The 57,671-nt window shown below is 75.2% G+C and carries 46 protein-coding genes and 1 pseudogene (2 of these 47 only partly in view); 17 read left to right on the forward strand and 30 right to left on the reverse strand.

What is annotated here, in order from left to right:
- On the reverse strand, nucleotides 1–1,038 hold the 5' portion of the coding sequence (locus tag BM414_RS03430) for a mannose-1-phosphate guanylyltransferase (RefSeq protein ID WP_093578042.1). Its footprint begins 69 nt before the window's first position; the window shows 1,038 of its 1,107 coding nt (coding positions 1–1,038); the start codon lies at nucleotides 1,036–1,038; the stop codon falls past the left edge of the window.
- On the reverse strand, nucleotides 1,035–1,964 hold the full coding sequence (locus BM414_RS03435) for a glycosyltransferase family 2 protein (protein ID WP_093578043.1): 930 nt from the start codon (nucleotides 1,962–1,964) through the stop codon (nucleotides 1,035–1,037). Before BM414_RS03435 ends, BM414_RS03430 begins: the two co-directional genes overlap by 4 nt.
- Nucleotides 1,965–2,127: 163 nt before the next feature.
- Here BM414_RS03435 and glf point away from each other — a divergent pair, with 163 nt between their 5' ends.
- Both glf and BM414_RS03445 read left to right on the forward strand, forming a co-directional pair.
- Complete coding sequence (gene glf, locus BM414_RS03440; protein ID WP_093578044.1) at nucleotides 2,128–3,315, forward strand: UDP-galactopyranose mutase; 1,188 nt, start codon at nucleotides 2,128–2,130, stop codon at nucleotides 3,313–3,315.
- 30 nt (nucleotides 3,316–3,345) lie between these two features.
- The gene (locus BM414_RS03445; protein WP_245784456.1) at nucleotides 3,346–5,277 is read left to right on the forward strand and encodes a glycosyltransferase; all 1,932 of its coding nucleotides are present in this window, start codon (nucleotides 3,346–3,348) and stop codon (nucleotides 5,275–5,277) included.
- Nucleotides 5,278–5,424: 147 nt separating this feature from the next.
- Here the strand turns inward: BM414_RS03445 and glfT1 are convergent, their stop codons facing one another.
- Genes glfT1 through wzm form a run of 3 tightly spaced genes read right to left on the reverse strand, consistent with a single transcriptional unit; the run spans nucleotide 5,425 to nucleotide 7,966 of the window.
- Nucleotides 5,425–6,357 carry a galactofuranosyltransferase GlfT1 gene (glfT1, locus tag BM414_RS03450; protein ID WP_093578045.1) on the reverse strand — a complete coding sequence of 311 codons (933 nt, stop codon included), beginning with the start codon at nucleotides 6,355–6,357 and terminating at the stop codon, nucleotides 5,425–5,427.
- The gene (gene wzt / locus BM414_RS03455; RefSeq protein ID WP_245784457.1) at nucleotides 6,354–7,136 is read right to left on the reverse strand and encodes a galactan export ABC transporter ATP-binding subunit Wzt/RfbE; all 783 of its coding nucleotides are present in this window, start codon (nucleotides 7,134–7,136) and stop codon (nucleotides 6,354–6,356) included. Before wzt ends, glfT1 begins: the two co-directional genes overlap by 4 nt.
- On the reverse strand, nucleotides 7,133–7,966 hold the full coding sequence (gene wzm, locus BM414_RS03460) for a galactan export ABC transporter permease subunit Wzm/RfbD (RefSeq protein WP_093578046.1): 834 nt from the start codon (nucleotides 7,964–7,966) through the stop codon (nucleotides 7,133–7,135). The genes wzt and wzm overlap by 4 nt, the downstream gene beginning before the upstream one ends.
- 191 nt (nucleotides 7,967–8,157) lie before the next feature.
- On the opposite strand from wzm, the gene BM414_RS03465 reads away from it, so the two are divergent.
- A complete protein-coding gene (locus tag BM414_RS03465; protein ID WP_093578047.1) occupies nucleotides 8,158–10,164 on the forward strand; it encodes a DUF6541 family protein in 2,007 nt (668 codons plus the stop codon).
- Nucleotides 10,165–10,209: 45 nt separating this feature from the next.
- Here BM414_RS03465 and BM414_RS03470 read toward each other — a convergent pair whose 3' ends face one another.
- The 4 genes from BM414_RS03470 to BM414_RS31270 form a co-directional block, all read right to left on the reverse strand.
- Nucleotides 10,210–11,535, reverse strand: coding sequence for a lipopolysaccharide biosynthesis protein (locus BM414_RS03470; RefSeq protein ID WP_093578048.1), 1,326 nt, complete (start codon nucleotides 11,533–11,535; stop codon nucleotides 10,210–10,212).
- 178 nt (nucleotides 11,536–11,713) lie between these two features.
- Complete coding sequence (locus tag BM414_RS03475; RefSeq protein ID WP_093578049.1) at nucleotides 11,714–14,911, reverse strand: LGFP repeat-containing protein; 3,198 nt, start codon at nucleotides 14,909–14,911, stop codon at nucleotides 11,714–11,716.
- The gene (locus tag BM414_RS03480) at nucleotides 14,908–15,477 is read right to left on the reverse strand and encodes a hypothetical protein (RefSeq protein ID WP_093578050.1); all 570 of its coding nucleotides are present in this window, start codon (nucleotides 15,475–15,477) and stop codon (nucleotides 14,908–14,910) included. Before BM414_RS03480 ends, BM414_RS03475 begins: the two co-directional genes overlap by 4 nt.
- Nucleotides 15,474–18,446: an N-acetylmuramoyl-L-alanine amidase gene (locus tag BM414_RS31270; RefSeq protein ID WP_093578051.1), complete on the reverse strand. Its 2,973-nt coding sequence runs from the start codon at nucleotides 18,444–18,446 to the stop codon at nucleotides 15,474–15,476. Before BM414_RS31270 ends, BM414_RS03480 begins: the two co-directional genes overlap by 4 nt.
- 373 nt (nucleotides 18,447–18,819) lie before the next feature.
- Between BM414_RS31270 and BM414_RS03490 the strand changes: the two genes are divergently transcribed.
- The 5 genes from BM414_RS03490 to BM414_RS03510 all read left to right on the forward strand — a co-directional run bounded on the left by BM414_RS03490 (nucleotide 18,820) and on the right by BM414_RS03510 (nucleotide 23,649).
- Nucleotides 18,820–20,418, forward strand: coding sequence for an LCP family protein (locus BM414_RS03490; RefSeq protein ID WP_093578052.1), 1,599 nt, complete (start codon nucleotides 18,820–18,822; stop codon nucleotides 20,416–20,418).
- A 63-nt stretch (nucleotides 20,419–20,481) separates the two neighbouring features.
- Nucleotides 20,482–21,282, forward strand: coding sequence for a TIGR03089 family protein (locus BM414_RS03495; RefSeq protein ID WP_093578053.1), 801 nt, complete (start codon nucleotides 20,482–20,484; stop codon nucleotides 21,280–21,282).
- A 57-nt stretch (nucleotides 21,283–21,339) separates the two neighbouring features.
- A complete protein-coding gene (locus BM414_RS03500) occupies nucleotides 21,340–22,143 on the forward strand; it encodes a CoA transferase subunit A (RefSeq protein WP_093578054.1) in 804 nt (267 codons plus the stop codon).
- Nucleotides 22,140–22,808: a CoA transferase subunit B gene (locus tag BM414_RS03505; protein ID WP_093578055.1), complete on the forward strand. Its 669-nt coding sequence runs from the start codon at nucleotides 22,140–22,142 to the stop codon at nucleotides 22,806–22,808. The genes BM414_RS03500 and BM414_RS03505 overlap by 4 nt, the downstream gene beginning before the upstream one ends.
- Before the next feature lie 19 nt (nucleotides 22,809–22,827).
- A complete protein-coding gene (locus BM414_RS03510; RefSeq protein ID WP_093578056.1) occupies nucleotides 22,828–23,649 on the forward strand; it encodes a DUF1028 domain-containing protein in 822 nt (273 codons plus the stop codon).
- 4 nt (nucleotides 23,650–23,653) lie between these two features.
- Here the strand turns inward: BM414_RS03510 and BM414_RS03515 are convergent, their stop codons facing one another.
- From BM414_RS03515 to BM414_RS03535, 5 genes are all read right to left on the reverse strand, one after another.
- A complete protein-coding gene (locus BM414_RS03515) occupies nucleotides 23,654–24,823 on the reverse strand; it encodes a glycosyltransferase (protein ID WP_093578057.1) in 1,170 nt (389 codons plus the stop codon).
- Nucleotides 24,824–24,897: 74 nt separating this feature from the next.
- A complete protein-coding gene (locus BM414_RS03520; RefSeq protein ID WP_093578058.1) occupies nucleotides 24,898–26,067 on the reverse strand; it encodes an acyl-CoA dehydrogenase family protein in 1,170 nt (389 codons plus the stop codon).
- Nucleotides 26,068–26,076: 9 nt separating this feature from the next.
- Nucleotides 26,077–26,613: a 5-(carboxyamino)imidazole ribonucleotide mutase gene (gene purE, locus BM414_RS03525; protein ID WP_425432345.1), complete on the reverse strand. Its 537-nt coding sequence runs from the start codon at nucleotides 26,611–26,613 to the stop codon at nucleotides 26,077–26,079.
- A gap of 1 nt (nucleotide 26,614) precedes the next feature.
- A complete protein-coding gene (locus BM414_RS03530; protein ID WP_093578059.1) occupies nucleotides 26,615–27,817 on the reverse strand; it encodes a 5-(carboxyamino)imidazole ribonucleotide synthase in 1,203 nt (400 codons plus the stop codon).
- Between the two features lie 54 nt (nucleotides 27,818–27,871).
- Nucleotides 27,872–28,546 (reverse strand): SGNH/GDSL hydrolase family protein, encoded by a 675-nt coding sequence (locus BM414_RS03535; RefSeq protein ID WP_093578060.1) that lies wholly within the window; start codon nucleotides 28,544–28,546, stop codon nucleotides 27,872–27,874.
- 87 nt (nucleotides 28,547–28,633) lie between these two features.
- On the opposite strand from BM414_RS03535, the gene BM414_RS03540 reads away from it, so the two are divergent.
- Nucleotides 28,634–29,194: a GtrA family protein gene (locus BM414_RS03540; RefSeq protein WP_093578061.1), complete on the forward strand. Its 561-nt coding sequence runs from the start codon at nucleotides 28,634–28,636 to the stop codon at nucleotides 29,192–29,194.
- A 230-nt stretch (nucleotides 29,195–29,424) separates the two neighbouring features.
- Nucleotides 29,425–30,897 carry an acyltransferase family protein gene (locus BM414_RS03545; protein ID WP_175551406.1) on the forward strand — a complete coding sequence of 491 codons (1,473 nt, stop codon included), beginning with the start codon at nucleotides 29,425–29,427 and terminating at the stop codon, nucleotides 30,895–30,897.
- Nucleotides 30,898–30,941: 44 nt separating this feature from the next.
- Here BM414_RS03545 and BM414_RS03550 read toward each other — a convergent pair whose 3' ends face one another.
- From BM414_RS03550 to BM414_RS03565, 4 genes are all read right to left on the reverse strand, one after another.
- Nucleotides 30,942–33,902: an AAA family ATPase gene (locus BM414_RS03550; RefSeq protein WP_093578063.1), complete on the reverse strand. Its 2,961-nt coding sequence runs from the start codon at nucleotides 33,900–33,902 to the stop codon at nucleotides 30,942–30,944.
- Nucleotides 33,899–35,050 (reverse strand): exonuclease SbcCD subunit D, encoded by a 1,152-nt coding sequence (locus BM414_RS03555; RefSeq protein ID WP_093578064.1) that lies wholly within the window; start codon nucleotides 35,048–35,050, stop codon nucleotides 33,899–33,901. Before BM414_RS03555 ends, BM414_RS03550 begins: the two co-directional genes overlap by 4 nt.
- 86 nt (nucleotides 35,051–35,136) lie before the next feature.
- On the reverse strand, nucleotides 35,137–35,685 hold the full coding sequence (locus tag BM414_RS03560; protein WP_093578065.1) for a PH domain-containing protein: 549 nt from the start codon (nucleotides 35,683–35,685) through the stop codon (nucleotides 35,137–35,139).
- A 31-nt stretch (nucleotides 35,686–35,716) separates the two neighbouring features.
- Entirely contained in the window at nucleotides 35,717–36,559 is an 843-nt protein-coding gene (locus tag BM414_RS03565) for a biotin--[acetyl-CoA-carboxylase] ligase (protein WP_093578066.1), read from the reverse strand.
- A gap of 19 nt (nucleotides 36,560–36,578) precedes the next feature.
- Here BM414_RS03565 and BM414_RS03570 point away from each other — a divergent pair, with 19 nt between their 5' ends.
- From BM414_RS03570 to BM414_RS03590, 5 genes are all read left to right on the forward strand, one after another.
- Nucleotides 36,579–38,207 (forward strand): acyl-CoA carboxylase subunit beta, encoded by a 1,629-nt coding sequence (locus BM414_RS03570; protein ID WP_093578067.1) that lies wholly within the window; start codon nucleotides 36,579–36,581, stop codon nucleotides 38,205–38,207.
- Nucleotides 38,204–38,419, forward strand: coding sequence for an acyl-CoA carboxylase subunit epsilon (locus BM414_RS03575; protein ID WP_093578068.1), 216 nt, complete (start codon nucleotides 38,204–38,206; stop codon nucleotides 38,417–38,419). Before BM414_RS03570 ends, BM414_RS03575 begins: the two co-directional genes overlap by 4 nt.
- The gene (locus BM414_RS03580) at nucleotides 38,416–39,018 is read left to right on the forward strand and encodes a Maf family protein (protein WP_093578069.1); all 603 of its coding nucleotides are present in this window, start codon (nucleotides 38,416–38,418) and stop codon (nucleotides 39,016–39,018) included. The genes BM414_RS03575 and BM414_RS03580 overlap by 4 nt, the downstream gene beginning before the upstream one ends.
- 101 nt (nucleotides 39,019–39,119) lie before the next feature.
- Nucleotides 39,120–40,415 carry a hypothetical protein gene (locus tag BM414_RS03585; protein WP_093578070.1) on the forward strand — a complete coding sequence of 432 codons (1,296 nt, stop codon included), beginning with the start codon at nucleotides 39,120–39,122 and terminating at the stop codon, nucleotides 40,413–40,415.
- Between the two features lie 130 nt (nucleotides 40,416–40,545).
- Nucleotides 40,546–42,312, forward strand: a complete 1,767-nt coding sequence (locus BM414_RS03590; protein WP_093578071.1) for an acetyl/propionyl/methylcrotonyl-CoA carboxylase subunit alpha — start codon at nucleotides 40,546–40,548, stop codon at nucleotides 42,310–42,312.
- Between the two features lie 182 nt (nucleotides 42,313–42,494).
- Here the strand turns inward: BM414_RS03590 and BM414_RS31715 are convergent.
- Nucleotides 42,495–43,403: pseudogene (locus tag BM414_RS31715) on the reverse strand (LGFP repeat-containing protein); the annotation flags it as partial.
- On the opposite strand from BM414_RS31715, the gene BM414_RS30580 reads away from it, so the two are divergent.
- Nucleotides 43,333–43,641, forward strand: a complete 309-nt coding sequence (locus BM414_RS30580) for a hypothetical protein (RefSeq protein WP_245784458.1) — start codon at nucleotides 43,333–43,335, stop codon at nucleotides 43,639–43,641. The pseudogene BM414_RS31715 and the gene BM414_RS30580 sit on opposite strands and share 71 nt — an antisense overlap.
- Nucleotides 43,642–43,811: 170 nt before the next feature.
- On the opposite strand, the gene BM414_RS31275 is transcribed toward BM414_RS30580, so the two are convergent.
- The 3 genes from BM414_RS31275 to BM414_RS03625 all read right to left on the reverse strand — a co-directional run bounded on the left by BM414_RS31275 (nucleotide 43,812) and on the right by BM414_RS03625 (nucleotide 48,085).
- Nucleotides 43,812–44,783, reverse strand: a complete 972-nt coding sequence (locus BM414_RS31275; protein ID WP_093578073.1) for a reprolysin-like metallopeptidase — start codon at nucleotides 44,781–44,783, stop codon at nucleotides 43,812–43,814.
- 89 nt (nucleotides 44,784–44,872) lie between these two features.
- The gene (locus BM414_RS03620) at nucleotides 44,873–46,564 is read right to left on the reverse strand and encodes a reprolysin-like metallopeptidase (protein WP_093578074.1); all 1,692 of its coding nucleotides are present in this window, start codon (nucleotides 46,562–46,564) and stop codon (nucleotides 44,873–44,875) included.
- A 114-nt stretch (nucleotides 46,565–46,678) separates the two neighbouring features.
- On the reverse strand, nucleotides 46,679–48,085 hold the full coding sequence (locus BM414_RS03625; protein WP_093578075.1) for an NAD(P)H-quinone dehydrogenase: 1,407 nt from the start codon (nucleotides 48,083–48,085) through the stop codon (nucleotides 46,679–46,681).
- Nucleotides 48,086–48,196: 111 nt separating this feature from the next.
- On the opposite strand from BM414_RS03625, the gene BM414_RS03630 reads away from it, so the two are divergent.
- Complete coding sequence (locus BM414_RS03630) at nucleotides 48,197–48,655, forward strand: gamma-glutamylcyclotransferase family protein (protein ID WP_093578076.1); 459 nt, start codon at nucleotides 48,197–48,199, stop codon at nucleotides 48,653–48,655.
- A 138-nt stretch (nucleotides 48,656–48,793) separates the two neighbouring features.
- Here the strand turns inward: BM414_RS03630 and BM414_RS03635 are convergent, their stop codons facing one another.
- The 8 genes from BM414_RS03635 to BM414_RS03665 form a co-directional block, all read right to left on the reverse strand.
- Nucleotides 48,794–49,693: a type IV toxin-antitoxin system AbiEi family antitoxin domain-containing protein gene (locus BM414_RS03635; protein ID WP_093578077.1), complete on the reverse strand. Its 900-nt coding sequence runs from the start codon at nucleotides 49,691–49,693 to the stop codon at nucleotides 48,794–48,796.
- A gap of 201 nt (nucleotides 49,694–49,894) precedes the next feature.
- Nucleotides 49,895–50,224, reverse strand: coding sequence for a hypothetical protein (locus BM414_RS03640; protein WP_093578078.1), 330 nt, complete (start codon nucleotides 50,222–50,224; stop codon nucleotides 49,895–49,897).
- A gap of 204 nt (nucleotides 50,225–50,428) precedes the next feature.
- Nucleotides 50,429–51,115 (reverse strand): acyltransferase family protein, encoded by a 687-nt coding sequence (locus BM414_RS29070; protein ID WP_175551407.1) that lies wholly within the window; start codon nucleotides 51,113–51,115, stop codon nucleotides 50,429–50,431.
- Between the two features lie 146 nt (nucleotides 51,116–51,261).
- Complete coding sequence (locus tag BM414_RS29075) at nucleotides 51,262–51,708, reverse strand: hypothetical protein (protein ID WP_175551408.1); 447 nt, start codon at nucleotides 51,706–51,708, stop codon at nucleotides 51,262–51,264.
- A gap of 9 nt (nucleotides 51,709–51,717) precedes the next feature.
- Nucleotides 51,718–52,719 (reverse strand): methylmalonyl Co-A mutase-associated GTPase MeaB, encoded by a 1,002-nt coding sequence (gene meaB / locus BM414_RS03650; protein WP_093578080.1) that lies wholly within the window; start codon nucleotides 52,717–52,719, stop codon nucleotides 51,718–51,720.
- 105 nt (nucleotides 52,720–52,824) lie between these two features.
- Nucleotides 52,825–55,032: a methylmalonyl-CoA mutase gene (scpA, locus tag BM414_RS03655; protein WP_093578081.1), complete on the reverse strand. Its 2,208-nt coding sequence runs from the start codon at nucleotides 55,030–55,032 to the stop codon at nucleotides 52,825–52,827.
- A complete protein-coding gene (locus BM414_RS03660; protein ID WP_093578082.1) occupies nucleotides 55,029–56,978 on the reverse strand; it encodes a methylmalonyl-CoA mutase subunit beta in 1,950 nt (649 codons plus the stop codon). The genes scpA and BM414_RS03660 overlap by 4 nt, the downstream gene beginning before the upstream one ends.
- A 105-nt stretch (nucleotides 56,979–57,083) precedes the next feature.
- On the reverse strand, nucleotides 57,084–57,671 hold the 3' portion of the coding sequence (locus BM414_RS03665; protein ID WP_093578355.1) for an amidohydrolase. Its footprint extends 672 nt past the window's final position; the window shows 588 of its 1,260 coding nt (coding positions 673–1,260); its start codon lies off the right edge, out of view; the stop codon is at nucleotides 57,084–57,086.

Consider the following 57,671-nt stretch of genomic DNA (forward strand, 5'->3'; position numbering starts at 1 on the left):
CACCGGGCAGACCATCGTCACGTCGGCGGTGGCCACCACGACGCTGTCCCGGACGCCGACCAGGGCCACCAGGTGCTCCGGGTCGTCGCTGAAGACGATGTTGCCCGCACTGTCGAGGGTCACCGCCAGCCCGCCGACCGCGTTGCCGTCGGCGGTGGCCAGCGTCTGCGCCAGCGCCGGCCACGAGCCGACGTCGAGCCAGTCGACGTCGAGGTCGGCCACCAGCACCCGGCCCGGTTCGGTGGCCGCGGGCTCCAGGACGGCGTAGTCGACGCTGGTCTTCGGCAGCGTGGGGAACACCTCGACGAGGACGGCGTCGCGCTCCGGCCCGGCGGGAGCGGCCACGACGCGGTCGAGGCCCTGGGCCGTCGCGGGCAGGTGGTCGGCGAGCGCGTCGAGCACGGTGCGGGCCCGCCACACGAACATCCCCGAGTTCCACAGGTACTCACCCGAGGCCAGGTAGGACTCGGCGGTGGCGCTGTCGGGCTTCTCCTTGAACGCGGCGGCCTCGGCCACGCCGGGCACCTCGGTCGGCGCGCCGCGGCGCACGTAGCCGAAGCCGGTGGCCGGGGCGGTGGGCCGGATGCCCAGGGTGACCAGCGCCCGCGGCCGCGCGGCCAGGGCGTCGAAGGCCGTGGTCAGCGCGGCGGCGAACCGCTCGACCGGCCGGATGACGTGGTCGGCGCTGACGACGGCGAGCTCGGCCTCGGGGTCGGCCTCGGCCACGAGGGCGGCGGCCAGCCCGACGGCGTTGGCGGTGTCGCGGGCGACCGGCTCGAGCACCAGCCGGTCGGGGCGCAGCCGCGGCAGGGCGGCCTGCACCTGGGCGCCGTAGCGCGCGGCGGTGCACACCCAGATCCGCTCGGCGGGGAGCACCGCCTCCAGCCGGGTGAACGCCTCGGCCAGCAGGCTGTGCGCGCCGCCCGTCCCGTCGGAGGGGTCCTGGATGACGTCGAGCAGCTGCTTGGGCCGGGCGGCGCGCGACAGCGGCCACAGCCGCGTGCCCGACCCGCCGGCCATCACCACCGCGTGCCTCATGCCCGCACCCCCCGGCCGGCGCGCCCGACGCCCTCGGCGCGGCGCTGGAAGCGGGCCCCGGCGGCCACCCGCCCGCTGACGTAGGAGACGAGCATCCGGGCGCCGAGTCCGGCGCGCAGCGCCGTCCGCAGCGGGACTTGCCGCCGGCCGGGGTACTGGCCGGAGAGGTAGCGCAGTGCGCTGGTGTGGTGCACCCGTTGCATCCGGTGCGGCTCCCGTCGGGTGGCGTGCCCGCCCTCGTGCACGACGACCGCGGTCGGCGCGTACACGTGCAGGTAGCCGGCGCGGCCCAGCCGCTCGGCGAGGTCGACGTCCTCGAAGTACATGAAGTAGCCCGGGTCGAAGCCGCCGACGGCGGAGAACGCCTCGAGGTCGACCAGGAAGCAGGAACCCGACAGCCAGCCGGCGGTGCGCTCCCGCGGCGCCTCGCGCTCCCGGCGGTAGCGCGCCGTCCACGGGTTGCCCGGCCAGGCCCAGCCCAGCAGCGCGTGCCCGGCGCCGGTGGACAGCCGCGGCAGGTCGCGCGCCGAGGGGTAGAGCTCGCCCTCGGGGGTCCGGATGGCCGGGCCGACGGTGGCGGCGCGCGGCCACCGGGCGGCGACGGCGAGCAGCTCGTCGACCGCGCCGGGCTCGAAGCGGACGTCGGGGTTGGCCACGAGGGCGTACCGGCCCGGGGCCCCGGCGAGGCCGGCGTTGACGGCGGCGCCGTAGCCGACGTTGCCCCCGGTGCGCAGCAGCCGCACCTGCGGGTGGCGCGCGGTGACCTGCTCGGGGACGCCGTCGGTGGAGCCGTTGTCGGCGAGCACGACGTCGACCGGCCGGGTCGTCGCCTCGGCCAGCGAGGTGACGAAGCCCTCGAGCGCCTCCCCGGGCGAGTACGTCACCGCCACGACGCGCAGCGGGAGGACGTCAGGGGAGCCGGGCACGGGGCGACTGTAGAAGGCCTGCCGGAGACCGGCGCGCGGCGCCGGGGGTCTGACGGGCCGGGTGTGACCGGTGGGACGTGGGGGACGGTCCCGTCACGAAAAGCCGTGGCGCACCCCGCCGGCGGCCTGAGCGACGGGGCCCCCGCCGGTACAGTCGCCAGGCGTGACCTCAGCGAGACCTGACCTCGTCGTCGTCGGCTCCGGCTTCTTCGGACTGACCGTGGCCGAGCGGGTGGCCGGCCAGCTGGACAAGCGCGTGCTCGTCCTCGACCGACGCGACCACATCGGTGGCAACGCCTACTCCGAGCCCGAGCCCGAGACCGGCATCGAGATCCACCGGTACGGCGCCCACCTGTTCCACACGTCCAACGAGCGGGTGTGGCAGTACGTCAACCAGTTCACCGAGTTCACCAAGTACCAGCACAAGGTGTACTCGATCTACCGGGACAAGACGTACTCCCTGCCGATCAACCTGGCCACGATCTGCCAGTACTTCGACAAGAGCTTCTCCCCCTCCGAGGCCCGGGCCCTGGTCGCCGAGCAGGCGGGCGAGATCGACACCGCCGAGGCGGCGAACCTCGAGGAGAAGGCGATCTCGCTGATCGGCCGGCCCCTCTACGAGGCCTTCATCCGCGGATACACCAAGAAGCAGTGGCAGACCGACCCCACGGAGCTGCCCGCCGCGGTCATCGCCCGGCTCCCCGTGCGCTACACGTTCGACAACCGGTACTTCAACGACACGTACGAGGGCCTGCCGGTCGGCGGCTACACCGCGTGGCTGCAGAAGATGGCCGACCACCCGAACATCGAGGTGCGTCTGTCGACGGACTGGTTCGACGTCCGCGACGAGCTGCCCGCCGACGTGCCGACCGTCTTCACCGGCCCGATCGACAAGTACTTCGACTACGAGGCCGGCGAGCTCGGCTGGCGCACGCTGGACTTCGAGACCGAGGTCCTGCCGATCGGCGACTTCCAGGGCACCTCGGTCATGAACTACGCCGACGAGGACGTCCCCTTCACGCGGATCCACGAGTTCCGGCACTTCCACCCCGAGCGGGAGTACCCGGCCGACAAGACCGTCGTGGTGCGGGAGTACTCGCGCTTCGCCGAGACCGGCGACGAGCCGTACTACCCGATCAACACCCCCGAGGACCGCGCGAAGCTCGAGCGCTACCGCGAGCTCGCCAAGCAGGAGGCCGCCGAGAAGCGTGTGCTCTTCGGCGGCCGGCTGGGCACCTACAAGTACCTGGACATGCACATGGCCATCGGTTCGGCCCTGAGCATGTACGACAACCGCATCCGACCGTTCTTCGACGAGGGCGGCTCTCTCGACGGCCGCCTCGACGACTGACCCGCGGCCCCGACCCCTGAGGACTCCCCGGTGACCACCACCCCGATCGAGAACACCCCGAGCTCCCCGGAGCGGGTCAGCGAGCCCGTCTCCAGCGAGCTGGCCGCCGGCCGGGCGACGACGCTGCTGCAGCGCTGCCTGATGCCCCGCCAGGGCGACCCGCTCAAGGTGCGCAGCCTCTACCTCGACGAGACTTCGGGGCGCGCCACCTGCCCGGACCGTGGCACGGCCACCGTGCAGGCCGGCCGCGAGCTGTCCTTCGCCACCTACTTCAACGCCTTCCCGGCCAGCTACTGGCGGCGCTGGACGGCGCTGGAGAACGTGATCCTGCGGGTCGAGGTCGACGGCCGCTGCCGCATCGACGTCTACCGCTCGAAGGCCAACGGCGACGTCATGCACGTCACCGGCGCCGCCACCGACGGCACCACCGGCCCGCTGGAGTTCGAGCTCGAGCTCGCGCCCTTCAGCGACGGCGGCTGGTACTGGTTCGACGTCACCGCCGACGACTCGGTGTCGCTGAGCAACGCCGGCTGGTACGCCGCCACCGCGCCGCTGCGCGAGGCCCGGCTGTCGGTCGGCATCTGCACCTTCAACCGGCCGGTCGACTGCGTGGCCGCGCTCGAGGCGCTGTCCTCCGACCCCGTCGTCATGGAGAAGGTCAGCCACGTGATCGTGGCCGACCAGGGCAACAAGAAGGTCGTCGACGCCCCCCGCTTCCCGGGCGTGGCGGAGGCCCTCGGCGACCGGCTGCGGGTGCTCGAGCAGGGCAACCTCGGCGGCAGCGGCGGCTTCGCCCGCACGATGCACGAGATGCTGACGGCGACCGACGCCACCCACCACGTCTTCCTCGACGACGACATCCTCATCGAGCCCGACAGCGTGGCGCGCGCGGTCACCTTCGCCCAGTACACGACCCACCCGACCCTGGTCGGCGGGCAGATGCTGGCCCTGCAGGACCGCTCGGTGCTGCACAGCATGGGCGAGGTCGTCGAGCGCGAGAAGTTCTTCTGGCGCAACGCCCCGAACACCAGCTACGGGCACGACTTCAGCAGGACCACGCTGCGCGAGGCGACGGCCCTGCACCGGCGGATCGACGTCGACTACAACGGCTGGTGGATGTGCCTCATCCCGCGTCAGGTGGCCGAGGAGATCGGCCTGCCGCTGCCGGTCTTCATCAAGTGGGACGACGCCGAGTACGGCCTGCGCGCCGCCTCGGCCGGCTACCCGACGGTGACGCTGCCCGGCGTCGCGATCTGGCACCTGTCCTGGAGCGACAAGGACGACACCGCCGACTGGCAGGCCTACTTCCACTGGCGCAACCGGCTCATCGTGGCCGCGCTGCAGAGCCCCTACCGGCACGGCGGCTCGCTGCTGCGTGACCTGTTCAAGTGGGACCTGAAGTACCTGATCATGCTGCAGTACTCAGCGACCGCGCTGCACCAGCGGGCCTACGAGGACTTCCTCGCCGGCCCCGAGCGGCTCTACGAGCTCCTGCCCACGGCCCTGCCGGAGGTCCGCAAGCAGCAGAGCGGCTTCGACGACGGGCGCGTGCTCAAGAGCACCAGTGACCTGCCGCTGCCCACGATGAGCCCGGTCAAGGCCGAGAAGATGCTCAAGCCGCCGACGAACCCGATGACCATCAGCCGGACCCTCGCCGGCGCCCTGGCGCACAACCTGTTCCCCGCCAAGGGGCACGAGGAGAAGCCGCAGCTCAACGTGGCCGCCCAGGACGCCCGCTGGTTCCTGCTGGCCCGGCTGGACTCGGCCACGGTCGGCACCGCCGACGGCCGCGGCGTCACCTACCGCCGGCGCGACCCCAAGGTCTTCTGGGGCCTGCTCAAGCGTTCGCTGGCCCTGGAGTGGCAGATCTACCGCCGCTTCCCGGCTCTGCGCCGCGCCTACCGCGACGCGCTGCCGGAGCTGACCAGCCCGCAGGCGTGGGAGAAGGTCTTCAGCGCCTGACCCCAGGTCGCACGACGACGGCCCGCCGTCCCCGAGGAGGGGGCGGCGGGCCGTTCGGCGTGAGGGCCGGCAGGCGCCGGTTCAGGGCCGGGTCATGGCCGGTTCAGGGCCGGGTCATTGCCGGGTCATGGCCGGTTCAGGGCCGGGTCAGGGCCGGGTGAGGCGCTCGCGCCGGCCGGCGCGGGTCAGCCGCAGCCACTCCCGCCAGCCGGCGCGGTCGCGGCGGGAGACCAGGAAGAACCAGCCGAAGCGGACGGTCTCCAGCGGCCGCAGCCAGCGCATGCCCGGCTGGGCCATCAGGTAGCCGCGGTTGCGGTAGGTGAAGTACCGCTTGACCTCGTCGGCCGGGTACTGCGCCGACAGCCGCCCGCCGAGGATGGGCGCGAACTCCGTCGTCCCCTCGGGGTGCAGGTAGGCCGCCTGCGGGCAGGTGCCGAACCGCAGGCCCGCGCGCAGCATCCGGCGGTGGATCTCGGTCTCGTCGCCGCGGAAGAACAGCCGGTAGTCCGGGACCCCGACGACGTCGAGCGCCTCGGCGCGGAACAGCGCCCCGTTGAACAGCGCGGCGTAGTCGGGCAGCAGGTCCAGGCCGTCGAAGTCGCTGCGCCGGCGCCGCCAGGCCAGGCCGCGGCGCAGGGGGAAGGCCAGCCGGTCGGGGTCGGCGAGGTCGGTGACCAGCGGGCTCACCTCGGCCAGCCCGTGCCGCTCCGCGGCGGCCAGCAGCGTGGCCAGCACCGTCTCGTCGGCGGGCCGGCCGTCGTCGTCGGCGCACCAGACCCAGTCCGCGCCCATCGCGAGGGCGTGCAGCATGCCGTAGGCGAAGCCGCCGGCCCCGCCGAGGTTGCGCCGGCTGGGCAGGTGGGTGGCCGGCAGCCCGCTCGCCGCGACGACGTCGGCGGCCGAGCGGTCCGGCCCGTTGTCCACGACGACGACGTGGTCGACGCGGCGGTCCTGCGTGGCGATCGCGGCCAGGCTCTGCGCGAGCAGCTCCCGGCGGTGCCGGGTCACGACGACGGCGACGACGCACTCCCCCGCCCCGGCGCCCGGCGCCGCGGCCGGCTGTGCGGCCGGCGCGGTCACGCCGGCAGGCCCTTGTAGGCGCGCAGCACCTCGTTGAGCTCGCCCTGCATCTTGATCTGCCCGTGTTCCATCCAGATCGCGGTGTCGCACAGCTCGCGCAGGAACTCGTCGGAGTGCGAGGCGAACACCAGCAGGCCGGAGCGCTCGACGAGCTGGACCAACCGCTGCTTGGACTTCTCGAGGAACGCGGCGTCGACCGCCCCGATCCCCTCGTCGAGCAGCAGGATCTCCGGGTCGATGCTGGTGACCACGCCGAGGGCCAGGCGCACCCGCATGCCGGTGGAGTAGGTGCGCAGCGGCATGCGGAGGAAGTCGCCGAGCTCGGTGAAGTCGGCGATGTCGTCGACCCGCTGGTCCATCTGCTTGCGGCTCATCCCGAGGAACAGGCCGCGGATCATGATGTTCTCGAGACCGGAGATCTCCGGGTCCATGCCCACGCCGAGGTCGAACACCGGGGCGACGCGGCCGCGGACCTCGGCGATGCCGCGGGTCGGCTCGTAGATGCCCGACAGCAGCCGCAGGAGCGTGGACTTGCCGGCCCCGTTGTGGCCGACCAGGCCGACGCGCGCCCCGTGCTCGAGGCTGACGGTGATGTCCCGCAGCGCCTCGATGACCGGCACCTTGGCGGCGCTGTCGATGTTGCCGCCGACCAGACCCATGACGGTCTTCTTCAACGAGCGGCTCTTGGCGTCGAAGATCGGGAAGTCGACGCAGGCGTCCTTGGTCGTGATGCTGACCGGGGCGCTCGTGGTCACCGTGTTGTCGTCGTTCACGCTCACACCCAGTAGGAGACGCGGGACCGGTAGCGGCGCATCACGAGCATCGTGAACAGCCAGCCGACCACCGTGATGGCGAGGACGACCACCCAGTACCGCAGCTGCTGGTCCTGACCCAGCAGCGGGCGGCGGATGATCTCCAGGAAGTGCAGGAAGGGGTTGAACTCGGCCAGCCGGGCCCGCTCGGCGATCGCGGGGTTCGGGCTGTTGATCAGCTCGTCGTAGATCCAGACGATCGGCGTGAGGAAGAACGCCAGCTGCACCACGCTCTGCGTGATCGGCAGGATGTCGCGGAACCGTGCGGTGATGATGCCGACGGCGAGAGCCACCCAGGCGCCGTTGAGGGCCAGCAGGAAGAAGGCCGGGACCGCGTAGACCACGGTCCACTTCAGCGGCTGCGGGAAGACCAGCAGCATCACCAGGTAGACGATCAGGTTGTGGGCGAAGAACAGCGTCTGCCGCCACACCAGGCGGTAGACGTGCACCGACAGCGGCGCGGGCAGGTGCTTGATCAGCCCCTCGTTGGCGATGAACACCTCGGAGCCCTCGGTGATGCAGCCGCTGATGAAGGCCCAGACGATGAAGCCGACGAGGACGTGCGGCAGCAGCCGCTCCAGCGGGACGTCGAAGAGCCCCGAGTAGAGGATGCCGAGCGCGACGGCGGTGACCGCCATGCTGATCGTGATCCAGACCGGGCCGAGGACCGAGCGCCGGTAGCGCTGGCGGATGTCCTGCCAGCCCAGGTGCCCCCAGAGGGTCCGCTGCTCCCAGCCGCGCCGGAGGTCGGCGACTGCCGCGGCGTATGTCCGGCCGGCCGGTTGTGCGAGTGCCACGCCGACCCACGCTACCTGCGCGGCCAGGGCCGGGCTGGCGGCGCTGGGGAGGCCGGGACCGGTGGGACACCCGTTCCAGGAGCACCGGATGAGGTGGCGGACCGCCCCGTCACGACGCCGCGCTGTCGTACGGTGACGCTCGACCGCTTCCCGGCCCGAGCGGGCCGACCGCACAGTCTGGACCCCCTTCCTTGACCCTGCACGACGTCCTCGTCCCGGTGGTCAGCGCCCTCGTCCTCGTCGTCCCGGGGCTCGTCCTCGCGCTGCTGGCCGGCCTGCGCCCCGGGACCTCCGTCGCCGTGGCCCCGCTGTTGACCTACGGCGTGGTGACCCTGTCGGCGACCGCCGCCACCTACGTGTCCTTCCCGTGGGAGCCGTGGACGCTCGCCGTCGCCACCCTGCTGGTCGCCGCCGTCGTCGTCGGGCTGCGGCTGCTGACCGGGCGGGGGCTGCCCTGGCAGCGGCGGCTCGCGGTCGAGCGGCCCGCGCGCCCGGGCCTGCGGGACCTCACCGTCGCCGGCGGCGTGCTCGCCGGCGGCCTCCTGGCCGCGGTGGTGCTGCGCGACGGCTTCGGCCGGCTGGACACGCCCAACCAGGACTGGGACTACGTCTTCCACGCCAGCGCCACGCGGCTGATCGCCGACTCCGGCGACCTCGCCCCCTCGGCGCTGGGCCGGGTCAACGACTGGGAGACGGCGAACTACTACTACCCGAACACCTTCCACGGGATGGCCGCCGTCGTGCGCGACCTGACCGGCGGCACGGTGTTCGAGGTGCTCAACAGCCAGGCCATGATCATGTGCCTGGTCGCGGGCCTGGGGCTGGCCGGCCTGCTGCACCGGCTGCGCGCGCCGCTGGCGGTCACCGCCGGGACGCCGGTGCTGCTCGCCGGCTTCGCCTCCTTCCCCTACGACGTGCTGTGGCGCGGCCCGCTGCTGCCCTTCGCCGCCGGCGTCGCCGTCGTCCCGGCGTTCGTCCTGCTGCTCGACGTCGTCCTGGACCTGCGCCGCCCCGCGCCGACCCTGCTGTTCACCCTCGGCGCCGCGGGTCTGCTGGGGCTGCACCCGAGCACCGCGCTGTCGGCGGCACTGTTCGCGCTGGTGTGGCTGACCGTCCGCTGGTGGCGCGCGCCGTCGACGGTGCCGCGCGACCTCGTCGTCCTGGTGGTCGGCGGCATGGCCGCCCTGCTGTGCGCCGCCCCGGCGGTCCTGGGCGCGATCAGCACCAGCTCGGAGGGCGCCGACGTCGACTGGCCGGCCATCGAGTCCCCCGGGCAGGCCGTCGGCGACATGCTGTTCCTCAACCACGAGCTGCCCGCGCCGCAGTACTGGCTCTCCGCACTCGTCGTCGCCGGGCTGCTCACCGTGCACCGCGCGCGCTACATGTGGGCCTGGCTGGCCGCCGCGGCCACCGCGTTCGTGCTGTTCGTGATGGCGGCCTCGTCGGACTCGCAGCTGGTCGCCGACCTGACCCGTCCCTGGTGGAACGACCGCTGGCGCTTCGCCGCCGTCGTCGCCCTCGGGCTGGCGCCGCTGGCGATGCACGGGCTGTGGACGACCGCCCGCACGCTGGCGCTGGCGGTGCGCCGCCGGCTGGGCGGGCGCGTGGCGCGCCTGCGCGGGCCGGCCCTCGCCCGCGGGCTGGTGGTCACGGGCCTGCTCGCGCTCCTGGTGCTGTCGGACGTGCTCTACGCGCCGCTCAACAGCTCGCGGGTGGCCCTCAACTACCAGCGCGACGACATGCTCGACGGCAACGAGATCGACGCCATGGAGTGGCTGGCCGAGAACTCGACCGGCGGCACCGTGATGAACGACTCCAACGACGGCTCGGCCTACCTGTCGGCGGTGACCGGCCTGCGCCCGCTGTTCGGGCACATCGTCGAGCCCCGGCTGGTGTCGAAGATGGGCCCGACGCAGCAGCTGCTCATCGAGCACTTCAACTGCCTGGACTCCGACCCGGAGGTCCGCGAGGCGATCGAGGACCTCGACATCCGCTACGTCTTCCTCGGCAACGGCTTCATCCGGGAGTGGTTCACCCGGCTGCCGGGGCTGCGCGGCATCGACGCCTCGCCGTCGCTGCGGCTGGTCCACCGGGAGCCCGGCGTCCGGGTGTTCGAGGTCGACCTGACCGACACGCCGACCCAGCCGGTGGCCGCCTGCGTGCCGCCGTCCGCGGACACCGACGGCCAGACCGGCTGACGGCCGGACCGACGACGGCCGGCCCACTGTCGTCGTGGGCCGGGCTCAGGAGGCGGGGGGGCGGGCTGCCGGTCCGGGCTCGCCGAGGCAGAGGCGGACAAGGCCGTAGCGCGAGCTCGCCTCGTGCGCGACCAGCACGCCGACGGCGACGACGGCGCTGACCACGACCATCCGGACCGGGGTGTCGCCGAACACCAGCAGCCCGACCGCCTGCACCACCGCGGCGACGGCGACGATGCCGATGAGCCGCCGGTCGCCGCGCGCCAGGGTGACCATGATGTGCACGTAGACCAGCGCGAGCAGGGTCATGACGCCGGCCAGCGGGCCGGCCAGCGCGTAGGCGTCGGCGTACGCCTCGCCGAAGACGCCGACCACCAGGGACGCCGGCGCGAGCACGATGGCCAGCACGACGGCGCCACCGGTGGCCAGGGTGGCCGCCATGGTGAGCAGCGCGGGGCTGCGCACGCTCAGGCCGGCCTCGAGCCGGGCCGCGACCTTGGGCAGCAGCATGAGCGCCAGCGCCGACGGCCCGTAGAGCGCGATCTTGCCCAGCAGCGCCGCCGAGGCGTACAGGCCGGCCTCCGTCGGCTCGAGCGTCACCTTGGCGACGAGCAGGTCCAGGTTGGTCAGCGAGGCGAACGCCGCGAGCGCCACGAGCGCGGGCCGGACGTTCAGCGCGACCCGCTGCGTCCGCGCCACGGACCGGCCGCCGGTGCGCCCGAGCGCCATGACCAGGCCGACCACCGTGGCCAGCACGAGCGCGCCGAGCGCGCCGACGACGCCGGCGACGGCGGCCAGCGGGACGAGCAGGACGGCGCGCAGGATGCCGAGGGGGCCGGCCAGGATGGCGCCGACCCGGCCGAAGTGCTCGCGGCCCTGGTGGATGCCCTGGCTCACCTGCAGGCCGAGGCCGAGCACGATCCACAGCGCGCCGGTCAGCCAGACGCCGACGGAGCCCAGGTCGAGGATCGCGACCGCCGCCGGCGCCGCGGCCAGCAGGACGACGAACAGGCCCGCCTGCACGAGGGCCATGCGGCGGGTGACGAACCGGATGAGGCCCTGCGCCTCGTCGGGCAGGCCGCGGGCGGTGAGCGCGGCGATCTCGCGGGCCATCGCCGCCTGCACGCCGGTGGCCGGCATGAGCGCGATCGTCGCCAGGCCGGTCATGGCACTGACCTCGGCGAACTCCGCGGGTGTGAGCGCCCGGGCGGCGAGGACGTAGTACATGTAGTTGCCGAGGTGCCCGGCCACCGAGCAGACCAGGAGCAGCAGACCGGAGCGGGCAGCCGGGGAGGCCAGCAGGCTCCCGAGCAGGCCGCGCCGGCCGGGGGTGGTGTCCGGGGTCCCGGTGTCGACGGGGGAGCCGCTCACGACTGACGGCACGGCATGTCGCGCCCTTCCTCTCCGGGGGCTTCGTCGTCCCGCGGGACGACCGGTTCGGGCCGGGGACACGACCGCCCGCGCCACGCCCTCCCGGACGGGTCACGACGCGCGTCGGAGAGCCCTCGCACTGTAACCCCGGCGCGAGGGCCCCCGCCGTGCTGCGCGGTCAGCCGACGGTCACCTCGGCGACGCCGTTGCGTTCGACGATCCAGCCGCGGGCGAAGTCGACGCGCTTGCCGCCGCCCCAGCCGTAGACGTCGCCCAGCGGGTCGCCGAGCTCACCGGCCGCGCCGCCGCGCTGGACGTGGGCGGCCAGGATGGCGTCGGTGGTGCGCAGCGATCCCGTGGCCGCCGACCAGTAGACGGTGCCGTCGGCGAAGCGCTGCGCGGCCCCGGTCGCGGCCGGGACCTCGGTGCCCAGCGGCGCGCCGAGCGGGCCGGTGAGCCCACCGCCGGCCTCCCAGGCCGCGCCGATCGCGCCGCGCACCGGGTGCGCGCCACCGGCGGAGGTCCACCAGATGCCGCCGGACTGGAACCGCTGCACCCTGCCCGGTCCCGACGCCGACTCCGCACCCACGGGGAAGCCCAGCGGACCGCCGGGACCACCGGCCTCGACGTAGGCCCGGCCGACGTCCCCGCGCACCGACTGGGGGCCGGTCGCGGCCGACCAGTAGACGGTGCCGCCCGTGAACCGCTGGGACGCACCGGCGCCGGTCGCGGTCTCGTCGCCCAGCGGCGCACCGAGCGGGCCGGTGAGCCCGCCGCCGGCCTCCCAGGCCGCGCCGATCGCGCCGCGCACCGGGTGCGCGCCACCGGCGGAGGTCCACCAGATCCCGCCGATCTGGAACCGCTGCACCCTCGCCGACCCCGACGTCGTCTCCGCCGCCGCCGGGAACCCGAGCGGACCGCCGGGCCCGCCGGTGGCCTCGTAGGCCTGCAGCAGTTCCCCGCGGACCGACTGCGGGCCCGTGGCCGCCGACCAGTAGACCGTGCCGCCCGTGAACCGCTGCACCGCGCCGCGACCGGCCGCGGTCTCGTCACCGACCGGGGCGCCCAGCGGACCGGTCAGCCCACCCGCCGCGTCCCAGCCCGTGGCGATGCCGCCGCGCACCGCGTGCGCGCCGCCCGCGGAGGTCCACCAGATGCCGCCGGACTGGAAGCGCTGCACCCTCGCCGACCCCGACGTCGTCTCGGCCGCCGCCGGGAACCCGAGCGGACCGGCCGGACCACCGGAGGTCTCGTAGGCCCGGGCGAGGTCGCCGAGCACCGCCTGCGGGCCCGTGGCCGCCGACCAGTGGACGCTGCCGCCGGTGAACCGCTGCGACGCGCCGGCACCGGCGGCGGCCTCGTCCGCGACGGGTGCACCCAGCGGACCGGTCAGCCCGCCGTCGGCCAGCCACCCCGTGTACAGGCCGCCCCGCACGACGCGGGAACCACCGTCCGCGGTCCAGAACACGAGACCGCGCTGGAACCTCTGGACCTGCGCGGCGCCCTCGGTGGTCTCCTCCCCGACGGGGAGTCCGAGCGCGCCGGCCTCGGCGCCGAGGGCCTGGTACCGGGCGAGCACCGGGCCGTCGACCTGCACGGTGCCGGAGGTCAGCGCGTACAGCGAGCCGTTCTGGAAGTCCTGTGCGGTGCCGGCGCCGCCTGCGAGGGTGCGGGCGTCGGAGACGGGGAGGCCCAGCGGGCCCGCCGCTCCCCCGCGCTCGCCCCAGACCGTCGCGAGCCGGCCGGTCACCGGGTGCCCGCCCGTCGTCCCGCTCCAGTGGACGGTGCCGCGCTGGAAGGCCTGCACCACGCCGCCGGCGACCGGACCGGCCGCCTCGGCGCCGGCCGGGTAGCCGAGGACGCCGGTGGCCCCGCCGACGCGCTCCCACGTCGCCAGCACGGCGCCCCGGACCGGCTGCGCGCCGGTGCCGTCCGAGTAGGCCATCACGCCGCCCTGGAACCGCTGCACGACCCCCGACCGGTCCGAGGCCACGACCTCGGGGGTCGTCGGGTAGCGCAGCGGCCCCGTCACGCCGCCACCGGAGCCCCAGACGGCCCTGATCGCCCCGCGGACGGGCGCGGCGCCCGTCGCGTCGGTGTAGTAGACGGTCCCGCCCTGGAACTCCTGGAGGGTCCCGACGCCGTCGCCGACCGGCTTCTCGTCGCTGGTCGGGAACCCGAGGGCGCCGTTGTCGCGGCCCTCGCGGTCCCACGCCGCCCGGATCCCGCCGCGCACCGGCAGGGCACCGGTGCCGGCGGTCCAGTAGACCCCGCCGCCCTGGAACAGCTGGTACGCCCCGGCGCCGTCGCCCGTGGCCGCCTCGGCGCTGATCGGGTAGCCGAGCGGTCCGTTCTCGCGGCCCCGCGCGGCCCACGAGTCGTAGATCGCGCCCCGGAGCGGGTGCGCGCCGGTGGCCGGCGTCCAGTAGATCGCCCCGCGGGCGAAGATCTGGTAGCAACCCCCGCCGGCCAGGCCGCACTGCACCGGGATGCTGGGCGCGCCCAGGACGTCGGGCCCGGTGCGGTAGTAGGAGTCGGAGATCGCCGCGGCGCCCGGCTCGTGCGTCGAGCCGAACCAGTCGGTGTAGTAGCTGAAGAAGTTGCGGTTGCCGTAGGCCGAGCAGCCGTCGCCGGTGCCGTAGCCGGCCCGCAGCGCCGCCGCGTTCGGCTGGTAGGGCGTGTACGTGTACAGACCGGCCGTAGCCTGGTTGTAGATGAACACCGACGAGCTGCCGCAGGCCCTGTTCGGGTTGTAGAGGATCGTGTTCCAGCGGCCCGGGAAGTAGTTGATCGGCTTGGCCGCGTACTCCTTGAACCGGTGGGCGGCGCTGTAGACCTGGTTGAAGAAGCCGTTGTAGGCGGGGTTGCAGGGCGCGGTGTCGGGACAGGCGAAGCCCATCGCCTCGCGGTAGCGGCGGGCGTACAGGTTGTCGCCGCCGGAGGTGGTGACGAGCGACTGCTCCTTCTGCAGCGTCACCAGCAGCACGCGCGGGTTGATGCCACAGGCCTGGCCGACCTTGGAGATGATCGCCGCCGCCGTCTCCTGCGGCTGGCCGTCGTAGAAGGCGCAGTGCGCGTCAGCGGCCCTGTCAGGCGTGTCCTGGCGGTAGACCCGGAGGCACGGGCTGCCGTCGGAGCCCGTCCGGCAGGAAGCGCCCTTCAGGTCGAGGAAGCGCTGCACGTCCCAGGTCGGCATCGACCAGCCGTCGAAGAAGATCGCGTCGCTGATGATGTCGCCGGCGCGGAACTGCGACAGGTCGGCCGCCTCGTCGAGGCGGTCGTCGTCACCGGGCAGCGACCCGGCGAGCAGGAGGGCCACCAGCGCGAGCAGGCCCGCCAGGGTGACCAGGCGGACACGAGTACGCGGCTGCCTCACGGGACCACGACCTCCACGTCGTCACTGGACGCGGACGAGTCGTCGGACCGGTAGTCCAGCCGGGCGGTCCGCGTGCCCGGGCTCAGCTGCCCGACCGGCACGGAGAGCAGGCCGCAGGACGTCGTCTGCACGTCCGCAACGGCGTCGCCCTCGACGCTGACGTCGTCCTGCCCGGCGCGGCCGAGCACCAGCACGCACCGCCCCCCGTCCTCGACGAGGCCCGGGACGAACCCGGCCACCTCGACGGCGCTGCCGGCCGGCTCGAGTCCGGCGTAGGACACCACGACGTAGAGGTCGGACGAGCCCGGGTCCGAGCCGCCGCGGGGCGGGTCGGTGGCGACGTCGGTCGGCTCCGGCCGGTCGGTCGAGGACGGACTCGGCGACGACGCCGTCTCCGTCGCCCCCGTCGCCGAGGCCGAGGTCGAGGTGGCGCTCGACGACGCCGCGGTCGTGCCGGCGCCCGCCTCCGTGCCGAGGAAGCCCGAGCAGGACGCCAGCGGGCCGACGAGCAGGGCGGCGGAGACGGCCCACGCCGTCCGGCGCGCGAGGGGGCGCGGAGCGCTCATCGGTAGGTGACCGCCGTCCGGCCGGTGCCCGCCGTCCAGGTGATCGTGCCGCCCTGGAACCGCTGCTCCGCCCCGCCGGAGGTCGCCGTCTCGGCGCCGGTCGGGAAGCCGAGCCGGCCTCCGGCCCCACCCGCGGCCAGGTACGCCGCGCCGATGCCACCCCGGACGACGTGGGCCCCGTCGGTGGCGGTCCAGTGGATCGAGCCGCCCTGGAAGGTCTGCACCCGCCCGGTGCCGCCGGCGCCGGTGGCGGTCGCCTCCGACGTGGGCAGGCCCAGGACGCCGGTCACGCCGCCGGCCGCCCGGTGGGCGGCGGCGATGTCGCCGCGCAGGACGTGCGCGCCGGTCGCGGCCGACCAGTAGATCTCGCCGTTCTCGAAGCTCTGCACCGCACCGCTGCCGTCGGCGGTGCTCCGCTCGCCCGAGGTCGGGAAACCCAGCGGGCCGCCGGCAGCGCCCGAGGCCGTGTAGACGGTCCCGATCGCGCCGCGGACGACCTCGGCGCCGTCGGTGGCGGTCCAGTAGATCGAGCCGCCCTGGAAGGTCTGCACCCGCCCGGTGCCGCCGGGCCCGGTGGCGGTCGCCTCGGCGGTGGGCAGGCCCAGGACGCCGGTCACGCCACCGGCCGCGTCGAACGCGGTGCCGATGTCGCCCCGCACGATGCGGGCGCCCGTGGCGGCCGACCAGTAGATGGCGCCCTTCTCGAACTGCTGGACCCGCCCGCCGCGCACGGCCGTGTCGGTCTCCCCCCGCGTCGGGTAGCCGAGCGGCCCGGTCGGTCCGCCCGAGGCCAGGTAGAGGGTGCGCACGGCGCCGCGCACCAGCCGCGCGCCGGTCGTCGCCGACCAGTGGATCGAGCCGCGCTCGAACTGCTGCACCGCACCCCGGCCGTCACCGGCGGGCTGCTCCGCGGTGGTGGGGTAGCCGGCCGGTCCGGCCTCGGCACCCTCGGCCGCCCAGGCCGCCCGCACGCCGCCCCGGACGGGGAACGCGCCGGTCCACGGTGACCAGTAGACGGCGCCGGACGCGAACTCCTGCACCCGGCCCACGCCGTCGGCGGTGCCGGTCTCGTTGCCGGCCGGGTAGCCGAGCGGGCCGGTGCCGCCACCCAGGGCGGTCCAGGTCGTGCGGATCCCGCCGTAGAGCAGCGCGCCGTACCTGGCCGCCGTCCAGTAGAGGTCGCCCCGCTGGAAGTGCTGGACGACGCCCGCGCCGCCGGGGAGGGCCTCCTCCCCCGTCGTCGGGTAGCCGAGCGGCCCGGTCTCCCGACCGGACGCCTCGTAGCTGCCGCGGATGCCGCCCCGGACGACGACGGGGCCGGTGGCCGGCGACCACATCACGGTGCCGCCCTCGAACGCCGTGAGCGCACCGACGCCGTCGCGGGCCAGGGCCTCGGAGGCGACCGGGTAGCCGAGCGAGCCGGTCGGGCCGCCGAGGGAGTTCCAGTAGGTGCGGATGGCGCCCTTGACGACCTGGCCGTCGGTGGTCGGCGTCCAGTAGACGGCCCCGTACTGGAACTCCGCCACGACACCGCGGCCGTCGGGCAGCGCCCGCTCCTCCGCCGTCGGGGCGCCGAGCACGGCCGGACCGCCGGCGCGCTGGTACGCCGCGAGCACGCCGCCGCGCACCAGCTTCACGCCGGTGGCCGGCGAGAAGAACAGCGCCCCGCCCTGGTACGGCTGCCAGGTGACGCCGGCGGCCTCCTGCTCGTAGGCGGTCTTGGCGCCGAGCAGGGCGCGCAGCCCGGCGTCGGAGTCGTAGCGCTGGGTGATCTGCGGGGTGAGGGAGTTGGCCAGCACCCAGGCGACCCGGTCGCGGATCTCCGGCAGCCGGGCGTAGCCGTACCGGCCCGGGCAGGCGGTCAGGCCACTGTCCCGGTGCCCGAAGACCGTCGGCAGGGTGACCCGCGTGCCGGCGGCGTAGCGCGCCGTGCTGCCACCGCCCGAGGTCATCACCGTGGTGCCGTAGGGGTTGACGTTGTAGAGCGAGAACTTCCACGCGATGACCTGGACGACCGCCTCGATGGCTGCCTGCGGGACGCCGGTGGTGTCGTAGTTGCCCATGATCGAGACGCCGAAGGTGCCGGTGTTGAAGCCCCCGGCGTGCGCACCGACGACCGTGCTCGCCAGGCCGCCCGAGCGGCCCTCCCAGAGCCGGCCGAACTTGTCGACGATGACGTTGTAGCCGATGTCGCCCCAGCCGCGGGTCACCGCGTGGTAGCGGTACATGCCCCGCAGGTACTCCGGCACGACGGCGGCCGTGTAGTCGTTCGTCTCGGCCGTGTGGTGCAGCGTCGCCGCCCGGATCGTCGGCGCGTACTCGGGGTCCCAGGTGCGCAGGCGCTCGTCGGCGCCCCACTGCGCGCGGGAGTAGATGGCCGGCATCGCCAGGGCGGCGTCCGCGGTGTCCTGGATCTCGGGGTCGCCGAGGTTCGTGTCGGCGTCGCTCGTGCCCGGGTCGATCAGGGTGAGCTGGACGTCGGTGGGCGCGGCGCCCGAGCGGGTGACCAGCTCGGCCTCCACGCCCGTGCTCGGCCCGGTCCACAGCGGCGCCGTGCCGCCCCGGACCTCGGTGTCGACGTCGGCGCCGGACTCCTGCTCCGCGTCCTCGATGGCGACCTCGGTCCAGCCGCCCCAGGCGCCGTCGCCGTCCTGGACGCGCACCTGCACCAGCACGTCGGTGACCGCGGGGTCGAAGGCCCAGGTGACACCGACCAGGGAGAAGGAGGTGACGTCGGTCTCCGTCACGGTGAGGACCGGAGCGGTGTCCGGGACGCCGGCGACCGGGTCGGTGGTGCCCTCCTGGACGTCGGCGGCGGGCGCCGGGTCCTCGACCGAGCCCAGGTCCACCTCCACCGAGTCGGTCTCGACCGGCACGGCCTCGGGCGAGGGTGAGGCGTAGACGGGCAGCACGGTGATGGTCGCGAGGGACGCGACGAACGCGAGCGAGCCCACGGCGAGACGGCGCAAGGGACTGGTCCTCCGGGTTACCGGGACGCGGACACCCCTCAGGCGTCCGGCTCTCCCCCGAGAGGATCGGCCGCGGGGCCCCGTCCCTTGAGGCTCCGACACGGGATCGTCCCTGCGGATCCGTCACACCAGTCCCACCGGACGCACCAGCCGCGGGCGTGGCGGACCGGTCGGTCACAGGGCCTGTCCACGGGTCCGGCGCCGCTCCTGCCGCACCCTCCCCCGCCGCGACCGGAGTGACCGGTGTGGCGGGTGCGGTCGTGCGCGACCAGACGGGCGGCCGGTGCCAGACGGACACCCGCGACGGCGGGACGGAGCGTTCCCCCGTGTCGCGGGCCCCTCGGCCGCACCGCTCGCCCCTAACCTCGGTCCCGTGAGCCGAGACCGCAACGAGCACGGTGGAGCCCCGGGGCGTCCGATCCCGGCGCGGCTCGACCCGCGCGCCGGCCGTCCCTCCCGTGGCCGCGCCCCGGGCTCCGCCGGCGACGACGCCGCGCCCCGGGCCGACCGCGCGACCGCCGGGCCGCGCCGCCGCACCGGCCGCGCCGCCGTCGTCGCCCGCGGCATCGCCGCCGTCCTGTCGGTGGTCCTGCTGGGCGCCAGCGGCTGGGGCTGGTACCTCGGGCGGGTCGCGGAGGCGACGGTCAACCGCACCGACGCCATCCCGACCGCCGGCAACTCCGACGCCGGGGACGCCCCCGAGGCGATGAACCTGCTGCTGGTCGGCAACGACAGCCGCGCCGACCTCACCCCCGAGCAGCTCGCCGAGCTCAACGCCGGCACCGACTCCGGGATCAACACCGACACGATGATCCTGGTGCACGTCCCCGCCGACGGGTCGCGCGCCTCGTTCGTCTCGTTCCCGCGCGACTCCTACGTGGAGATCCCCGGCCACGGCATGGACAAGCTCAACGCCGCCTACGCCTACGGCTACGGCGCGGTCGACGACGCCGCGTCCGAGGCCGCCAAGCAGGCCGGCGGCGCGCAGCTGCTGATCCAGACGCTCAGCCAGCTCACCGGCCTGCGGATCGACCACTACGCCGAGGTCGACCTGCTCGGGTTCTTCAACCTGACCAGCGTCGTCGGCGGTGTCGACGTCAACCTCTGCTACGCGGTCGACGACTCCGAGTACTCCGGCGCGGTGTTCCCCGCCGGGCAGCAGACCATCGCCGGCGCCGACGCGCTGAAGTTCGTCCGCCAGCGCCACGGCGTCCGCCCCGACGGCAGCGCCGCCCTCCCCCGCGGCGACCTGGACCGCATCGTGCGCCAGCAGGTCTTCATCGGCGGCGTGCTGCGCAAGATGCTGTCGGAGGACGTGCTGCTCGACCTCGGCAAGCAGCGGCAGCTGATCCAGGCGGCCTCGGAGTCGCTCACCATCGACCAGGACCTCGACCTGCTCGACCTGGCCCAGCAGATGCAGTCGGTGACCGCCGGCAACATCGAGTTCCAGACCATCCCCATCGTCGGCGACGACCGCGACGAGGAGGGCCGCTCGATCCTGCGGCTGGCCGACGAGGACACGCTGCGAGACTTCTTCGCCGAGCTGTCCGCCGAGCCCGAGGCGCCCGCCTCGGAGGCCCCGGCTCCGCCGGCGACGGTGGCACCGTCGGAGGTGTCGGTCGCGGTCTACAACGGCTCGGGCATCTCCGGCCTGGCCGCCGAGGCCGCCGACGAGCTGGAGGCCGCGGGCTTCACCGTGACCAGCACCGGCAACGCCGACAGCAACGACTACTCGCAGACGACGATCCGGTACGCCGCGGGCGACGAGGCGCCGGCCGCCACCCTGGCCGCGCAGATCCCCGGCGCCGTCTCCGAGGAGGCCGACGACGCCACCGCGGGGACCGTCCAGCTGGTCCTGGGTGAGGACTTCAACGGCATCGGGCAGCCCACCTCGGCGCCCGTCGACACCGGTGAGAGCGCCGCTCCCGTCGAGGAGCCCCGGACCGCAGCCGACACCAGCTGCATCAACTGAGCGAGGACCCCGCCCTCCCAGGCCTCCCCCGGCACACGCCGGGAGGCCTGGGAGGGTGAGGGCATGAGCCCCGCGCCGAGGACCCCGCCGGACCTGCTCGCGGCCGCCTTGCGGCGCGACGCCGCCACGCCGCTGGTCACCGCCTACGACGACGCGACCGGCGAGCGGGTGGAGCTCTCGGGCACCACCCTGGCCAACTGGGTGGCCAAGACGGCGAACCTGCTGCAGGACGAGTTCGACGTCGGCCCGGGCAGCACCGTGGCGCTCGCGCTGCCGGTGCACTGGCAGACGGCCGCGGTCCTGCTCGGCGTGTGGAGCTGCGGCGCGACCGTCCTCGACACCGCCGCCGAGGACGACGGCCGCCTCGACGCCGCCGACGTCGTCCTGGCCGCCCAGGACCGGCTCGCGCCGCTGGAGGAGCAGGACCTGCCCGACCTGCTGGGCCTCTCGCTGCACCCGCTGGGCCTGGGCATGACCGGGTACGCGGGCCCGGCCCGCGACTTCGCCCTCGAGGTGCGCGCGCACGGCGACGTCTTCTCCCCCTACGTGCCGCCGGACCCGGCCGCGCCCGGCCTTCTCGCCGGCGGCGTCGAGCTCACCCTCGGCGGGCTGGTCGCCGCGGCCACCGAGCTGGCCGGGCGGCTGGGCGTCACCGACGGCGACCGGCTGCTCGTCGACGACACGACCGCCGTCGAGGCCGGGCCGGTCGCCTGGCTGCTCGCGCCGCTGGCCGCCGGCGCCTCGATCGTGCTGTGCCGCAACGCCGACCCCGCCGCCCTGGGCGGCCGGGCGGCGGCCGAACGGGTCACCGCTACGCTCGGCGTCCGGATCGAGGGCTTCCGCGAGCTGGGCCGTCCTGCCTGAGGACGTGCGCCGCCGCGCCGGAGGAGACGGTGGTCGACTGATGGACGGTGTCGCCTGATGGACAAGGTCGTGGCGAGCGCTCGCGAGGCGGTGTCCGACGTCGGCGACGGCGCGGTGCTCGCCGTCGGCGGGTTCGGGCTGTGCGGCGTGCCGATCGCACTGATCGACGCGCTGCTGGAGCAGGGCACCAGCGGGCTGACGACGATCTCGAACAACTGCGGGGTCGACGACCAGGCGCTGGGCGTGCTGCTCTACGCCGGCCGGATCCGCCGCACGATCAGCTCGTTCGTGGGCGGGAACAAGGAGCTCGCGCGGCTGTACCTCTCCGGTGAGCTGGAGGTCGAGCTGACCCCGCAGGGCACGCTGGCCGAGCGGCTGCGTGCCGGCGGGGCCGGCATCCCCGCGTTCTTCACGCCCACCGGCGTGGGCACGATGGTCGCCGACGGCGGGATCCCGGTGCGCTACGACGCCGACGGCAACGTCGTCGAGACCAGCGCGCCGAAGGAGACCCGGCTCTTCGACGGCCAGGAGTACGTGCTGGAGACCGCGCTGACCGCCGACTTCGGACTGGTCCGCGCCGCGGTCGGGGACCGGCACGGAAACCTGGTCTTCCACGAGTCGGCCATGAACTTCAACCCGCTGGCCGGCATGGCCGGGCGGGTCACGATCGCCGAGGTCGAGGAGCTCGTCGAGCCCGGCGAGATCCGCCCCGAGCACGTGCACCTGCCCGGGGTCTTCGTCGACCGGGTGGTCGTCGTCGGCACCGAGGGCAAGAAGATCGAGCGGCGCACCACCCGCCCCCGCGCGTCGGCAGCTCCGCTGGCCGCCGGCGGAGAGGAAGCCACGGAGGAGAACCGGTGACCCTCACCCGCGACCAGCTCGCCGCCCGCGTCGCCCAGGAGCTCGAGGACGGCGCCTACGTCAACCTCGGCATCGGCATGCCCACGCTGGTGCCCAACCACGTGCCCGACGGCGTGCACGTCGTCCTGCACTCGGAGAACGGCGTCCTCGGCGTCGGCCCGTACCCGTTCGAGGGCGACGAGGACCCCGACCTGATCAACGCCGGCAAGGAGACCGTGACGGTCCTGCCGGGTGCCAGCTTCTTCGACTCCGCGATGAGCTTCGGCATGATCCGCGGCAAGCACCTGGACCTGGCCATCCTCGGCGCGATGCAGGTCAACCCCCGCGGCGACCTCGCCAACTGGCTGATCCCCGGGAAGATGGTCAACGGCATGGGCGGGGCGATGGACCTCGTCCACGGCGCCCGGCGCGTGGTGATCATGATGGAGCACGTGGCCCGCGACGGGACGCCGAAGCTGGTCGACGAGTGCTCGCTGCCCCTGACCGGCAAGGGCTGCGTCGACCGCGTCATCACCGACCTCGCCGTCGTCGACGTGACGCCGGAGGGGTTCGTGCTGCGCGAGGTCGCGCCCGGCGTCACCGCCGACGAGGTCGTCGAGAAGACCGGCGCTCCCCTGGCGGTGCCCGGCGACGTCCCGACGATGGCCCTCCCGGCGACGGTCTGAGCGCCGCGGCCCCCTGCCGGTGACGTTCTCGGTCGTCGCCCGCGACCCGGACACCGGGGAGATGGGCATCGCGGTCTCCTCCTGCATCCTCGCCGTCGGCCGGGCCGTACCCAGCGCCCGGCCGGGCGTCGGCGTCGTCGCGGTGCAGGCCCGCAGCCCGCGGGGCTCCGGGCACGTGCTGCTCTCCGGGCTGGCCGAGGGAACGGCGCCGGCGGTGCTGGTGCGCCGGGCCGCGCACGCCGCCGAGGACCAGGACCGGCAGATCGCGGTGCTCGACGCGGCCGGCGCGGTCGCCGCGGACACCGGGCCGGGCTCGTTCCCGGTCAGCGGTCACCTGCTGGGCGAGGGCTGGAGCGTGCAGGGCAACATGCTCACCTCGCCGGAGGTGCTGCCGGCGATGGCGCAGGCCTACGAGGCCGCCCGGGGCGACCTGGCCGACCGGCTGCTGGCCGCCCTGACCGTGGGCCAGGACACCGGCGGTGACCTGCGGGGACGGCAGTCCGCGGCACTGCTCGTGGTCAGCGGCGAGCCGGCCACCGAGGAGGACGACGGCGTGCGGACGGACCTGCGCGTCGACGACTCCGGGGACCCGGTCGCCCAGCTGCGGATGCTGCGCAACCTGCAGCGCGCCTACGACGAGCGCGACTACGAGACCCTCGCCCTGTTCGCCCCCGAGGGCGCGCGCGACCTCTACGCCGCCCTGGCCGCCTCCCGGCGCGGCGACCGGACCGCCGCGCGCGAGGCGCTCGAGGCGGTGCGCGCGCGGCCCGGCTGGTCGGCGTGGCTGGCCTCGATGGCCGGCGACTCGCGCCTGTCGGCGGTCTCCCGCCTGCTCGGCTGAGCGCTCAGCCGGCCGACCGCGAGCCGGAGGCGGCGACCACCCGGCGCAGCGCCTCCTCCATCATCACCGCCGCGGCGTCCCAGCTCAGCGCCTGGACGGCGGCGCGGGCCTGCTGCGCCTCGGCGGCCGAGCCCGGGGACCGCAGCAGGTCCTCGACCTGTGCGGCGAACTCCGCGCCGGTCGAGGCGATGCGCAGGTGCGCCCGGATCTCCGGCGGCAGACCGCGGCTGCCGATGGCGGTGGTGAGGACGCCGCGCCCGGCGGCCAGCGGCTCGAGGACCTTGTTGTTGACGCCGGCGCCGCGCACGACCGGGGCGACGGTGGCCCGGGCCTCCTCGTAGACCTGGGCGAGCGAGTCGACGAACCCGGCGTGCTGGACGAGGGTGCGCACCCGGTCCCAGCAGGCGTCGCCGGTGCCGCGGATGGTGCTTGGGTCGCCGGCGCCGAAGGTGCGCACGCGGGCGAGGACGTCGTCGGGCAGGTGCACCGCGACCTCCTCGACGAACCACTCGTAGGACTCGCGGTTGGGCGGGTAGCGCCAGTCGGCCAGCCAGGCCAGGTAGCCCTCGTCCGGAGGCGTGGTCAGCGGGAGGTCGAGCAGGCTGGACTCGATGCCGTTGGGCACCACGCTGTCCGGCGGCAGGCGCTTGACGTGCGCCCGGTCGACCTCGCCGTCCTCGTCGGAGATGTAGGTGACGGCGTCGGCCATCGGCAGCAGGACCTGCATGACCGGCACCAGCTGGGCGGCCTGGAACAGCGCGGAGGCGCGCTCGGCGGGCGTGCGCTTCGGCGCGGCCCCGACCAGCCGGTACGGGCTGTCGACGAGCTCCACCAGGACCGGGCGCCCGGTGCGGGCCAGCACCGGCATCATCGGCAGGACGAACACGTCGCCGAGCAGGACGACGTCGGCCGCCCGTGCCCGCTCGCGGAAGGCCGCGGTGAGCGACAGCCGCCCGGCGTTGGCGGCCGAGGCGATGCCCGGCGCGCCGGGGACGTCGAGCCGGTCGACGGAGTGGCCGCGGGCGGCGAGCGCCTGCAGCAGGTTGTCGCGCCGGAGCCGGCCGCCGGTCAGCGCGGTGTGCGGGCCGTAGCTGGTGGCGGCGAAGATCCGCAGCGGCGCGGCCGGCGACTCCGCGTGGGGCTGGGGTGACGGTGCGTCGGTGCTGCCGGACATGCCCCGACGCTAGCAACCCGGGGAGGACCCGGCCCGGCGCGCGTCCGGCACCGGGCCCGGGTCCTCCGGGCGGCTCAGCGCAGCAGCGAGCGGGCGATCACCATGCGCTGGACCTGGTTGGTGCCCTCGTAGATCTGGGTGATCTTGGCGTCGCGCATCATGCGCTCGACCGGGAAGTCCTGCGTGTAGCCGGCGCCCCCGAAGAGCTGGACGGCGTCGGTGGTGACCTTCATGGCGACGTCGGAGGCGAAGGCCTTGGCGGCGGCGCACAGCCGGCCCAGGTCGGGATCCACCTTGCCGCCGGAACGGCCCACCTCGCCACGGGCGGCGGCGACGTAGACCAGGTGCCGCGCGGCCTCGATCTGCATGGCCATGTCGGCGAGCATGAACTGCACGCCCTGGAAGTCGCTGACCGCCTTGCCGAACTGCTTGCGCTCGCGGGTGTACTCGACCGCGGCGTCCAGCGCGCCCTGCGCGACGCCCACGGCCTGCGCGCCGATGGTCGGGCGGGTGAAGTCCAGCGTCCGCAGCGCGGTCTTGAAGCCGGTACCGGGCTCGCCGATGATCCGGTCGGCCGGGATGGTGCAGTCGGTGAAGTAGAGCTCGCAGGTGGGCGAGCCCTTGATCCCCATCTTCCGCTCCTTGGGGCCGACGGCGAAGCCCGGGTCGTCGCGGTGGACGACGAAGGCGGAGATGCCGTTGGCCCGCTTCTCCGGGTCGGTGACGGCCATGACCGTGTACCACTCGGAGACGCCGGAGTTGGTGATCCAGGCCTTGGTGCCGTTGAGCACCCAGGTGTCGCCCTCGAGCCGGGCGCGGGTCTTCATGGCCGCGGCGTCCGAGCCGGCCTCCCGCTCGGAGAGGCCGTAGCTGATCATCGCCCGGCCCTCGGCGATCGACGGGAGCACCTTCTGCTTCAGGTCCTCCGACGCCGACAGGATGACCGGCATCGAGCCCAGCTTGTTCACCGCCGGGATGAGCGACGCCGCGACGTCGACCCGGGCGACCTCCTCGATGACGATGCAGGTGGCGATCGCGTCGGCACCCTCACCGCCGTAGCCCTCCGGGACGTGCGTGGCGTGGAAGCCGGCCGCCGTCAGCGCCTTGTGCGCCTCGACCGGGAACCGCGACTCGGCGTCGACCTCGGCCGCGTACGGCGCGATCTCCCGCTCGGCGATGTCGCGGACCGCGGCCCGGATCGCGTCGTGCTCCTCGGTCAGCTGGTACAGCCCGCTCGTACTCACGAGTAGATGCTAGGACGTCCCAGCAGTTCCGGGTGTGTCGCTCCGGTCACCGGCCAGTCGGGCGCGCAGGGCGGCGTCGCGGGCGACCACGGAGTCGGCGAGGTCGGCCTGGAACCGCTCGACCGCGGCCCGCAGCGCGTCGTCGGACGCGGCCAGGATGCGCACCGCCAGCAGGCCGGCGTTGCGGCCGCCGCCGATCGACACCGTGGCCACCGGCACGCCGGCGGGCATCTGCACGATCGACAGCAGGCTGTCGAGGCCGTCGAGCCGGTCCAGCGGGCGGGGGACGCCGATCACCGGCAGCGGGGTGGCCGCGGCGAGCATGCCCGGCAGGTGCGCCGCTCCCCCGGCGCCGGCGACGAGCACCCGCAGCCCGCGCCCGGCGGCCGCCGTGGCGTAGTCGAGCATCCGCTGCGGCGTGCGGTGCGCCGACAGGACGTGCACCTCGGACGGGACGCCGAACTCCGCGAGGGCCTGCGCGGCCGGCTCCATCGTCGGCCAGTCCGAGTCGCTGCCCATGACGATGCCGACGAGTGGCTCGGTCACCTCAGTGCTCCTCGGAGAAGGCGAACGCGGGGTCGATCTCACCGTCGGCGAGGTAGCGGGCCGCGGCGACGGCGCGGGCGCGCACCTCGGCGAGGTCCTCCCCCAGCGCCGTCACGTGCCCGAGCTTGCGGCCGGGGCGCTGGCCCTTGCCGTACCAGTGCAGCTTGACGTCGGGCCAGTGCGCCATGAGGTGGTGGACCCGCTCGTCGATGCCCGGGCCGTCCCAGTCCGCCTCCGCGGCACGGCCGCCGAGCACGTTGGCCATGACGACGACCGGCGCGGTCATCGCCGTCGAGCCGAGCGGGTAGTCGAGGACGGCGCGCAGGTGCTGCTCGAACTGGCTGGTGCGGGCGCCCTCGATCGTCCAGTGCCCGGAGTTGTGCGGGCGCATGGCCAGCTCGTTGACCAGCACGCCGTCCGGCGTCTGGAAGAGCTCGACGGCCATGACGCCGACGACGCCGACCCGGTCGGCGATCCGGACGGCGAGTTCCTGGGCGGCGCCGGCGGTGTCCTCGTCGAGCCCGGGGGCCGGGGCGAGGACCTCGGTGTTGATCCCGTCGCGCTGCACGGTCTCCACGACCGGCCAGACGGCGACCTGCCCGAACGGCGAGCGGGCCACCAGCACGGCCAGCTCGCGGACCAGCGGCACGCGCTCCTCCACCAGCAGGCTGCCGTGCGCCTCCAGCAGATCGGCCGCCTCCTCCGCCGCCTCGACGACGAAGACGCCCCGGCCGTCGTAGCCGCCGCGCGGGGTCTTCACGACCACCGGCCAGCCCACCGAGTCCGCGAGGTCGGTGATGCCCTGCAGGGTCTGCACCTCGGCCCAGGCCGGCTGCGGCTCCCCCGCGGCGGCCAGCGCCCGGCGCAGGACGAGCTTGTCCTGGGCGTGCACGAGCGCGTCGGGGCCGGGAGCGACGCGGACGCCCTCGCCGGCCAGGGTGCGCAGGTGCTCGGTCGGCACGTGCTCGTGGTCGAAAGTCAGCACGGTGGCGCCGTCGGCCACGGCGCGCAGTGCGTCGAGGTCGCGGTGGTCGCCGATGCGCACGTCGGCGGCGACGAGGGCGGCGGACTCGCCGGGGTCGGTGGCCAGCACCCGCAGCGACTGGCCGAGGGCGACCGCGGCCTGGTGGGTCATGCGGGCCAGCTGGCCGCCGCCCACCATGGCGACGACGGGCAGGCCCGTGCGCGGGTCGAGGGAGGTCATGGCGCAGCCGGACGTGTCATGGCGCGGCCGAGGCTAGTGGCCGCACCGTGCGCCTCATCCACCGGCGGCCCGGGCGAGGACGGCGGCCCGCAGGGTGCGGCCCACCTCGTCGGCCACCTCCTGGGTGGGATGGGTGCCGTCGACGCTCGCGCCGGGCACCCAGCCCTCGCCCTCCCGGGCGGTCTCCCACGGGTCGACGAAGGTCCAGCCCTGCTCGGTGGCGACCAGCCGCAGCCGCTCGTTGTAGGCGGTGGCGACCTCGGCCTGGTTGGCGGAGGGCGGGATCGCCGAGACGACGACGGCGCCGATCCGCATCGTCCGCGTGATCGTCAGGACGTTGTCGCGGCTGGCCTCCCAGTCGATGCCCTGCGCGATGTCGTTGGTCCCGGCCATCACCACGAGGACGTCGCCGTCGACCGGGGTGACGCCGCTGCGCATGTCCCCCGTGGTGGCCCCCGGCACCGCCCAGCCGCCGCCGAGCACGAGCGGGTCGCCGAGCGCCCCGGGCACCCACGAGCCCTCGCCCCGGACCTCGCCGTCGGTCAGGGGCTCGAAACCGGCGGTCAGCGAGTCGCCGACCACGACGAGGACGACGTTCCCGGGGTCCGTGTCGTCGGCCTGCACGTCCGGGTCGGCCGTGCACGCGGCCGAGAACAGCAGCACCAGGAGCACGACCGCGCAGAGCCGCCGCGCGGACTGCGACCGGGACCGGCGGGGACGGGAAGGCATGAGCGCGATTCTCGCCCGGGCGACCGGCAGGGTGGCGAACCGCGCGGCGGCGTGCCCGGGGATCGCCGGCCCGTACAGTCGGCGCTCATGGCCCTCGTCCCGGCGCTCCGCCGTCGCGCCGGGAGCACGTGGCACCTCCTGCTCAAGGAGCTGAGCGCCTTCGGGGCGGTCGGCGCGGTGTGTTTCGCCATCGACGTCGGGCTGTTCCAACTGCTGTACGCCTCGGGCACCGGCGCGGTGACGGCGAAGCTGGTGTCCACGGTGGTGTCCACCACCGCGGCCTACGCCGGGCACCGGTTCTGGTCGTTCGCGCACCGGGAGCGCACCGGGTACCGCCGGGAGTACGTCGTCTTCGTGCTGGTCAACGGGCTGACGCTGCTCGTCGGACTGGCGGTCGTCGCGGTCGTGCGCCATCCGCTGGGCCAGGAGCACGCGCTCGTGCTGCAGGCGGCCAACGTCGGCTCCATCGCGCTCGGCACGGTGGTCCGCTGGTTCGCCTACCGGCGCTGGGTCTTCCCCGCCCGGGTCGGGGCGGCGACCGAGGCGGGGACCAGGGCGGGGACCGGGGCGGCTGCGGAGCCCGCGCTCCCGAGGGCCCGCGCCGGGCGCCGGATGGCCACCGCCGACCCGGCCACCCCCGGGGTCTGACGGCCGGACCCAGCCGCAGGAGACCCCCGGGACGCACGGGGCCAGGCAGCCCCGTGGGGCGGCTGTGACTGCTGTGCAGCGAGGGCGTGACGGAGCCGTCCGCCTGCGGGTGTCGTCCTCGAGCCGAGTGTCGAGATCGTTACCTTCGAGCCGCCCGGAGGTCGATCGACGGGCGACGCGCGATCCGGCCGATGGGGAGGCCGGGCCGCAGCCCGGACGGGAGACACGCGATGCGCAGGGCCACGACCACACGTTCCGCCGAACGGCGACTGGGCGTGCTCGACGCGCTCCGCCTGTTCGCCGCGGTCAGCGTCCTCGCGTTCCACTACACCGCGCGGCAGAGCCCGGCGTGGGGTGGGCCGGCACCCGAGGAGCTGGCGGGCGTGGGCCGGTGGGCCGCCTACGGCCAGATGGGTGTCCCGCTGTTCTTCGTGATCAGTGGCTTCGTCCTGCTCATGAGCGCCTGGGGCAAGGACGTCCGGGGCTTCGTCGCCTCCCGGGTGGGTCGTCTCTTCCCCGCCTACTGGGTCGCCGTCGCGTTCAGCATCGTGCTCGTCCTGTTCATCTGGCCGGAGAACCCGGCCTTCCTGGGACACGAGATCACCAAGGGCGGTGCGGTCCTCAACCTCACGATGTTCCAGGGCGCCTTCGGCGTGCCGGACGTCGACGGCCCGTACTGGACCCTCTGGTACGAGGCCCGCTTCTACCTGCTCATCGCCCTGTTCATGCTCGTCGGCATCACCCGCAACCGGGTGCTGGCCTTCTGTGCCCTGTGGCCGGTCGTCGGGGCCATGGCCGCGGGTTCCGGGTCCAGCTTGGCGACGGCGTTCCTCATGCCCGACTACGCGCCCTTCTTCGCCGGCGGCATGCTGCTGTACCTCATCTACCGCGACGGGCACGACCTCGGCAGCTGGCTGCTGGTCGGCCTGCAGGTGGCCTTCGCCCTCCAGTTCGCCACGCGCTTCTATCCCGAGGTCCTCCGCATCGACACGCCCTGGGCACCGTCCGTCGCCGTCGTCGCCGTCATCTGCGTCGCCTGCTTCGGCCTGGTCGCCCTGGTCACGCTCACCCCGGTGGCCCGTCACAGCGCTGCCTGGATGACCCTCGCCGGCGCGCTCACCTACCCCGTCTACCTCGTGCACGAGAACCTCGGCTGGTGGGTGATCCACCTGGTACGCGACCGTGTCGGGCCGTGGGGCGCCGTCGCCCTGGCGACCGTCGTCGCGTTCGCCGCCGCGTTCGCCCTCCACCACCTGGTCGAGAAGCCGTTCGGCCCGCGGCTGCGCAAGGCGACGCTGCGGATGCTGGAGCGCAGCACGGAGCCCACGGCCGCGACCCCAGCCGTGACCCCGTCCGCGACCGCCGTCCAGGCCCCGTCGCCCGCCGTGGCCGCCGGCCCGGTCCGGCACACCCGGGCCGGGGAGGCCGACGTCCGGCCGGTCCCCGCGCGTCCGTCATCGGGTGACCTCCACGTGTCGGCCCGCGAGCGCCGGCCGTACGGGAGCCACCACGGCCTCGACGCGGTGCACGGCCTCGACGCGGTGCACGGCCTCGACGCGGCACACGGGGAGCCGGTGCACGTCGAGCGGCGCAGATCCAGGCGCGGTGAGCGCGACACCGCCGACGCGGAGCCCTCGACCGTGGTCTTCCCGCCGGCGATGCCGCAGCCGCGGGTGGACCGGACGCTGTCCGGCACGCCTTAGCCGTCGCGGCCCGGTTCGCCGCCCGGTCGGACGACCCCGGGGCGTCAGCCGGCCAGGCGTGAGCCCGACCGCCCGGTGACGACCTCCAGCCGGGTGGGGATGCGGGTGCGCAGCTCCTCGAGGTGGCTGATCACGCCGACGGTCCGCCCGCCGCGGCGCAGCTCGTCGAGCACGCCCATCACCGCGTCGAGCGCCTGGGCGTCGAGGGTGCCGAAGCCCTCGTCGACGAAGAGGGTGTCCATCTGCACCCCGCCGGCCTCGGCGGTGACGACGTCGGCCAGCCCGAGGGCCAGGGCGAGCGAGGCCATGAAGCTCTCGCCGCCGGACAGGGTCTTGGTCGGCCGCCGCACGCCGGTGTACTCGTCGAGGACGTCGAGGCCCAGGCCGCCGCGGGCGCCGTGGCGGCCCATCGCGTCGCTGTGCAGGAACGTGTAGCGCCCGCGGGACATCTCCTGCAGGCGCCGGCTGGCCACCTCGGCCACCTGCTCGAGCCGCGCGGCGAGCACGAAGGACTGCAGCCGCATCCGCAGGGTGTTGGCGCCGCGGCCACCCACCAGGTCGGCCAGGCCGGAGACCTGCTCGGCGCGGGCCCGGCGCTCGGACAGCTCAACCTCGGCGGAGACGACGTCGCCGGCGAGCGCGTCCAGCGCGCCCGCGCAACGGCGGGCCTGGTCGAGGGCGGTCACCGCCTCCTCGCGGCGTCCGGTCAGTTCGGCGCACCGCTGCTGCCACGCCTCGACGTCGGGGCGTTCGCCGAGGTCGGCGAGCTGCGGGTCGGCGAGGGTGGCGACCAGGACGGCGCGGGCCTCGTCGTGCGCGCGCAGCCGCCGGTCCAGCGTCGCCACCTCCCCGTCCGCCAGCAGGGCAGCCGCCGCGTCCAGGACGTCGGCGAAGCCCGCCTCGGCGGCCCGCTTCTCCGCGGTCTCCCGGGCCTCGCCGGCGGCCCCCAGCGCGCGCCGCTCCTCGTCGGCGGCGGCGACCGCGGCCTCGCAGCGGCCTGCCTCGGCGGTCAGCCGGGCGATGCGGGCCGGCAGGTCGCGGTCCCCGCCCCGGGCGGCGTCGAGGCGCGCGGCCAGCTCCGCGTGCGCCTCTGTGCGGGCGGCGTGCTCGGCGGTGACGCGCTGCAGCCTCTCCCGGTCGGCGGTCAGGGCGGTGGTGGCGGCGTCGCGCCGCTGCACGGCCGCGGCGAGCTCGCGGCGGGCGGGCCCGACCCCCCGGGCGGCGGCCGCCACCTGGCCGAGCTCGGCCGCGGCAGCGGCCGCGCGGTCGGTCAGCTCGGCGTCGGGCAGGTCGCCGGCCCGCGCGCGCAGCACGGCGAGCTCCCGGTCGAGCTCCTCGACCGCCCGCCCGGCCGCGGTGCGCCGCTCGTCGGCGGCGTCGACGGCGGCGCGGGCGCGCTCCTCGTCGTCGGGGGTGACCGCGGCGCCGGCCGGCACCGCCGGGCGCGGGTGCTCGGCCGACCCGCACACCGGGCAGTCGGCGCCCTCGGTGAGCCCGGCGGCGAGCTCGGCGGCCATCCCCTCGAGCCGGGCGCTGCGCACCTCGACCAGCCGCTCCCGCGCCTCCAGCCAGGTCAGCCGGGCGGCGTCGGCCGCGGCGCGGGCACGGTCGAGCCGGCCGGTCACCGCGGCAGCGCCGGTGGCGGCCTGGAGCGCGGCGCGGGCGGCCTGCTCGGCGGCGGTGAGACCGGCCAGACGGGCCTCGGCGGCCAGGGCGGCGTCGAGCCTCTCCTGCGCCGCGGCGACGCGGGCCGGCTCCTCCTCGACGGCGCGGGCTCCCTCGGCGACGCGGGTGGTGAGCCGCGCCGCCTCCCGGGCGAGGCGGCCGGCCTCGGCGGCCAGGTCCGCGGCGCGGCCGGCCTCGGGCAGCAGGGTGCGGGCCGCGGCGGCCGCGTCGCGCAGCTCCCGGGCCGGCCCGGCACCGGCCGGGCGGCCGCCGGACACGGCTGCCCACGCCGCCTCGGCGGCCGCACGCTCGGCGGCGGCGCGCTCGGCGGCCCGGGCCGCGCGACCGGCGGCCTCCAGGACGTCGCGGAGGACCTCGGCGCGGCGCCCGGCGTCGGCGCGCGCCCGCAGCGGCGCCAGCTCGGGCTCGCGGGCGGTGAGCCGCTCGAGGTCGGCGCGGGCGCGGTCGCGGCGGGTGTGCCGGTCGGCCAGCGCCCGGGCGGCGGTGAGCTCCGCGTCGACCCGCGCGGTGTCGGCGGCGGCCTCGTCCGCATCGGCCCGGGCGCGGGTCAGCCGCTCGGCCGCGCGGACCCGGACCTCGCGCACCCAGGTGCCGACCGAGGCCCCGGGGCGGGCGCCGACCAGCTCGGGGGCCAGCTCCTCGGGCACCTCGACGTCGGCGATCTGGGCGACGCGGTGCAGCAGCGTGCTGACCCGGTGCCGGTCGGCCCGCAACGCCTCCTCGGCGGCCCGCCGCTCGCCGGCCAGCCACTCCTCGGCGCGGGCGAAGCGGTCCACGTCGAAGAGCGTGCGCAGCAGCCGCCCGCGGTCCTCGGGCTCGGCGCGCAGGAAGCGGGCGAAGTCCCCCTGCGGCAGCAGCACCACCTGGCAGAACTGCTCGGCCGACAGTCCCAGGCGCACCCGCAGGTACTCCGAGCCCTCGTCGATGCGGGTGCTCACCGGCGCCCACCCCTCGGCGGTCCGGCGCTGGACGGTCAGCTTCGCCTGCTCGGTGGTCTCCCCCGCGCCGCGCTTCTTCGGCCGGGTCTGCTCGGGACGGCGGACGACCAGCAGCCGCTCGCCGGAGAGGGTGAGCTCGCAGGAGACCTCGGTGCGGGTGGCAGCGTCGGCGTGGTCGCTCCGCAGCCGGCGGGCCTCGCCGCGGGCGCCCGGGACCGTGCCGTAGAGGGCGAACACCACCGCGTCGAGCAGCGTCGTCTTGCCGGCGCCGGTGGGGCCCCACAGCAGGAACAACCCGTCGCGGGCGACGTCGTCGACCCGGACGGTCTCGGTGCCGGCGAAGGGGCCGAAGGCGGTCAGCGTGAGGGTGTGCAGCCTCACCTGGTGAGCTCCTCGCGGGCCGCTGCGCCGAGCGCCCGGGCCAGCAGGTCGCGCTCGGCGGCGGTGATCCCCACGCCGCCGCGCACGTGGGTGACGAACTCGCCGGCGACGTCGAGGTCGTCGCGGCCGCGCAGCCGCTCCTGGTAGCTGCGGCCGTCTCCGCCGCCGCTGCCACCGATCCACTCCAGGTGGACGCAGTGCGCGAACCGGCCGCGCAGCGCGCGCATCGGGTCGGCCGGGCGGACCGGGTCGGTGAGCCGCACGGACACCCAGGCCTCCTCGGCTGCGGTGTGGGCGGGGTCGGCGATCAGGTCGTCGAGCAGGCCGGTGAGCACGGTCAGCGGGCGGGGCACGGGCAACGGCACGGACCGCACCCCGGCCAGCCCGCCGGCGTCGAGGTCGACCAGCCACACCTGCTTGTCCTGCCCGGCCTCGCCGAAGGAGTACCCCAGCGGCGAGCCGCTGTAGCGCAGCCGGTCGGTGAGCGTCTGCGGGCGGTGCAGGTGACCCAGCGCCACGTAGTCGACCCCGTCGAAGACCGACGCCGGCACCACGTCGACCCCGCCGACGCAGATGTCGCGCTCGCTGTCGCTGGCCACGCCGCCGCCGACGAAGGCGTGCGCCATCACCACCGAGCGCACACCCGGCCGGAGGAACAGGTCGGCGCGCACCCGGTCCATGGCCGCGCGCAGCACGGTCTCGTGGCTGCGGGCGTCCGGCACCCCGAGCTCGTGGCGGGCGATCTCCGGCTCCAGGTAGGGCAGCCCGTAGACCGCCACCTCGCCGTGCGCGTCGGTCAGCAGCACCGGCTCGTCCAGCCGCGCGGTCTCCGCCCGCACGTGCAGCCCCGCCTTGGTCAGCAGCGAGGAGAAGGTGCCCAGCCGCCGCGCCGAGTCGTGGTTCCCGGGGGTGAGGACGACCGTGGCCCCGGCGCCGACCAGGCGGCCGACCACACGGTCGAGGACGGCCTGCGCGTCGGCCGAGGGCACCGCCCGGTCGTACACGTCACCGGCCACCACGACGGCGTCGATCCCCTCCGCGGCCACGACGCGGGCCAGGCCGGACAGCACCGCCTCCTGCTCACCAAACAGGTCCGCACCGTGGAGGGACCGCCCGATGTGCCAGTCGGAGGTGTGCAGGAGCCGCATGGGCGCGGAGGGTAGGTCGGGGGTCCGACAGAACCGTCCAGGCTCGCCGTGACCGCCCGGTCACACCGTTCCCCGGTGAGCCCCCGTCATCGGTACAGCGGACCGGTGCCGGAGCCGAACACGGCCATCGCGCCGGGCTGCTCCCCGTCGGCGTCCTCCTCGACCAGCTGCACCAGCAGCTGCTGGACGTCGTCGCAGGCGGGCAGGCGCTCGAGCACGACCGGGCCGCCGTCGCCCGCGGTCTCGACGGTCAGCGTCCCGGACCGCAGCACCCGCTGCCACAGCGTCTGCCGGGAGGACACGTCGGTGATCCGCGACAGCGGGACGTCGCGCCCCCGCCGCGTGAGGACGCCGGTGCGGACGAGCAGCCGTGAGGTGGTGACGACGGTGTGGGTGGTCCGCCAGCGCAGCACCGGCCGCGCGACGAGGACGGCGAGCACGACCACCGCGACGGCGAGCAGCGCCATCCGCAGCACGCCCTGCTGGCGGCCGGCCGGGACCAGCGCCGCGGTGTAGGCGCCGGCCCCCACGACGACGAGGAACCAGACGACCGGCCAGAACAGCGTCGTCCAGTGCGGGTGCAGGTGGACGACGACCTCCTCGTCGTCGGCGAGGAGCTTGTCGGGGTAGGGCATCCGGTCAGGATGACCGAGCCGGCCCCGCGCGTCAGGCTCCGGCGGGGCGTGTCCGGACGTGCTGCACGTCTCCGCTGGCCAGCTCCACGGTGCCCTCGCCGGTGTCGACCACCAGCCGGCCGTCCCAGTCGACGGCGGTGGCGGTGCCGGCCAGCGTCGAGCCGTCGGGCAGCGTGACGGTCACCTCCGCGCCCACCGTGGAGCACCACGCGAGGTAGTCGGCGGCCAGGCCGGTGGACACCGGGTCGCCGAGCGCCGCGGTCCAGGCCAGGTAGCGCCGCTCCAGCGCGCGGAGGAACGCCAGCAGCACCGGCCCGCGGTCCACCGGGCCGCCGGTGACCAGCGTCAGTGACGACCCGGTGGGCGGCAGCTCGTCGGTGCGGGTGGTGACGTTGAGACCGGTCCCGACGACGACCGCGGTGCCGGTGGCCTCGGCGAGGATCCCGGCCAGCTTCGTCCCGTCGACGGCGAGCAGGTCGTTGGGCCACTTGAGCGAGGTGCGCACGCCGGTGACCTCCCCGACGGCCTCGGCCAGCGCGACGCCGGTGAGCAGCGGCAGCCACCCGCGGCGGGCGGCGGGGACGTCGGGGCGCAGCAGCACCGAGACGGTCAGCCCGGCGCGCGGCGGGGAGGTCCAGGTGCGGTCGAGGCGGCCGCGGCCGGCGGCCTGGTGCTCGGCGACGAGGACGGCACCCTCGGCAGCGTCCTCGTCGGCCGCACGAGCGGCGAGGACGGCGTTCGTGGACCCGACCTCGGGGACCACCTCCAGCGAGCGCCAGAGCCGGCTGCCGCGGGTCAGGGCTGCCTCCAGCGCCGGGGCGTCGAGCGGCGGGCGGTCGAGGTCGGACCAGCGGCCGGAGGGCGTGTCGGGCACTCGCCTACGCTACGGCCCCGTGAGTGCGGCTGAACTGGAGAGCGCCGGCGAGCACGTCCCCGGTGACATCGACGTCCACACGACCGCCGGCAAGCTGGCGGACTTCGAGCGGCGGGTCGAGGAGGCCGTGCACGCGGGGTCCCAGCGTGCCGTCGACAAGCAGCACGCGGCGGGCAAGATGACCGCCCGCGAGCGGATCGAGGCGCTGCTGGACCCGGGCTCGTTCACCGAGCTCGACGAGTTCGCCCGCCACCGCTCCAGCAACTTCGGCATGGACGCCCGGCGCCCCTTCGGCGACGGCGTCGTCACCGGGTACGGGACCGTCGACGGCCGCCCGGTGTGCGTCTTCTCCCAGGACGTCACCGTCTTCGGCGGCAGCCTCGGCGAGGTCTACGGCGAGAAGATCGTCAAGGTGCTCGACATGGCCGTCCGCAACGGCTGCCCGGTCATCGGGATCAACGAGGGCGGCGGCGCGCGCATCCAGGAGGGCGTGGTCTCCCTCGGCCTCTACGGCGAGATCTTCCGGCGCAACGTGCACGCCTCCGGTGTCGTCCCGCAGATCTCGCTGGTGATGGGCGCCGCGGCCGGCGGGCACGTCTACTCCCCCGCGCTCACCGACTTCGTCGTCATGGTCGACAAGACCAGCCAGATGTTCATCACCGGCCCCGACGTGGTGAAGACCGTCACCGGCGAGGACGTCACCCTCGAGGAGCTCGGCGGCGCGCGCACGCACAACACCAAGTCCGGCGTCGCGCACTACCTGGCCGAGGACGAGACCGACGCGCTCGACTACGTCAAGGCGCTGCTGTCCTACCTGCCCAGCAACAACCTCGACCCGCTGCCGGTCGTCGAGGTCGCCCCGGCCGACGTCACGCTGCCCGACGCGGTGACCGACTCCGACCGCGAGCTCGACACCTTCATCCCGGACTCGCCGAACACGCCCTACGACATGCACACCGTCATCGAGCACGTCCTCGACGACGGCGAGTTCCTCGAGGTGCAGCCGCTGTTCGCGCCGAACATCCTGGTCGGCTTCGGCCGGGTCGAGGGCCGGCCGGTGGGCGTGGTGGCCAACCAGCCCACCCATTTCGCCGGCACGCTCGACATCGACGCCAGCGAGAAGGCCGCCCGCTTCGTGCGCACCTGCGACGCGTTCAACGTCCCGGTGCTCACCTTCGTCGACGTCCCCGGTTTCCTCCCCGGGACGTCGCAGGAGTGGGAGGGGATCATCCGCCGCGGCGCGAAGCTGATCTACGCCTATGCCGAGGCCACCGTCCCGAAGGTCACCGTCATCACGCGCAAGGCCTACGGCGGCGCCTACGACGTCATGGGCTCCAAGCACCTCGGCGCCGACGTCAACCTCGCCTGGCCGACCGCGCAGATCGCCGTCGTCGGGGCGCAGGGCGCCGTCGGGATCCTCTACCGCAAGGAGCTCGCCGCGGCCGAGGACCCCGAGGCCCGCCGCGCGGAGCTGATCGCGGAGTACGAGGACACCCTCGCCAACCCCTACATCGCCGCCGACCGCGGGTTCGTCGACCAGGTGGTCCTGCCGTCGCAGACACGGATCCAGGTCACCAAGGCGCTGCGGCTGCTGGCCAACAAGCGCCAGACCCTGCCCCCCAAGAAGCACGGGAACATCCCGCTGTGAGCGGGCCGCAGCGCCCGCTGCTGCGGGTGGTCAAGGGTGAGCCGACCGCCGAGGAGCTCGCCGCGCTGACCGTCGTCGTCGCCGCGCTCTCGCAGCGCCCGCCGCGCAGGCGCCCGGTCCCGGTGGCCGCGTGGGCCTCGAACGCCGACACCCACCGCCGTCCGCTGCAGCCCGGACCCGGCGGCTGGCGCGCATCGGGGCGGTTCACATGAGCCGGAGGCTGGTCCTCGCGTCGGCGTCGCCGGCCCGGCTGGCCCTGCTGCGCCAGGCCGGTCTTGCGCCCGAGGTCGTGGTCAGCGACGTCGACGAGTCGGTCGTGACCGCGCCGCGGGTCGCGGAGCGGGTCGCGCTGCTCGCCGCGGCCAAGGCCTCCGCCGTGGCGGGGCGGCAGGACGACGCCCTGGTGGTCGGCGCCGACTCGCTGCTGGAGTTCCGCGGCCAGGCGATGGGCAAGCCCGCCGACGCGCAGGACGTGCGGGAGCGCTGGCGGCGCATGGCGGGCCGCTCGGGCGTGCTGCACACCGGCCAGGCGCTGTTCGACGTGCGCGGCGGGGCGGTCGAGGCCCGCGACGTCGTCGTCACCTCGACGGTCGTGCACTTCGCCACGCCGACGGCCGCCGAGCTCGAGGCCTACCTCGCCACCGGCGAGCCGCTGGCGGTCGCCGGGGCGTTCACCCTCGACGGCCTGGGCGCTCCGTTCGTCCGGCGGGTCGAGGGCGACCCGGCGTCCGTCGTCGGGCTGTCCCTGGCGGCGCTGCGCGAGCAGCTGGGCCGGCGCGGCCTGGCCATCACCGACCTCTGGCGGCGCTGACCCACCTGCGTGTGGGACCGGTGTGACGACCGGGACGGACGGGGAGCGACACGGCCGCGACACCCCCGGCGAGGCGGAACGACCCGTCACGATCCGTACCCATGAGCACGCAGCGCGTGGTGATGCACGTCGGAACCCCCAAGTCGGGGACCACCTTCCTGCAGGAGCTGCTCTGGGAGTCGCGCACAGCACTGGCCGAGGCCGGCGTCCTGTACCCGGGTGAGCACCCCGCCGCGCACTTCCACGCCGTCCTCGACGCGCGGCAGCGCAGCTTCCACGGCCACGTCGACCCTGCCGTCGCCGGCGCCTGGGGCCGGCTCGTCGAGGCCGCCCGCGCCCACGAGGGGACGACGGTCGTCTCGCACGAGCTGTTCGGCGACCTGGACGAGGAAGAGGCCGCCCGCGCGCTGGCCGACCTGGACTTCGCCGAGGTGCACGTCATCGTCACCGTCCGGGACCTCGCCCGGCAGCTCCCGGCCGTCTGGCAGGAGGACGTCAAGAACCGGCACTTCCTGACGTTCGGCGACTTCCTCGAGATGGTGCGCCCCGGCTCGGGCCGGCCCGACGAGCAGCGGCCGGCCGCCGACACCACCGAGGGCCACGCCGAGGCCTTCTGGCTGCGCCACGACGTCCCGGCCGTGCTGCGCAGGTGGGGCGCCGGTCTGCCCGCTGACCGGGTGCACGTGGTGACGGTGCCGCCGCAGGGCACAGCTCCGGGCCTGCTCTGGGAGCGCTTCGCCGCCGTCGTCGGGGTCAACCCGGCCGTGGCCACCCTGCCCGACGGCCGGCGCAACCAGTCCCTGGGCCGGGCCGAGAGCGAGCTGCTGCGCCGGCTCAACGAGCGCCTCGGCTACGGCGTCGAGTGGCCGCTGTACGCCTCCCGCATCACCCACGGCCTCGCCGTCGGCGCCCTGGCCGGCCGCCCGGGGTCGGCACGGCTGACGCTGCCCGCCGCCGACCGGGGGTGGATCTCGGCCGCCGCGGACGCCGGCGTCGACGAGCTCGCGGCCCTGGGTTGCACCGTCACCGGCGACCTCGACGACCTGCGCGTGCCCGCGGAGGAGCAGGACGGCGACCGCGCGGCGGACCTCGCGGAGCTGCTCGACGCCGCCCTCGACGCGATGGTCGCCCTGCTGCCCGTCGGCCCCCCGCCCGCGCCGGCCCAGGAGCCCGTGTCCGCGGACGAGCCCGTCCCGGTCGAGGAGCCGGTGATCGAGGAGCCGGCCATCGAGGTACCGGCCGTCGAGGAGGCCGCCGCCCCGGAGCCGCGCGTGCCGGCCGAGCACGTGACCGCGGCCGCCGTGCGTGGCCGCGGTGCTCGGCTGTGGCGGCGGGCCGTCGGCCCCCGCGCCCTCGCGCCGAGACCCGCACCGGAGGCCGAGACCGCCGGCGTCTGAGCCCGCTGCACGCCCTCTCCGGCGCCCGTCTCCAGCGGAGGCGGGCGTCGGTCCGCGTCCGGCCCTGCCGCCAGCGCGCCGCCGTCGTCTGGCTACAGTCCGACCGGTCCACGAACGAGGGAGTCGTCCGGTGCAGAAGGTCCTCATCGCCAACCGCGGGGAGATCGCGGTCCGGGTCGCCCGCGCGTGCAGGGACGCCGGCCTGACCAGCGTCGCCGTCTACGCCGAGCCCGACCGGGACGCACTGCACGTCCGCACCGCTGACGAGGCCTTCGCCCTCGGCGGGACCACTCCCGGCGACTCCTACCTGGTCATCGACAAGATCCTCGACGCCGCCAAGCGCTCCGGCGCCGACGCCGTCCACCCCGGCTACGGCTTCCTGTCGGAGAACGCCGTTTTCGCCCAGGCCGTCCTCGACGCCGGGCTGACCTGGATCGGCCCCTCTCCCCAGGCGATCATCGACCTCGGCGACAAGGTCGCCGCCCGGCACATTGCCACCAAGGCCGGCGCGCCGCTGGTGCCCGGCACCAAGGACCCGGTCGGCGGCGCCGACGAGGTGCTCGCCTTCGCCCGCGAGCACGGCCTGCCGGTGGCCATCAAGGCCGCTTTCGGCGGTGGCGGGCGCGGGCTGAAGGTCGCCCGCACCGAGGAGGAGATCCCGGAGCTGTTCGACTCCGCCGTCCGCGAGGCCGTCGCCGCGTTCGGCCGCGGCGAGTGCTTCGTCGAGCGGTTCCTCGACAAGCCGCGGCACGTCGAGGCGCAGGTCCTGGCCGACACGCACGGCAACGTGATCGTCGTCGGCACCCGCGACTGCTCGCTGCAGCGGCGCAACCAGAAGCTGGTCGAGGAGGCCCCGGCGCCGTTCCTCACCGACGAGCAGCGGGCGCGCATCCACGAGTCGGCCAAGGCCATCTGCAGGGAGGCCGGCTACCACGGCGCCGGCACCGTCGAGTACCTCGTGGGCACCGACGGCTCGATCTCCTTCCTCGAGGTCAACACCCGCCTGCAGGTGGAGCACCCGGTCAGCGAGGAGACCAGCGGCATCGACCTCGTCCGCCAGCAGTTCCGCATCGCCGAGGGCCTGCCGCTGGAGATCACCGAGGACCCGGCCCCGCGCGGGCACAGCATCGAGTTCCGGATCAACGCCGAGGACGCCGGCCGCAACTTCATGCCGACACCCGGCCCGGTCGACCGCCTGGAGATCCCGCAGGGCCCCGGCGTGCGCTGGGACTCCGGGGTCGAGACCGGCGGCGAGGTGGCCGGCGCGTTCGACTCCATGCTGGCCAAGCTGATCGTCACCGGCGCCAGCCGCGAGGAGGCGCTGCAGCGCGCCCGCCGCGCCCTGGACGAGCTCGTCGTCGAGGGCATGCCGACGGTCGTCCCGTTCCACCGCGCCATCGTCCGCGACGAGGCCTTCACCAGCGAGCCGTTCACCGTGCACACCCGCTGGATCGAGACCGAGTGGGACAACCAGGTCCCGCCGTACTCCGCCGCGTCGGCCGGGGCCGACGAGGAGGCCCCGCGGCAGACCGTCGTCGTCGAGGTCGGCGGCCGTCGGCTGGAGGTCTCGCTGCCCGCGGGGCTGGCGGCTGGTGGCGGTGCGGCGCCGGCCGCCGGTGGGGCCAAGCCCCGCAAGCGGGGGTCCGGGCACGGCGGCTCCGGGGCGTCCGGGGACTCCCTGACCTCGCCGATGCAGGGCACGATCGTCAAGGTCGCCGTCGAGGAGGGCGCCTCGGTGCAGGCCGGCGACCTCGTCGTCGTCCTCGAGGCGATGAAGATGGAGCAGCCGATCACCGCGCACAAGGCGGGCACCGTGACCGGCCTGTCGGCCGAGGTCGGCGCCACCGTCACCAGCGGTGCGGTGCTCTGCACCATCGCCGACGCGGCCACCGAGTGAGTCCGGCGCCGGCGACCGGGGGGCTCCCGGTCGCCGGCGCCGCGGTCGCTAGCGGGTGACCTGGACCTGCCCTGTCGCGGCGATCCAGCGCAGCGACCCGCCCTGGAAGACCTGGAGGACGTCCCGGTCTGCCGCGCGGTGGACGGGCCTCCCCACGGGTACCCGAGGAAGCCGTTCTCCCGGCCCGTCTGCTCCCAGACGGCGCGGATCGCCCCGTTGACCGTGTGCGCGCCCGTGGCCGGTGACCAGAAGACCGACCCGTTCTGGAAGTGCTGGTAGCAGCCGCCGCCGCGCAGTCCGCAGAGCTCGTCGGTCGTCGGGTACCCGAGGCCGCGCGTCGAACGGGCGGACTCCCAGGCCTGCCCGATCGCCCCCCGGACGGTGTGCGCACCGGTGGCCGGGTGCCAGTACATCCACCCGGTCTGGAACTGCTGGAGGCAGCCGCCGGCGTACGCCCCGCACAGGGACTGGCCCACGGGGTACCCGAGGAAGCCGTACTCCCAGCCCATCGACGCCCACTTGGCGCCGATGGCGCCGTTGACCGGCTGCGCGCCGGAGGCGGCCGACCAGTAGACCGCCCCGCCCTGGAAGACCTGCCCGCACCCGCCGTCGCGCAGCCCGCACACCGCCGCACCCACCGGGTACCCGAGGAACCCGTTCTCGTAGCCCAGCGAGGCGTGCCGGCTGCGGATCGCGCCGTTCACCGCCTGCGCGCCGGAGGCGGCCGACCAGTAGACCGCCCCGCCCTGGAAGACCTGCCCGCACCCGCCGTCCCGCAGCCCGCACACCGCCGCACCCACCGGGTAACCCAGGTAGCCGGTCTCGGCGCCGAGCTGGCCCCACCGGCTGCGCAGGGCGCCGTTCACCGGCTGCGCCCCCGTCGCGGACGACCAGTAGACCGAGCCGTTGGCGAAGTCTTGGCGGCAGCCACCGTCGCGCAGCCCGCACACCTCCGCCGACACGGGCGCGCCGAGCCAGCCGCCGTTCCCGCCCAGGGAGCGCCACAGGACGGTGATCGGCGTGTCGGCGACCGGGCCGTCGGCCGGCGTCGCGACCGAGACGGTCGCACCGGTGCCCGAGGTGCTCACCACGCTGACGGTGAGCGACCCGCCCAGCGTGACCCGTCCCCCCGCCGGCAGCACCGTCTGGAAGTCGGCGTCCCACTGCGCCACGGGCGACGGCGTGCCGTCGAGCAGCAGCGACGTGTCACTGCGCGGACCCGGCCCCGTCCTGTGCACCAGGACGCCGGGCTCCACCTCCACCCAGTTGCGGTCGGGGGCGCCGAGCCAGTCGTCCTGGCCGACGGCGGTCCGGTACTCGACCCAGTAGCGGGCGCCGTCGGCGGCGGTCAGCGCCAGCACCCGGGTGCCGGTCCGGCCGCCCAGCGGGGCCAGGGTCCAGGTGCCGCCGGGCGCCGAGGAGCTGACCGCCACCTGCGCCGAGGGGGGCAGCAGACCCAGCCGGGCGGCCTGCGGCGCGTTGAGCGAGCCGAGCTCCCCCTACGAGTAGCCCATGACGTCGTAGAAGTCCGCGTAGGAGTCGGTCTCGCACGGCGCCGTCTCCGGCGACGCGTCGCACTGCAGCGCCGACGAGTGGCCCAGGCCGAAGTTGTGGCCGAGCTCGTGGGCGATCACCGGGGTCTCGACGGCGCGGACGTAGAGCGACCCGCCGGCGCCGCGCGAGGCGCCGACCTGCGCCAGGCCGAACGCACAGTCCGGCATGCCAAGGTCGTAGCCGGGGACGTAGAGCAGCAGGTGCTTGCCGGGCCCGGGGGTCCACTCCGTCAGCTGCCGGTCGACGTCGTTCCACAGCGCCGACGACGAGTCGCAGACCGCGGTGCTGGTGATCCACTCCTCCGGGCCGGCGGTGGCGTGGACGCGCACCGCGCCGTCGCTCTGCGTCTCCCAGAAGTCGGCGACCGGCCCGTTCACCTGGTCGACCAGCTGCTGCACGGTGGTGCCGTCCGGGGACAGGCCGCTGGGGACGACCCGCACGACGGTCACCTCGTTGGTGTACGGCGCCGAGGCCGGCGCCGGCGGGACGGTCTCCGCAGGGGCGACGACGTCGGCGTCGAGGACCTCACGGGCCGGCTCCTGGCTCCCCGCCGTCCCGGGCTCGTCGGGCACCTCGGCCCCGAGGGTGACCTCGACGGTGGCGCCGACCGGGACGTCGGCGACGCCCTCGCTGTCCACCCGGACGCTGCTGCCGTCCTCGGCGCTGACCCAGCTGAGCAGCGCGTCGTCGGCGTGCGCGGCCGCCTCGTCGGCGTCCGCGTGCTCGGCCCACGCCTGGACCAGCTCGCCGACGACGGTGTCGCCGACGGCGGGCTCGTCGTCGGCGGGCTCGTCGTCGGCGCTGGCCGGCCCTGTCCCCAGCAGGGCGACGAGGACGGCGGTGAGGGCCATGGCGGCGAAGGACCTGGCGGCGAAGGACCTGGCGGCGAGGGACCGCGGGCGGGTGGCGAGGTGCACGGACTTCTCCTGGTCAGGGGCCGTCGACGAGCGGCACTGCTCCCTCATCGGCTGGTCCGGGCCGGGACCGCACCCTCCGACAGGGGGAGTCAGCCGCGGCGCAGGAGCGGGAGGACCCGCTTGCCGGCCAGCACGGTCCCGCCCAGGCCGACGACGCCGCCGGCGGCCAGTGCCGGGGTGGTCCAGCTGCTGCCGGCCGGCTCCGTGGCGGCCGCCTCCACCGGCGCGGCGGCCATCGGGGCCGGGTCCCCGGCCGCGGGGACGGGGCCGACCGGAGCCGCCGCGGCGGGGACCGACGGCGCGGCCGGGGCGACGGCGGGCGCCGGGCCGGCAGCGGTGCGGCCGGTGCCCGGCAGGACCGCCGGCGCCGGGGCGGCCGGAGCCGGGGCGGGGACGGCGGCCGCCGGGGACGTGCGGACGACGGTGACCGTGGCACCGGCCGGCGTGACGGCGTCGACGGTGACGGTGAGCTCGCCGCCGGCCACGGTCACCGGCACGCCCGGCCGCAGCGCGGTCTGCAGGTCGGCCTCCCAGGCACCGGCCGCCGACGGGCTGCCGTCGAGCAGCAGCGAGGTGTCGGGCAGGTCGCCGGCGCGGTGCAGCAGCACGCCGCTGTCGAGCCGGTAGCGGTTGTCCGAGGCCAGCCAGGCGTCCCGGCCGACGGCGGTGCGGTACTCGAGCCAGTAGTCGGTGCCGGCCGCGCCGGTCACGCGCAGCGCGCGGGTGCCGGTGCCGCCGCTGACGGGCGCGAGCGTGGCCGTCGTCGTCCCGGTGCCGGCGGTCTGCGTGGCCGCGGCGGGCAGCACGCCGAGCCGGTCGGCTTGAGCGGCGGTCAGCGTGCCGGCGCGGTCCCAGGAGACGCCCATGACGTCGTAGAAGTCGCGGTAGGCGGCGGTGCGGCAGGTGCCGCCCTCGACCGTGCCGTCGCACTGCAGGCCGCTCGAGTGACCGAGGCCGAAGTTGTGACCGAGCTCGTGGGCGATGAGCGAGGCGAGGTCGTCGCGGACGTAGAGCCGCCCGCCCGACGCGATCCCGGTGCCGACCTGGCCGAGGGCGTAGGAACAGCCGGGCAGGTCCCGCGGCCGGCTGCTGACGTAGAGCAGGAGGTGACGGCCGGGGCCGGGCACGAAGCCCACCCGCGCGGCGACCTCGTCCCACAGCGCGGTGGGGTCGGCGCAGCCGGCGGCGGTGGTCATCCAGTCGTGCGCGGCGGTCACGCCGACGGTCACCGCGCCGCCGGTCTGCTCGGACCAGAACGCCGCGACGTCGTCGTTGACCGTGTCGACGACGTCGGCCAGCCCGGTCCCGTCCGGGACCCCGCCCAGCGGCGCCACCATCGCGACGGTGACCTGGTTGGTGACCGAGCCGGCGGGCACGGTGGTGCCCGGCCGGGCGGCCCGCACGACCTGCGTGTCGAGCACCTCGAGCGCGGGCTCGTAGCCGTCCGCGGCGGCCTGGTCGTCGGCGCTGTCGGTAGCGGTGCCGCCGACGGTCACCTCGACGGTGCTGCCGACGTCGATGCCCTCGACCGCGGCGGTCGGGACCCGCACCGAGGTGCCGTCGGCGCCCTCGACGAAGGTCAGCGGCTGCTCGTGCGACTCCCCCGCGTGCTGGCCCTCGGGCGAGGTCTCCGGCCAGGCCCGCACCAGTTCCCCGACCACGGTGGTGGCGGCGTCCTCGGCGTGCGCCACGGCCACCGGGCCGGCGCACAGCGCGACGACGGCACCGGTGAGGGCCAGCGTCCGTGACAGGGACCGCGACAGGACTCGGGAGGCGTGCATCCCTCCCGGCATCGGCGGCCCGGCGTCCCGGGTGCACCAGCCGGGAACCCGCCCGTTCCAGCCGTCACAGGCGTCCCGGCAGCCCCGTCCCGCCCGCCCCGGGCGTCACACCCGTCAGGCGAGCGCGTCTGCCCTCATCAGCCTCCGGCCGGCCTCGGTGATCGAGCCCGACATCGAGGGATAGATGGCGAAGGTCTGTGCGAGGTCGCTGACGGTGAGGCCCTTGGTGACCGCCAGGGCGATCGGCAGGATCAGCTCGCTGGCGCCGGGCGCCACGACCACCCCGCCGACGACGACACCGGTGGCCCGGCGGGCGAAGAGCTTCACGAAGCCGGCGTGCAGGTCGCTCATCTTGGCCCGCGCGTTGGTGGCCAGCGGCAGCCGGACGACGTCGAGGTCGTGGCCCTCGGGCAGCGTCTTCTCCTGCACGCCGACCGTGGCGATCTCCGGGTGGGTGAAGACGTTGGCCGACACGGTCTTGAGCCGGATCGGCTGCACGGCCTCGCCGAGGGCGTGCCACATGGCGATCCGGCCCTGCATGGCCGCGACGCTGGCGAGCTGGAAGACGCCGGTGACGTCGCCGGCGGCGTAGATCCCCGGCACGTTGGTGCGCGAGACCCGGTCGACGACGACGTGGCCGGACTCCCGCAGCTCCACGCCGCACGCCTCGAGGTTGAGCCCGGCGGTGTTCGGCACGGTGCCCACGGTCATGAGCGCGTGCGAGCCCTCGACGGTGCGCCCGTCGGTGAGCTCGACCAGCACGCCCTTCTCGGTGCGGGTGACGCCCGCGGCCCGGCTGCGCTCGGCGATCCGCCCGCCGCGGCACTGGAAGACCTCCTCGAGGACCTCGGCGGCGTCGGCGTCCTCGCCGGGCAGCACCTGGTCGCGGGAGGACACCAGCGTGACCGGGACACCGGCCTCCAGGTAGCCGGAGGCGAACTCCGCACCGGTGACGCCCGACCCGATGACCACGAGGTGCTCGGGCAGGTCGTCGAGCTCGTAGAGCTGGCGCCAGTCGAGGATGCGCTCGCCGTCGGGCTCGCTGCCGGGCAGCACGCGGGGGTCGGCCCCGGTGGCGATGAGGACGACGTCGCACTCGAGCGTCTCCCGCACGTCGCCGTCGCGGCCGAGGACCTCCACACGGTGCTCGACCAGCCCGCGGACGGCGTCGGCGAGCCGGCCCTGGCCGGAGAGGAGGCGCACGCCCTCGGCCTCCAGGCGGGCGTGAATGTCGGCCGACTGCGCCACGGCCAGGCCCTTGACCCGGGCGTTCACCGTGGCGAGGTCCAGGCCGACCGTGGCGAGGTCCGTGCCGCGCAGGCCCAGGACGCTGGAGTCGCGGACGGAGGTCATCGTGCCGGCGGCGGCGATGAGGGTCTTCGAGGGCACGCAGTCGGTCAGGACGCTGGCCCCACCGAGGCCGTCGCGTTCGACGACGGTGACCTGCGCGCCGAGCGAGGCGGCCACGAGCGCGGCCTCGTACCCGGCCGGGCCGCCGCCGATGATGACGATGCGGGTCATGGGGTCTCCTGCGTCGTGGTGCGGATGCAGGCCCATCCTCCCAGCCCGGGGCCGCTGTGTCGGCAGACTCACGGGTCGTACCGGCCACACCGCCCGTAGGCTCGGGCGGCCATGGTCCTCTACGCCGCCTACGGGTCCAACATGGACCCCGCCCAGATGCTGCGCCGCTGCCCGGCGTCGCCGCACGTGGGCACCGGCTGGATCCGCGGCTGGCGGCTCGCCTTCGGCGGCGAGGAGTACGGCTGGGAGGGCGCGCTGGCCACCCTCGTGCCGGCCGAGGACCGCGAGGAGCCCGGCGTCTTCGTCGCCCTCTACGACCTCACGCCCGCCGACGAGCGCGAGCTCGACGCCTGGGAGGGCGCCGACCGCGGCCTCTACCGCAAGCTCAACCTGCGGGTGCACACCCTCGGCGGCGACGTCGTCGCCTACGTCTACGCGCTGGACGCCTTCGAGGGCGGGCTGCCCTCGGCGCGGCACCTGGGCGCCATCGCCGACGCCGCCGAGGCCGCCGGCGCGCCCGACGACTACCTCGCCGAGCTGCGCGCCCGCGACTGCCGCTCCGCCTTCTGACGCGCTGAGGTCCCCCCTCCCCCGCGACGCCCCTTCCCTGCGGCGCCCCCTCCCCCGCGACGTCCCCTCTCCGCGATCATGGAGCTGGGGCACCGACGCTCCGCCCACGCCCGGCGTGTCGCCGGACCGGGTCCGTGATCACCGGCGAGGAGCCAGTCCCAGCGCCCGCGCGGCCGTGGCCACCATCCGCTCGTGCTCCCGGTAGACGTCGGCCGCGGTGACGTGCAGCAGCGTCCAGTCGTGCTCGGTCAGCCAGTTGTGCCGCCGCCGGTCGTCCCGCAGCTGCTCCGGCGTCATGTGGGCGGCGTGCCCGTCGAACTCCGCCGCGACGCGCTGCTCGCGCCAGCCGGTGTCGAGGTAGGCGCTGCGGCCGTCGGCGATCACCCGCACCTGGACGTCCGGGGCCGGGAGACCGCCGTCGATGAACCGCCAGCGCATCCGCGACTCCATCGGCGACTCGGCCAGCCCGTTCGCGTGCGGGACGAGCGACCGCAGCCGGATCACCTGGCGCAGCCCGCGCTGGCGGTCCGCCTCCGCGGCCAGTTCCGCGTGGGTGCACTCCCGGGTGGCCAGCGCGGCGTCCAGCGTCGCGAGCCCGTCGATGGCCGCCGTCGACCGGACGACGTCGCACGCCGTGCGCGCCGGCGACGTGCACCAGACGCCGTCGACGAGTTCCGCGTCGTCGGTCCCCAGGATCGACGGGTGCACCTGGATGCCGGGGCGGCGCCGGTTGGCCAGGGACGGCGGACCGAGGAAGTGCAGGACGTCGTCCCCGAGGACGTCGAAGTGCCAGAGCGCCGCGGCCGTGGAGCGGCAGGCCACCAGGTCGGGACCGACGACGAGCGCCGCGGCACGGACCTGGGCGCCGAGGCAGTCCGGCAGCTCCGCGTCGGCCAGCACTCCGCGCCAGCGGGTGCGCCGCCAGCGTCCGGAACGCAACAGCCGGCGGATCTCCCGGTCGCTGTGCGACTCCCGTGCCTGATCGGTGGTGAAGACGCCGCCCTGGCGGGCGATCGTGCGGTACAGCGAGAAGTCCATGCCGGGACCCTCGGGAGCGGACGCGTCCCCGGGCGGCGGCCCGCGTCGTCTGTGGACTCCCGAGTCAGCTGTGGACGGCGACGATCACGGACCTGGGGCGACGACGCGCCGACGCCGGACGGCGGGTCGGTGCCGGCGCTCCGTGATCGCGGGAAAGACCGGAACGAGGAACGGGAGCCGGAGCGGGAGCGAGCACCGGGATCAGGCGGTGGGGACGCGAGCGCCCCGGACGGCACCGTGCCCGGCGGCCGAGGCGTGGCGCGCCACCGACGGCTCCCCGGCCGGCAGCGCGAACGGCTCGGTGGTGGGCGTGGCCGGTGCACTGCGGCGCGCGGGCACCCGCTCGGCGAGCAGCCGGGTGAGGTCCCGCTCCACGACCCGGCGCAGGCGCGGGCCCAGCGGCCGCTCGACGAGGACGTGGATCCCCCACGTGACGGCGAGCACCGCGACCGTCACGACGGCGAGGACGACGTAGGCGGGCAGCACCGGCGCCAGCCGCTGGACGAGCGCCCAGCCGGGGTACTCGTGCACGAGGTACAGGGGGTAGGTGAGGGCGCCGGCCGTCGTCAGCCAGCGCCAGTCCAGCCGGGCGACCGGAGTCAGCGTGACCAGTGCCAGCGCGCCGATGCAGGCCAGGAGCAGGAGGGTCAGCGCGCATGGACAGCCCCGCGCCGGCGACGTCCACCGACCACGGGACGTAGTACGTCTCGCAGACCCACAGCGCCGCGCACGTGTTCAGCCCGAGCAGCAGGCCGACCGGCGCGCTCCAGCCGTCGCGGCGGACGAGGTAGAGCAGGATCCCGATGCAGAGGAACGGCGCGTAGTCCGGCTCGAGCAGCGCCACGACCAGCGTGCTCCCGGTCTGGGCACCCATCGCCCCCAGCACCGGCCACGCGAGGCAAGCAGGAGCAGCCGGTCGCGGGTGAAGCCGGCCAGGCCGAGCAGCGCGAGCAGGACGTAGAACGCGAGCTCCACCCACAGCGTCCAGAAGACGCCGTCCAGGTGGGCGACGCCGAAGGCCGACTGCAGCATCGTCAGGTTCAGCACCATGCCCGGCAGGCCCAGCTCGGACCACGTGGGCACGACGGGAGCGACCCACAGCACCGCGGCGATCAGCACGACCGCCGCCCAGTAGGCCGGGTAGAGCCGCCCGATGCGCGAGGCGAGGAACGCCGGGACCGGCCGGCCCCAGGCGCTCATGAGCACCACGAACCCGCTGATCATGAAGAACAGGTAGGGACCGAAGCCGCCGTAGACCGTCAGCCGGCTCAGCGTCGGGAAGGCCTCGCGGACGCTCTCCCCCCACCCGGGGTTGTCCCGCCCGGTGAAGTGGAAGGCCACGACCGCGGCGGCCGCGACGAAGCGCAGCCCGTCGAGCGCCCGCAACCGCCCGGCGTCCCGGAGCCGCTCCTCGTCGCGCACCGCGTCCCCCGTCCCCGCCGGGACGTGCCCCCGGTCGACCGAGGGCCGACGCCAGGGCCGGCGCGGGAGGCCACCGGTGCACGACGGGCGCGTCCCGACACGTCCGCGCCGGGTGTGACGGACGGGTTCCCTGGGAGGTCCAGGCCTCAGGCGCAGGTGTCGAACCACCAGTCGGTCAGCGTGTCCTGCGCGTCGGCCACCTCCTGGCCCGGGTCGAACAGCGCCGCGTCGGTGACCGTGCCACCGTCCGGCGCGGCCTGCGCCGCGGCGAGGTACTGCTCCAGGTAGGCCTGCGCGGTGGTCCAGGCGTCGGTCACGTCGGCCGCGGGGTCGGACTGCTGCAGCGGCGTCAGCTTCTCCTGGATGGTCTCGACCAGCTGGTCCTTCGGCAGCGCCGCCTGCACCGGCCCGAAGCTCGCGCCGGTCGCCCCGGCCTCCCGCAGCTGCGCGCAGGTGTCGCCCTTGGTCTCGACCGGCTCGTCGTGGGACGCCGAGCCGGAGGACGACGACGGGTCGTCGGAACCACAGCCGGTCAGGACCAGCGTCCCCGCGACGACGGCCGGCAGGGAGCGAAGAGGACGGGAGACGCGCACCGGGCGAGGCTAGTCAGCCGCCGCGGCGTCCCCGAGGAAGGTCTCCAGCAGCTGCCGCGCGGCCAGCGCCGGGGTGAGCTCGCCGGCCAGCACCGCCTTCTCCAGCTCGGGAGCCGACGACCGGACCGCCGGGTGCGCGCGCAGCCGGTGCTCGAGCCCGTCGCGCACCAGCTGCCAGGTCCACCGCACCTGCTGCGTGCGGCGGCGCTCGTCGAACGCACCGGAGGCGCGCGCCCGGTCCTGGTGCTCGACCACCTTCGCCCACACCTCGGCCAGCCCCTCGCCGGTCAGCCCGGCGCAGGTCAGCACCGGCACGTCCCACTCGGAGTGACCGCGCAGCATCCGGATCGCCCCGGCCAGCTCCCGGGCGGCCTTGCGCGCGTCGCCGCCGGCCGGGCCGTCGGCCTTGTTGACGGCGATCACGTCGGCGATCTCGAGGATGCCGCGCTTGATGCCCTGCAGCTGGTCGCCGGTGCGGGCCAGCGTGAGGAACAGGAACGAGTCGACCATCTCCGCGACCGTGACCTCGGACTGCCCCACGCCGACCGTCTCCACCAGCACCACGTCGAAGCCGGCCGCCTCGACGACGACCATCGACTCGCGCGTCGCCTGCGCGACCCCGCCGAGCGTGCCCGACGTGGGCGAGGGCCGGATGAACGCGGAGGGGTCGACCGACAGCCGCGCCATGCGGGTCTTGTCACCGAGGATGGAGCCGCCCGACCGGGCCGACGACGGGTCGACGGCGAGCACCGCGACCCGGTGCCCCTGGCCGGTGAGGTCCACGCCCAGCTGGTCGATGAACGTCGACTTCCCCACGCCCGGCACGCCGCTGATGCCCACCCGCCGCGCCGCCCCCGCGTGCGGCAGCAGCTCGACCAGCAGCTCCTGCGCCCGCTCGCGGTGGTCGGCGCGCCGGGACTCCACGAGCGTGATGGCGCGCGCCATCACCCGCCGGTCGCCGGCCAGCACCCCCGCGACGAGCGCGGGGACGTCGATCGGGCGTCCCGCCATCAGTGGCCCTGCACCTCAGTGGCCTGCACCTCAGTGGCCTGCACCTCAGTGGCCTGCACCTCAGTGGCCTGCACCTCAGTAGCCTGCACCTCAGTGGCCTGCACCTCAGTGGCCGAGGCGCTGCGACAGCGTCCGCAGCAGCTCCTGCGCCGCCTCGGCGATGACCGTGCCCGGCGGGAACACCGCGGCCGCGCCCATCTCCTTGAGCGTCGGGACGTCGTCGGGCGGGATGACGCCGCCCACCACGACCAGGACGTCGTCGGCACCGAGCTCGGCCAGCGCGTCGCGCAGCGCGGGCACCAGCGTGAGGTGGCCGGCGGCCAGCGACGAGACGCCGACGACGTGCACGTCAGCCTCGACCGCCTGCCGAGCGACCTCCTCCGGCGTCTGGAACAGCGGGCCGACGTCGACGTCGAAGCCGAGGTCGGCGAACGCGGTGGCGATGACCTTCTGCCCGCGGTCGTGGCCGTCCTGGCCCATCTTGGCGACCAGGATCCGGGGACGCCGTCCCTCGGCGTCGGCGAACGCCTCGGTCAGGCGGCGGGTCTCCTCCACCGGCCCGGAGCGGCCGGCCTCGTCGCGGTACACACCGGAGATGGTGCGCACCTGGCCGGCGTGCCGCCCGTAGACCTCCTCCAGCGCGTCGGAGATCTCCCCGACGGTCGCCTTCGCCCGCGCGGCGTCGACGGCGAGCTTGAGCAGGTTGGAGTCCAGCGAGCGGTCCCGCCGCCCCTCGGCCGCGGCGCGGGCGGCATCGGTGAGCCGGCGCAGGGCGTCGGTCACCGCCCCGGGGTCCCGGGACGCCCGCAGCTCCTCCAGGCGCGCCTTCTGCTGGGCCAGCACGTCGGCGTTGTCGACGCGCAGCACCTCGATCGCCTCGTCGGCCTCGACCCGGTACTTGTTGACGCCGATCACCGGCTGGCGGCCGGAGTCGATGCGCGCCTGGGTGCGGGCGGCGGCCTCCTCGATGCGCAGCTTCGGGATGCCGTCGTCGATGGCCTGCGCCATGCCGCCGTGCTCGGCGACCTCCTGGATGTGCGCCCAGGCGCGGCGGGCCAGGTCGTAGGTGAGCTTCTCGACGTACGCCGAGCCGCCCCACGGGTCGATCACCCGCGTGGTCCCGGACTCCTGCTGCAGCAGCAGCTGGGTGTTGCGGGCGATCCGCGCGGAGAAGTCGGTGGGCAGCGCCAGCGCCTCGTCGAGGGCGTTGGTGTGCAGCGACTGGGTGTGCCCCTGGGTGGCGGCCATGGCCTCCAGGCAGGTGCGGACGACGTTGTTGTAGACGTCCTGCGCGGTGAGCGACCAGCCCGAGGTCTGCGAGTGGGTGCGCAGCGACAGCGACTTCGGGTCCTGCGCGCCGGCCTCCTTCACGAGCTTCGCCCACAGCAACCGCCCGGCGCGCAGCTTGGCGACCTCCATGAAGAAGTTCATGCCGATGGCCCAGAAGAAGGAGAGCCGCGGCGCGAACGCGTCGACGTCCATCCCGGCGTCCTTGCCGGCCTCCAGGTACTCGACGCCGTCGGCCAGCGTGTACGCCAGCTCCAGGTCGGCCGTCGCCCCGGCCTCCTGGATGTGGTAACCGGAGATGGAGATCGAGTTGTAGCGGGGCATCCGCGCCGAGCTGAAGGCGAAGATGTCGCTGATGATCTGCATCGAGGGCTTCGGCGGGTAGATGTAGGTGTTGCGGACCATGAACTCCTTGAGGATGTCGTTCTGGATGGTCCCCGTGAGCTGGTCCGGCTTCACCCCCTGCTCCTCGGCCGCGAGGACGTAGAGCGCCAGCACGGGCAGCACCGCGCCGTTCATGGTCATCGAGACGCTCATCCGGTCCAGCGGGATGCCGTCGAAGAGCTGCCGCATGTCCAGGATCGAGTCGATCGCCACCCCGGCCATGCCGACGTCGCCGACCACGCGCGGGTGGTCGGAGTCGTAGCCGCGGTGGGTGGGCAGGTCGAAGGCGACCGACAGCCCCTTCTGGCCGGCGGCGAGGTTGCGCCGGTAGAACGCGTTGGACTCCGCCGCGGTGGAGAAGCCCGCGTACTGGCGGACCGTCCACGGCTGGGTCGTGTACATCGTCGGGTAGGGCCCGCGCAGGTAGGGCGGCAGACCCGGGTAGGTCTGCAGGAAGTCCAGCCCGGCGAGGTCGGCCGGCGTGGCGAGGGGTGGGACGGCGATGCCCTCGGGGGTCTCCCAGGTCGCCTCCTCGACCCCGCGCCCGGTCGTCTCCTCGAACGCCTTGGCCCAGTCGTCGGCCGTCGTCCGTGCGGCCGGGCGGCCCAGCTCGACGCCGCCGAAGTCGGGGATCCCGCTCATGCCCGCTCCTCCTCCGAGGAAGCGGCAGGAATGGCCGTTCCTGCCGTCACGCCGAGTTGGTCGTGCACCGTCCGGAGCACCTCGAGCGCGTCGCACCCGGCGTACACGTACCCGTCGACGCCGTCCACACTCGGCGACGGCTTCCCGGCCAGCCAGACGTGCTCGGCGCCCGCCGTCCGCAGCTCCGCGGCCAGCGCGGCCGCCGACTCCGCGTAGTCGCGGTCGGTGCCGCAGATGCAGGCCACCGTCGTCCCGGCGTCGGCGAACCCGGTGGCACCGTCGCCGGCCGGGGTGGCCACCCCGCCGGCCTGGAACAGGTTGCCGGCGAACGAGGCCCGCGCGGTGTGCCGGGCGACCGGGCCGAGGGTCGCCAGGTACACCTGCGGCCGCTCCCCGGCGGCGTCGGCGCGGTCGCGCAGCGCCTCGTACTCCTGCGCGGCCCGGACGCGCGGCAGCCCGCCGGTGGGGTGCGCGTCACCTGCGGTCGACCACCGCGTACCCGGGGAGACGGCCGGCTGCCGGGCGGGCAGCCTCTCGGCCAGGTTGGGGAACTCGCTGACGCCGGTGATCGCGTCGGTGCGCGTCGCCAGCCGCTGCGCGCGGGCGTCCCAGGCGGCGGCCAGGCGGTCCCGCACCAGCCCGGACGACAGCGCCGCGGCCAGCCCACCGGCCCGCTCGATCTCGGTGAACCACGTCCACGCGGCCTGCGCGAGGTCCTCGGTCAGCGACTCGACGTACCAGGAGCCGCCGGCCGGGTCCAGGACGCGGGCGAGGTGCCCCTCCTCGACCAGCAGGCTCTGGGTGTTGCGCGCGATCCGGCGGGAGAACGCGTCGGGCAGGCCCAGCGCGGCGTCGAAGGGCTGCACGGTGACGACGTCGGCACCACCCACGCCCGCGGCGAAGCAGGCCACCGTGGTGCGCAGCATGTTCACCCACGGGTCGCGCCTGGTGGTCATCACCGACGACGTCACCGCGTGCTGGCGCTGGGCACGGGCGTCGGGGGAGGCACCGCTGACCTCGCCGACCCGGTCCCACAGCCGGCGGGCGGCGCGCAGCGCGGCGATCGTCGTGAACTGGTCGGCGCTCGCCGAGTAGCGGAACTCCAGTGCGGTGAACGCCTCGTCGACCGACAGCCCGCCGTCGGTGAGCGCGCGCAGGTAGGCCACCCCGGCGGCCAGGGAGCAGCCCAGCTCCTCGACCGCGGTGGCGCCGGCGTCGGCGTACACGGTGGCGTCCACGACGACGGTGCGCCAGCCCGTCGGGGTCCGCCGCGCGACGTCGGCCAGTCGGGAGAGGTCCTGCTCCTCCCCCGAGGCGGCGTGCACGCCCAGCGGGTCCAGGCCGAGCGAGCCGCCCGGTGCGAGGTCGGTGCGGTCGCCGGCCAGCGCCAGGAGGGCCTCGGCGGCCGGGAGCCCGCCGGAGACGGCGACCGGCGCGAGGTCGAGGTAGACGTCGGCGAGCACGTCGGGCAGCGACTCCACCGGCACCGCGCCCTCGCCGAGAACCAGCCACAGGGAGGTGACGCCGTTCTCCAGGTCGGCCGCGATCGCCTCGCGTGTCGCGGCGACGTCGGGGTGCGCGTGCCGCTGCCGGACGTCCCAGCCGGCCGGCACACCGCTGTCCGGAGCGGCACCCGCACGGGCGCCGCGCACGAACGGCGGCAGCCCGGGCACACCGACGGCCGCGGGCAGGTCGCCGGCGTCCTCGGCGGTGTAGAGCGGCGAGACGTCGACGCCGGTGGCCACCGTACGGCGCAGGGCGTCCTCGACCGGGTCGGGCAGCTCCTCGCGGCCGGCCTTCCGCAGGACGCCGGCCACCAGCTCGCGCCACCGGTCGCGGTCGACGGGCGCGAAGCCGCCGGCCAGCGTCAGCTGCTCGGGGACGGCGTGCTCCGCAGGGACCTCGTCGTCGCCGGGCGTGGCGGTGTCGGTGTTGGTGGCGCTCACGAGCCCTCCTCACTGGCGCTCGTCGGCCGCGTTCGCGGCGCTGCTGTGCCCACCCGTTCGCTCGCAGGCTCGCTCACCGTGGACTCCTCCCGGTCGAGGAACGTTCTACCGTCGCTCTCCCTGCCGCGGACGCGCGGGGTGGCCCGCGGCGGGCGCACCGGCGGCGGGCGCGGAGGTGCCGGCGTCGGCGGCCAGCGCCTGCAGGGCGGTGCGCACCATCAGCCGGACGCCGACGCCGATGGCCCGCTCGTCGACGTCGAAGGTGCCGCGGTGCAGGTCGAGCGGGGGGCCGCCGCCGTGCGTGCCCAGGCGCGCCAGCGCGATCGGCAGGACGTCGGCGAACCAGCCGAAGTCCTCCCCGCCCATGCTCTGCGGCGACTGCCGGACGTTCTCGCTGCCCACCGTCTGCAGCGCCGCAGTGCGCATCAGCGCCACGGCCCGCGGGTCGTTGACCACCGGCGGGACGCCCGGCACGTACTCGACCTCGACGCCGGCGCCGGTGGGCGCCACGACCTGCTCGACCAGCCGGCGCAGCAGGTCCTCGGCGCGCTTCCACTCGTCGCGGTCGAGCACCCGCACGGTGCCGCGCAGGGTGCCCCGCTGCGGGATGGCGTTGGCCGCGACGCCGGCGTTGACCGCGCCCCACACCAGCGAGAACCCGGCCCGCGGGTCGACCTGCCGCGACAGCAGGCC

It is taken from the genome of Geodermatophilus amargosae (assembly GCF_900116515.1).
In the GTDB taxonomy this organism is placed as follows: domain Bacteria; phylum Actinomycetota; class Actinomycetes; order Mycobacteriales; family Geodermatophilaceae; genus Geodermatophilus; species Geodermatophilus amargosae.

Excerpts from the sequence above, each read along its gene's own strand:
- BM414_RS03515 (WP_093578057.1), bottom strand. The coding sequence starts at position 24,823 with ATGTCCGGCAGCACCGACGCACCGTCACCCCAGCCCCACGCGGAGTCG.
- BM414_RS03560 (WP_093578065.1), bottom strand. The coding sequence starts at position 35,685 with ATGCCCTACCCCGACAAGCTCCTCGCCGACGACGAGGAGGTCGTCGTC.
- BM414_RS03630 (WP_093578076.1), top strand. The coding sequence starts at position 48,197 with ATGGTCCTCTACGCCGCCTACGGGTCCAACATGGACCCCGCCCAGATG.
- BM414_RS03585 (WP_093578070.1), top strand. The coding sequence starts at position 39,120 with ATGAGCACGCAGCGCGTGGTGATGCACGTCGGAACCCCCAAGTCGGGG.
- BM414_RS03480 (WP_093578050.1), bottom strand. The coding sequence starts at position 15,477 with ATGAGCGCTCCGCGCCCCCTCGCGCGCCGGACGGCGTGGGCCGTCTCC.
- BM414_RS03635 (WP_093578077.1), bottom strand. The coding sequence starts at position 49,693 with ATGGACTTCTCGCTGTACCGCACGATCGCCCGCCAGGGCGGCGTCTTC.
- BM414_RS03495 (WP_093578053.1), top strand. The coding sequence starts at position 20,482 with ATGAGCCCCGCGCCGAGGACCCCGCCGGACCTGCTCGCGGCCGCCTTG.
- BM414_RS03540 (WP_093578061.1), top strand. The coding sequence starts at position 28,634 with ATGGCCCTCGTCCCGGCGCTCCGCCGTCGCGCCGGGAGCACGTGGCAC.
- BM414_RS03625 (WP_093578075.1), bottom strand. The coding sequence starts at position 48,085 with ATGACCCGCATCGTCATCATCGGCGGCGGCCCGGCCGGGTACGAGGCC.
- BM414_RS03580 (WP_093578069.1), top strand. The coding sequence starts at position 38,416 with ATGAGCCGGAGGCTGGTCCTCGCGTCGGCGTCGCCGGCCCGGCTGGCC.
- meaB (WP_093578080.1), bottom strand. The coding sequence starts at position 52,719 with ATGGCGGGACGCCCGATCGACGTCCCCGCGCTCGTCGCGGGGGTGCTG.
- BM414_RS03530 (WP_093578059.1), bottom strand. The coding sequence starts at position 27,817 with ATGACCTCCCTCGACCCGCGCACGGGCCTGCCCGTCGTCGCCATGGTG.
- BM414_RS03500 (WP_093578054.1), top strand. The coding sequence starts at position 21,340 with ATGGACAAGGTCGTGGCGAGCGCTCGCGAGGCGGTGTCCGACGTCGGC.
- BM414_RS03535 (WP_093578060.1), bottom strand. The coding sequence starts at position 28,546 with ATGCCTTCCCGTCCCCGCCGGTCCCGGTCGCAGTCCGCGCGGCGGCTC.
- BM414_RS03555 (WP_093578064.1), bottom strand. The coding sequence starts at position 35,050 with ATGCGGCTCCTGCACACCTCCGACTGGCACATCGGGCGGTCCCTCCAC.
- scpA (WP_093578081.1), bottom strand. The coding sequence starts at position 55,032 with ATGAGCGGGATCCCCGACTTCGGCGGCGTCGAGCTGGGCCGCCCGGCC.
- BM414_RS03545 (WP_175551406.1), top strand. The coding sequence starts at position 29,425 with ATGCGCAGGGCCACGACCACACGTTCCGCCGAACGGCGACTGGGCGTG.
- BM414_RS03620 (WP_093578074.1), bottom strand. The coding sequence starts at position 46,564 with ATGCACGCCTCCCGAGTCCTGTCGCGGTCCCTGTCACGGACGCTGGCC.